The organism is Klebsiella sp. 64 (assembly GCF_018223915.1).
Classification (GTDB): Bacteria; Pseudomonadota; Gammaproteobacteria; order Enterobacterales; family Enterobacteriaceae; genus Klebsiella; species Klebsiella pneumoniae.
The window spans coordinates 1-57,671 of the sequence record NZ_JAGRQZ010000026.1 but is presented as its reverse complement, the minus strand read 5'-3'; the positions used below and the strand labels follow the sequence as shown (position 1 = coordinate 57,671).

The following is a 57,671-nucleotide window of genomic DNA, read 5'->3' as shown; positions in this document are numbered from 1 at the left end:
GCCAAGTCGCAACGCTTTAGCTATATCCGCCATGTTTTCGGTGGCGGAGATCATCAGGATCGGTAACTGTTCGCCGCGGTTACGCAGCGTTTCCACCAGCTCCAGACCGTTCATTCTCGGCATAGAAATGTCGCAAATCATCAGGTCCGGATGCACCTCCGTCATTTTATGCAGGGCATCCTTGCCATCTTCCGCCTGGAAGGTTGTTGCTCCCAGCGAGGTCAGCCATCCATGCAAGAGTGAGCGGAAAACGGGTTCGTCTTCAACTATCAGAATCTGTTTTCCCGCCAATGGCTGCGTCATGATATCTCCCCTGGCTGACGATAATTCAATAGTGGCACGCTATTCTCACTATCGCCTGTCAGAATTTGCTTAAGTCAGTAACTCGTACGTCAAACGGCTGTACGCACTAAGGGTAATAATTCATCCATTTTCTTTTCTACCGCCAGTTGCCCCGCGGCAATCGCCTCTCCGGCGCGATGAAAATCAAGCGTCGAAACTTGCGGACAGTATGGCTGCAACAGGATATCCGGCGGGTCACCCGCCATACGATTGCGTTTAAGACGGTTTTCCAGTACCTGGATAGAGGTGGTCATGATCTCCATCGCCGTCGGCGTCACGGCCGTACGGCGGGAACTCATTCGCGTCAAGCGCGCGCGCAGACGAGTATGCCATGGCCCCTCCTTCTCTTCCGCTTCCTGCCGCGGCGTTTCAAGGGAGAACAAATCCTGCTGCATAAGATGGGCATCATGTTGCAGGTCGACGGCAATCACAATATCCGCTCCCATTGCCCGGGTGAGCGACACAGGAACCGGATTGACCACCGCGCCATCGACCAGCCAGTAACCATTATGCCTTACTGGCGACATTAACCCCGGCATACTGCAGGAGGCGCGAATGGCTAAATGTAGATCGCCTTCGGTAAACCACAGCTCCCTACCGGTGCTTAAATTGGTGGCAACAGCAGCAAACCGGCGCTCGCAGCGTTCAATCTCGGTGACGGGCATAATGCGGCGGTAATGATTGAATACTTTTTCCCCCCGCAGCAGTCCCCCCCGGCGCCAGGAGAGATCCATCAGCTTCAGGACATCCCAGTTGCTGAATGAGCAGACCCATGATTCGAGTGCCGGGAGTCGGTTACAGGCATACGCCGCCCCTACCAGCGAACCGATAGAACAACCGGCTACGATATCAATCTCAATACCGGCCCGCTGGAGGGCGTTGATGACGCCAATGTGCGACCATCCGCGAGCGGCTCCCGCACCTAGCGCCAGACCAATTTTAAGCTTTCTCATTAGTACTAATAACTATCCTTCCACTCTGAGCGTGGCAACATTGTCACGGCTCAGTTAACATAATGCCCTTTGGCGTAGAAGCGCCGTTACTCTTTCTTCCATGGAGGCAGTTTTGTCGCAATTATGCCCCTGTGGCAGCGCACTGGAGTATAGCTCATGTTGCCAGCGATATCTGTCCGGCGCTGAGCTTGCGCCGGGCCCGTCACAGCTTATGCGCTCCCGTTATAGCGCGTTCGTCATGAAAGACGCTGACTATCTAATCAAAACCTGGCATCCGTCCTGTCAGGCGCAGCAATTTCGCGCCGAACTGGAGAAAGGGTTTTCCCAGACCGAATGGCTGGGCTTAACCCTGTTCGCCAGTGATGAGGGGCGAGCTCCAAATGAAGGTTTTGTCAGCTTTGTCGCCCGCTTTAATGACAATAACCGCCCTGGCGCCATTATTGAACGTTCCAGATTCTTAAAAGAAAATGGACAGTGGTACTATATCGACGGGACACGACCGCTGATTGGCCGTAACGACCCCTGCCCCTGCGGCTCAGGTAAAAAATTTAAAAAATGCTGCGGCCAGTAACGCTGGCACAGCGCTTGCAAACATTACAGGATTTTCCTCGCGATGCATTCATTACAACGTAAAGTACTACGCACTATTTGCCCTGATCAGAAAGGCCTCATCGCGCGTATCACCAATATCTGCTACAAGCATGAACTCAACATTGTGCAGAACAATGAGTTTGTTGACCACCGTACCGGTCGTTTCTTTATGCGCACCGAACTGGAAGGCATTTTTAACGACGCTACTCTGCTGGCCGATCTCGACAGCGCCCTGCCTGAAGGCTCCATCCGCGAACTAAATCCGGCAGGCCGTCGCCGGGTGGTGATTCTGGTGACGAAAGAGGCGCACTGTCTGGGCGATCTGCTGATGAAAGCCAACTACGGCGGGCTGGATGTCGATATTGCCGCGGTTATCGGCAACCATGATACCCTGCGCTCGTTGGTGGAGCGCTTTGGTATTCCGTTTGAGCTGGTCAGCCATGAAGGACTGAGCCGCGAAGAACACGATCAGCGAATGGGCGATGCTATCGCCGCCCACGAACCGGATTACGTGGTGCTGGCCAAGTATATGCGCGTCCTGACGCCAGAATTTGTCGCCCGCTTCCCGAACAAAATCATCAATATCCACCATTCGTTTTTGCCGGCGTTTATCGGCGCCCGTCCCTATCATCAGGCCTATGAGCGCGGCGTGAAAATCATTGGCGCTACCGCCCACTACGTGAATGACAATCTGGATGAAGGCCCGATCATCATGCAGGACGTGATTCACGTCGATCATACTTATACCGCAGAAGATATGATGCGCGCTGGGCGCGATGTCGAAAAAAACGTCTTGAGCCGGGCGCTGTATCAGGTACTGGCGCAGCGCGTCTTCGTTTACGGTAACCGGACGATTATTCTTTAATCGACTGAGAAATGAATTGGTTAGCTTTACGGCGTTACGTGTAAAAATCAGGCAACCAGTTTATTTTTGTCAAACGAATGCTTTACAGGGGCGCATCATTTGGTATGATGCGCCCCGCCTCCCGAGAAGGAAGCAGGCCAGTACCAAGCATTACCCCGTGGTGGGGTTCCCGAGCGGCCAAAGGGAGCAGACTGTAAATCTGCCGTCATCGACTTCGAAGGTTCGAATCCTTCCCCCACCACCATTATTCACTACAGTGATATGGTTTCCCCGACAAGCGTAAACGATGTTTGCACTTAGCGGGAAGGGTAAGAACCTTCGACTAAGGTTCGACTCGAGCGCCAGCGAGAGAACGTTGCCGCAGGCAACGGCCCGAAGGGCGAGGAGAGATAGCGACGAGTTATCCTTCCCCCACCACCATTCATTTTGCTGAATAGCCTACAATGTGATTTCACCCCTGGTGGGGTTCCCGAGCGGCCAAAGGGAGCAGACTGTAAATCTGCCGTCATCGACTTCGAAGGTTCGAATCCTTCCCCCACCACCATCTCCCCATGTCATGCCCAGCATAATCTACCTACGGTATTCTATATTCTGCCCTACAGGGAAGGATGAGAAGCTTCGACTAAGGTTCGACTCGAGCGAAGCGAGAGAACGTTGCCGCAGGCAACGGCCCGAAGGGCGAGGCGCTTTAGCGCCGAGTAATCCTTCCCTCACCACCATCTCCCCATGTCATGCCCAGCATAATCTACCTACGATATTTTATATTCTGCCCCATGGGGAAGGATGAGAAGCTTCGACTAAGGTTCGACTCGAGCGAAGCGAGAGAACGTTGCCGCAGGCAATGGCCCGAAGGCGAGGCGCTTTAGCGCCGAGTAATCCTTCCCCCACCACTGTTGCACTCTCAGCCACCTGTTCTGCTGTCTCATCGCTCGCGCTTCGCTTAGCGAGGCTACAAGTGGTGCCGTCTGGTAGCCCGGACAGGTGCGCAGCACCGCCTCCGGAAAAACTCACAGCGGTGGCAACCGCCTTTTTACCGGCGAGCTTTTCACCACCGAGGTGTTACACTGCGCATACTCCGTCAGACCGTCCAGCAGGGTATCCAGCTGGGCAATATCGCGCACCACGAGACGCATTACAAAACAATCTTCCCCGGTCACCTTGTCACTTTCAATACATTCCGGCATCGCCTGGATATATTTATCCACCTTCTGCAGCAGCCCAGGCAGCGGCCGGACCCGCACCAGCGCCTGCAGGCTATAGCCCAGCGCGGCGAGATTTACCCGCGCCCCATAGCCCTGAATGACACCCCGCTCCTCCAGGCGCTTCACCCGCTCGGCGGTGCTCGGCGAGGTCAGCCCCACTCGCGCGCTCAGGACCTTGAGCGAAACTCTGGCATCCTGAGTCAGGCAGGTGAGGATCGCCCTGTCAATTTCATCAAGTACGTCATTCATATATTTCACCTAATTATAAAAGGCATTTCCCCCCTTCTACCTTAATTCAGCCATATCACCCTGTCAGGGTTTTTCGCACAATAACTAAAAAATGGTGGAGGTGAAAAATGCAACTTACCCGCGGCGTCTGGCAGATGAGCCTGGCAATGATAATCTCCGGCTCGATCGGCGCGTTCGTGCTGCTCTCTGGTTTGCCGGTGACTGATGTGGTGTTCTGGCGCTGCCTGATTGGCGCGCTAACCCTGCTGGTGTTTATCGTGTTAAGCCGCCAGCCCTTCAGCCGGCTAACGCGTTTCACTCTCGCTCTGGCGGTGATTGGCGGCGCGGCGCTGGTCGTCAACTGGCTGCTGCTGTTTGCCGCCTATTTGCGGATCTCAATCGGTATGGCCACCGTGGTCTATAACACCCAGCCGTTTATGCTGGTACTGATGGGGATGGTGCTGGGGGAACGGGTCAGCGCCGCGAAATGGGGATGGTTACTGCTGGCCTTTGGCGGCGTAGTGATCCTGCTGTCGAGCGAGCTGATGCCTGCACACGAAGAGGGGCTTACCACCGGCGTGTTGCTGGCGCTGGGCGCGGCATTCTTCTATGCCCTGACCGCCATCATCGCGCGCAAACTGCATCCGCTCCCCGCGCAGCATATCGCCTTCATTCAGGTTCTCGTCGGCGTCGTGATGCTGCTGCCGCTGGTGCATGCCCCAGAATTGACGGCCAGCTTCCCCTGGCGCTATCTGCTGATCCTCGGCATCGTCCATACCGGGATCATGTATCAGCTTTTATATAGCGCGATACAGAAACTGCCGACGCCCGTTACCGGTTCGCTCTCCTTTATTTATCCGCTGGTGGCGATGGTGGTCGACTATCTGGTCTTCCACCATGCGTTATCCGCGGTGCAATTGCTCGGTGGGATGCTTATTCTGTTTGCCGCCGCAGGGAATAATCTCGGCTGGGGCGAAAAAAAACCCCGCCGCGGCGGGGTCAGTGAGCAGTCGCGGGCCAGTTAGCGACGGGCGCGGACAATCTGGTATTTGCGCGTCAGGTATTCGACCGGCGCGCTCCAGATATGAACCAGACGGGAGAACGGGAACAGCAGGAACAGGGTCATGCCCAGCACCAGGTGAACGCGGAAAATAAACGCCACGCCATCCAGATGCTGTGACGCGCCGCCGTGGAACGTCACCACCGACTGCGCCCAGCCGACCAGTTTCATCATTTCACTGCCGTCCATATGCTGAGCGGAGAACGGGATCGTCAGCAGGCCGAGCGCACACTGCACCATCAGCAACGAGAGGATCAGAATATCCGCTCCGGTGGTGGTGGCGCGAACGCGCGGGCTGAGCAGACGACGCTTGAGCAGCAGTAACCCGCCCACCAGGGTCATCACGCCGCAGGCGCCGCCGGCGATCATCGCCATCTTCTGCTTGACGTCGATCGGCAGGAAGGACTCATACATCCAGTGCGGGGTCAGCATGCCGAGAAAGTGGCCGGCGAAAATACCCAGGATGCCGATATGGAACAGGTTCGACGCCAGGTTCATCCCCTTACGGTCCAGCATCTGGCTGGAGGCGGCGCGCCAGGTGTACTGGCCATAGTCATAGCGCAACCAGCTGCCAATCAGGAACACCGAACCCGCAATGTACGGATAAATGTCAAAGAAGAACATATTCAGGAAGTGCATTATTGCTGTCCTCCGTTAGAGATATTCAGATATTGCGGGGCCACGGCTCCGGCAAAACGACGCTGGTGAGCGGAAATTTCCGACTCGCCGCAGCCCTGGTCGGCAAAGAATTTGACCTGTTCTTCTTCCCAGACGGCGTCCAGCGCCTGCGGCGTATCGTCGCGCGCTTCGTCGGCAATCTTCTCCGCCACCTTCTGGCTGTCGACCTGAGTATTGGCCAGCTTCAGCAACAGCTCGAACAGCACCGCATAGCGACTTTCGCGCTGCTGCAGGCGCGCGCTGAGCAGACCGAGGATCGGCGCGACGTCCCGCAGGCCGCCAAGCGCTTCCTCTTCCGGCAGCTGCGCCAGATATTCCAGATATAGCGGCAGATGATCCGGCAGCTCATGGCTATCCAGCAGCAGACCGTGGCGCTCGTACTGCGCCATGAGATCCACCATCGCCTGCCCGCGATCGCGGGATTCGCCGTGGACATGTTCAAACAGCAGCAGCGAGGTGGCCCGGCCGCGGTCAAACAGTTCGCTATAGGCCGCCTGGGCGTCCAGCGGATCCTGAGCCACTAAATCGCGCAGGAAAACGCCCAGCGCGTGGGCATCCTCTTTGCTGAGTTTCTCTGATGACGCGAGCGCCTCGAACATCTCCTGCTGATGCTGCCATAAGGCAGCGTCAGGATATTCGAGCAGACGCGATACAATCACGAGTTCAATCATGCGTGCGGCTCCGTTTTGCTGGTCACGTCGATGGCGTCGATGCGACGGCTGTTGAACAGGTTGAACTGACTGTCAGAGCCGTGGCAGCCATCGCCAAAGCTAAAGCCGCAGCCGTTTTTCTCCGGAAACGCTTCTCGCGCCTGTTCACGATGGCTGCTCGGCACCACGAAACGATCTTCGTAGTTGGCGATCGCCAGATAGCGATACATTTCCTGGGCCTGCGCTTCGCTCAGCCCCACCTCTTCCAGCGCGCGGGTATCGATGACGCCGTCAACGGTTTCCGCACGCTTATAGTGGCGCATCGCCAGCATTCGTTTCAGCGCCAGCAGTACCGGCTGGGTATCGCCCGCGGTCAGCAGGTTCGCCAGATATTGCACCGGAATACGCAGGCTTTCCACGTCCGGCAGGATCCCGTTGCTACCCAGTTCACCCGCATCGGCGGCGGACTGAATCGGCGACAGCGGCGGCACGTACCAGACCATTGGCAAGGTGCGATATTCCGGGTGCAGCGGCAGGGCCAGCTTCCAGTCCATCGCCATTTTGTAAACCGGCGACTGCTGCGCAGCTTCAATGACCCCCTGCGGTACGCCATCTTTCAGCGCCTGCTCGATCACTTTCGGATCGTTGGGATCGAGGAACACGTCCAGCTGACGCTGATACAGATCTTTCTCGTTCTCGGTGCTGGCGGCGTTTTCAATCGCGTCCGCGTCGTATAGCAGGACGCCGAGATAACGGATACGGCCCACGCAGGTTTCGGAGCACACCGTCGGCATCCCGGATTCAATACGCGGGTAGCAGAAGATGCATTTCTCGGATTTCCCGCTCTTCCAGTTGAAATAGATCTTCTTGTACGGACAGCCGGTGATACACATCCGCCAGCCGCGGCACTTGTCCTGGTCGATCAGTACGATGCCGTCTTCTTCACGCTTATAGATGGCGCCGCTCGGGCAGGTCGCAACGCAGGCCGGGTTCAGGCAGTGCTCGCACAGGCGCGGCAGATACATCATGAAGGTGTTTTCGAACTGGCCGTACATCGCCTTCTGCATGTTGTCGAAGTTCTGATCTTTGGCGCGTTTTTCAAACTCGCCGCCGAGGATTTCTTCCCAGTTCGGACCGCTGGTGATCTTGTCCATCCGCTGGCCGGTGATCAGCGAGCGCGGACGGGCGATCGGCTGATGTTTGCTCTCCGGCGCGTTATGCAGATTCTGGTAGTCATAATCAAACGGCTCGTAGTAATCATCGATGCCCGGCAGATGCGGGTTGGCGAAGATTTTTCCCAACAGCATCGCGCGATTGCCCATGCGCGGCTGCAGTTTACCGTTGATTTTGCGGATCCAGCCGCCCTTCCATTTTTCCTGGTTTTCCCAGTCGTTCGGGAAACCGACGCCCGGCTTACTTTCCACGTTGTTGAACCAGGCGTATTCCATCCCTTCCCGGCTGGTCCAGACGTTTTTACAGGTCACCGAGCAGGTGTGGCAGCCGATGCACTTATCGAGATTCAGCACCATGCCGACTTGTGAACGAATTTTCATTTTACGCTCTCCTGTACCTGGTCGTTGCCTTCGCCGTCTAACCAGTTAATGTTCTTCATCTTACGTACCACCACAAACTCATCGCGGTTGGAGCCGACGGTGCCGTAGTAGTTAAAGCCATAGGCCAGGTGGCCGTAGCCGCCGATCATGTGGGTCGGTTTCGGCGTAATACGGGTGACGGAGTTATGGATCCCCCCGCGCTGACCGGTGATTTCAGAGCCCGGCAGGTTCACGATACGTTCCTGCGCGTGATACATCATGGTCATCCCGGCTGGAACGCGCTGACTCACCACCGCACGCGCCGTCAGGGCGCCGTTGGCGTTGAACACTTCGATCCAGTCGTTATCTTCGATACCCAGATCTTTCGCATCCGCTTCGCTCATCCAGACAATAGGCCCACCGCGCGACAGGGTCAGCATCAGCAGGTTATCGCTGTAGGTCGAGTGGATACCCCATTTCTGGTGCGGGGTCAGGAAGTTCAGCGCCTTTTCCGGGTTGCCGTTGGACTTCTCGCCCATCACCGCTTTCACCGAACGGGTGTCGATCGGCGGCCGATAGACCAGCAGGCTTTCGCCAAAGTCGCGCATCCACTGATGATCCTGATACAGCGATTGACGGCCGGACAGCGTGCGCCACGGGATCAGCTCGTGAACGTTGGTGTAACCGGCGTTGTAGGAGACATGCTCATCTTCCAGGCCAGACCAGGTCGGGCTGGAGATAATCTTCCGCGGCTGCGCCTGAATGTCGCGGAAGCGGATCTTCTCGTCTTCTTTGTTCAGCGCGAGGTGCGTATGCTCGCGACCGGTGATCTCGCTCAGCGCTTGCCACGCTTTCACCGCCACCTGACCGTTGGTTTCCGGGGCCAGGGTGAGGATCATTTCCGCGGCGTCGATGGCCGTTTCCAGCTTCGGCTGGCCTTTCGCCGGGCCTTCCGCCTTGGTGTAGTTGAGCTTACGCAGCAGATCCATCTCGCTCTGGGTGTTCCAGGCTATGCCTTTCCCGCCGTTGCCGATGGTTTCCAGCAGCGGGCCGATCGAGGTGAAACGTTCGTAAGTCGCCGGGTAATCACGCTCAACCGGAATAATATGCGGCGCGGTTTTCCCGGGGATGAGATCGCATTCGCCTTTTTTCCAGTCTTTGACATCCAGCGGCTGCGCCATTTCCGCGGCGGAGTCGTGCTGGATCGGCAGCGTGACGACGTCGGTTTCTTTGCCGAGGTGGCCCATGCAGACTTCAGAGAATTTCTTCGCGATACCTTTATAGATATCCCAGTCGCTCTTCGATTCCCAGGCCGGGTCAACGGCGGCCGACAGCGGGTGAATAAACGGATGCATATCCGAGGTATTCATGTCGTCTTTTTCGTACCAGGTGGCGGTCGGCAGCACGATGTCGGAGTAGAGACAGGTGCTCGACAGACGGAAATCGAGGGTCACCACCAGATCCAGTTTGCCGTCGAGGCCGTTATCCCGCCATTCGACTTCTTCCGGCTTCACGCCGCCCTGCTTGCCCAGGTCTTTGCCCTGAATGCCGTTCTCGGTACCCAGCAGGTACTTGAGCATGTATTCATGGCCTTTACCGGAGGAGCCCAGCAGGTTGGAACGCCAGATAAACAGGTTACGCGGGTGGTTTTTGCCATTTTCCGGCTGCTCGGCCGCAAAGCGAATCGAGCCCTCTTTCAGCGACTTCACGGTGTAATCCACCGGGGTCATGCCGGCTTTTTTCGCTTCGTCAGCGATACGCAGCGGGTTGACGCCAAGCTGCGGCGCCGACGGCAGCCAGCCCATCCGCTCTGCGCGCACGTTAAAGTCGATCAGGTGGCCGCTGTAACGGGATTTATCCGCCATCGGCGACAGCAGTTCCTGCGCGGTCACCGTTTCATAGCGCCACTGGCTGGAGTGGTTATAGAAGTACGAGGTACTATTCATGTGACGTGCCGGACGCTGCCAGTCAAGGGCGAACGCCAGCGGCTGCCAGCCGGTCTGCGGACGCAGTTTTTCCTGGCCCACATAGTGCGCCCAACCGCCGCCGCTCTGACCGACGCAGCCGCAGAAGATCAGCATATTGATCAGGCCGCGGTAGTTCATGTCGAGGTGGAACCAGTGGTTGAGGCCCGCCCCGACGATAATCATCGAACGACCGTGAGTTTTATCGGCGTTATCGGCAAATTCACGGGCGGTACGGATGATATGCGCGCGGGAGACGCCGGTGATCTTCTCCGCCCACGCCGGGGTGTAGGCTTTCACTTCATCGTAGCCGGCGGCGCAGTTGTCATCGTTCAGACCGCGCTCCAGGCCGTAGTTAGCCATGGTCAGGTCATACACGGTGGTGACCAGGGCGGTAGAGCCGTCGGCCAGCTGCAGGCGTTTGGCCGGCAGTTTGTGCAGCAGAATGTTTTCCAGATCGACTTTGTTGAAGTGCTCAGACCCTTCGCCGCCGAAGTACGGGAAGCCGACGTTCGCCACTTCATCATGGCTGCCCAGCAGGCTCAGACGTAGCTCAATCTCTTCGCCAGTTTTACCGTCGCGCTGTTCGAGGTTCCATTTGCCTTTGTCGCCCCAGCGGAATCCGAGGGAACCGTTCGGTACGGTCATGTCGCCCTTCTCGTCAAAGGCGACGGTTTTCCATTCCGGATTGTTCTCCTGACCAAGGGAATCCACGAGGTCGGATGCGCGCAGCGTACGGCCGGCGGCATAATAACCGTCGCGCTCCTCGAGCATCACCAGCATCGGCATGTCGGTATAGCGGCGCACATAGTCGGTGAAATACTGGCTCGGCTTATCGAGGTGGAATTCACGCAGCATCACATGGCCCATCGCCAGCGCCATCGCGGCATCGGTACCCTGCTTCGGCGCCAGCCACAGATCGCAGAGTTTGGCGATTTCGGCGTAGTCCGGAGTGATGGCTACGGTTTTGGTCCCTTTATAGCGGACTTCGGTAAAGAAGTGCGCATCCGGGGTGCGGGTCTGCGGCACGTTGGAGCCCCAGGCGATGATATAGCTGGAGTTATACCAGTCGGCGGATTCCGGCACATCGGTCTGCTCGCCCCAGGTCATCGGCGAAGCCGGCGGCAGGTCGCAGTACCAGTCGTAGAAGCTCAGGCAGGTGCCGCCGATCAGCGACAGATAACGGGCGCCGGACGCGTAGGAGACCATCGACATCGCCGGGATCGGCGAGAAGCCAGCCACGCGGTCCGGACCGTAGGTTTTGACGGTATAGACGTTGGAGGCGGCAATCAGCTCATTCACTTCCTGCCAGGAGGAACGTACAAAACCGCCGCGACCGCGGGCCTGTTTGAAGCTTTTGGCTTTGTCGGCGTCTTCGATAATCGACGCCCATGCCTCAACCGGATCGCTATGCTGAACTTTCGCTTCCCGCCACATCTTCATCAGGCGTTTACGCATCAGCGGGTATTTCAGGCGGTTAGCGCTGTACAGGTACCAGGAGTAGCTGGCGCCGCGCGGGCAACCGCGTGGTTCGTGGTTCGGCAGGTCCGGGCGGGTGCGCGGGTAGTCAGTCTGCTGCGTTTCCCAGGTCACCAGACCGTTTTTGACATAAATCTTCCAGCTGCATGAGCCGGTGCAGTTGACACCGTGAGTGGAACGCACAATTTTGTCATGCTGCCAACGTTGACGGTATCCATCCTCCCAGTCCCGGTTGGTGTTTAGAAGCTGGCCGTGCCCATCGGCAAAGGTTTCACCCTTCTGTTTGAAGTAGCGAAACCGGTCCAGGAATTTACTCATCGGGTTTCTCCTGATATGGAGCCTGACGGCTCTCTGATAAATCGACATTGCTGGATTTGCAGCGAAGGTAACGCTATGAAAGAGGGCGAGAATTGATAGCGATCAATCCGAACTGGCTTGTTACTGCGCAGCAAAACCTCGATTACCACCAAGGTGGTATAAGATGTTATTTTTTAAATTGTTGTTTTTTAATGATTTTCACCTCAAAAAGCGGCGCCTCACCGGGATTTGTTAACAACGGAGGTATTAAGGGGTAGAGCCATTTCACTGGCAAGCCCACCTGTTCTGGCTCAGCGGTCGATGCGGACAATATTATCCCATAGTATGTTGTAACTAATTAAGCGGTTAAAAAAGGCGCCTCCGTGGGGAGCGCGCCTTTTTATACGCCAACGTTACCGCGGCCGATTACTGACGCTTACGACCGTATACCGCCCAGGTGATCACCACGCAGGCAATATAGAACACGAGGAACACTTTCATCGCCCCGGCCGGCGAGCCGGTCAGATCCAGCGAGATACCGAACGCTTTCGGAATAAAGAAGCCGCCGATAGCGCCAATGGCGGAGATAAAGCCCAGCGCCGCCGCGGTATCGGTCGCCGCCTCGCGCATCGCCTGCGCTTCGCTGCCGCCCTGGGCCTTCACGCGGTCCATAGTCAGCTTACGGAAGATCACGGAGATCATCTGGAAGGTGGAGGCGCTCCCCAGCCCGGCGGTCAGGAACAGCACCATAAACACCGCGAAGAAGGCGATAAAGTTACCGCCCTGGCCGTTGGTCGGCAGGGTCAGGAACAGCAGCGCGCAGAAGACAGCCATCACCACAAAGTTGACCAGCGTTACGCGGGTCCCACCGAGGCGGTCGGAGATCGCCCCGCCCATCGAACGCGCCAGCGCGCCAATGAACGGGCCGAAGAAGGCGTAATGCAGGATCTGCACATCCGGGAACTGAGTTTTTGACAGCATCGCGAACCCGGCGGAAAAGCCGATAAAGGAGCCGAAGGTCGCGAGATAGAGCAGCGCCATAATCCACAGATGCAGGCGCTTAAGTACCGGCAACTGCTCGCTCAGCGACGCTTTCGAAGCCGACAGGTCGTTCATAAAGAACCACGCCGCCAGAGTGAAAATAATCAGGAAAGGTACCCAGATCCACGCGGCGTTTTCCAGATACAGCATCGAGCCGTCCGGTTGCTCGCTACCGTTACCGCCAAAAACGGCAAAGATAGAGATCGAGACCACCAGCGGCGCGACCAGCTGCATCACGCTGACGCCCATATTGCCGAGGCCGCCGTTAACGCCGAGCGCCCCGCCCTGCTTCGCTTTCGGGAAGAAGAAGCTGATGTTGGCCATACTGGAGGCAAAGTTGGCTCCGGCGAAGCCGCACAGCAGAGAGATAATCACGAAGATGCTAAACGGCGTAGAGGTATCCTGGACCGCGAAGCCCAGCCAGACGCACGGCACAATCATGATCCCGGTGCTGAACGCCGTCCAGCGACGGCCGCCGAACAGCGGCACCATAAAGGCGTAAGGCACGCGTAATAAGGCGCCTGACAGCGCCGGCAGCGCGGTCAGCATAAACAGCTGATCGGTTGTAAACTGAAAGCCTACTTTGTTGAGGTTAACGGCAACCGCGCTGAACAACATCCAAACGCAGAACGCCAGTAACAGACAGGGAACGGAGATCCATAAATTGCGGCTTGCCACACGATGGCCGCGCTGTTGCCAGAATTCAGGATCTTCAGGCCGCCAGTCGGTTATGACCGAGCGGTTAGCCTTCTCCGGGAGGGAAGATTGACTCATAGATACCTCTGATTATTCATATTTCCTGCCGCTACCTTAGGGGTTACCCGGGGCGGTAAGTTGATATAAATCAAAGGAAAAGCGCGAGCTAATTTGTGCAAAAATAAACCATGCCTCCAAGTGAGTAGAGAATGGTGGGGAAAAAAGTGTGGTTTTTCACGCTGCTGCCGGGTTGCGTATAATCCCCCCCCTAACATCGCCTACCACCGACAATTAAGGAGTAACTCTTTAGGGGTATGGGTATACTCCAGGGGATAGTCGAGAATAAGCGCCACTCCCGGAGACATGACCGGTCAGGAGCCACGCATTCCATGTTAAAACGTCTTTTTACCCCGCTGACGCTGGTCAATCAACTGGCGTTAATCGTGCTGCTCGCCACGATTATTGGCGTCGCCGGCATGGCGATCTCCGCGCGCCTGGTGAACGGCGTGCAGGGCAGCGCGCACGCCATTAACAAGGCCGGTTCATTGCGTATGCAAAGCTACCGGCTGCTGGCGGCGATCCCGCTGAATGAAAACGATCAAAAACTGGTGGCGGACATGACCGCCACCGTCTTCAGCCCGGAGCTGCAAAATTCCGCCCGCCGCGACGGCCAGGAAATCCAGCTTAAAGCCCTGCAGCAGTACTGGCAGCTGGCGCTGGCCCCCGGCATGCAGCGCGCAGTCAATCAGGCGGAAGTGGCCCAGGATGTCGCCGACTTTGTCGATCGTATCGACCAGTTGGTCACCGCATTCGACCACACCACCGAGCAGCGTATCGAACGGGTGGTCTGGATCCATCGCATCCTCGCCATTGGTATGGCGCTGCTGCTGATCTTCACTATCATCTGGCTACGCGCCCGCCTGCTGCGGCCGTGGAAACAGCTGCTGAGCATGGCGCGCGCGGTGAGTCAGCGTGATTTCACCCAGCGGGCGCACATCAGCGGCCGCAACGAAATGGCGACCCTGGGCATGGCGCTGAATAACATGTCGGAAGAGCTGGCGGAAAGCTACGCCGTGCTCGAGCGGCGGGTGCAGGAGAAGACTGCCGGACTGGAGCAGAAGAACGAGATCCTCGCTTTCTTATGGCAGGCCAACCGCCGGCTGCACTCCAGCGCCCCGCTCTGCGAACGTATTTCGCCGGTACTGAATGGCCTGCAGGGGCTGACGCTGCTGCGCGATATAGAGGTACGGGTTTACGACCTGGAAGACGAAGATAATCACCAGGAGTTTACCTGCCACTCGGATGATGACTGTGATGATAAAGGCTGCTACCTCTGTCCACGCAATCTGCCGCCGCTGCCGGATGGCGGAACAACGCTGAAGTGGCGGCTGTCGGATGCGCATAGTCAGTACGGCATCCTGCTGGCGACGCTGCCGGTTGGCCGCCATCTCAGCCACGATCAGCAGCAGCTGGTGGATACCCTGGTGGAACAGCTGACCAGCACCCTGGCGCTGGACCGCCATCAGGAGAAGCAGCAGCAGCTGATCGTCATGGAAGAACGGGCCACTATCGCCCGCGAGCTGCACGACTCCATCGCCCAGTCGCTATCCTGTATGAAGATGCAGGTTAGCTGTCTGCAGATGCAAGGCGACGCCTTGCCGACGGAGAGCCGCCAGCTGCTGGGGCAGATCCGTAACGAACTGAATACCTCGTGGGCCCAGCTGCGGGAGCTGTTAACCACCTTCCGCCTGCAGTTGACCGAGCCGGGGCTGCGCCCGGCGCTGGAGGCCAGCTGTCAGGAGTACAGCGCCCACTTCGGCTTTACGGTGCAGCTTGATTACCAGCTCCCGCCGCGCTTTGTGCCCTCGCATCAGGCGATCCACCTGCTGCAGATCGCTCGCGAAGCGTTGAGCAACGCTCTGAAGCATGCCAGCGCGACCGAAGTGACCGTGACGGTGTCACAACGCGATAATCAGGTTCGTCTGGTGGTAGCGGATAACGGCCGAGGCGTACCGGACCACGCCGAACGGAGTAACCATTACGGTTTAATTATTATGCGGGATCGCGCCCAGAGCTTGCGCGGTGACTGTCAGGTACGACGCCGGGAAACCGGTGGAACCGAAGTGATCGTCACGTTTATCCCGGAAAAAACGTTTTCCATCCAATAAGGAGACCCTCATGAGTCAACAGGAACGGGCAACTATCCTTCTCATTGACGACCATCCGATGCTGCGCACCGGCGTGAAACAGTTGATCAGCATGGCGCCGGACATCCAGGTGATTGGCGAGGCCAGCAATGGCGCGCAAGGTATTGAGCTGGCCGAGTCACTGGATCCTGACCTGATCCTGCTGGACCTTAATATGCCGGGCATGAACGGTCTGGAGACGCTGGATAAGCTGCGTGAGAAATCCCTTTCTGGCCGGGTAGTGGTCTTCAGCGTCTCCAACCATGAAGAGGACGTTGTCACCGCCCTGAAGCGCGGCGCCGATGGCTATTTGCTGAAGGACATGGAACCGGAAGATCTGCTGAAAGCGCTGCAGCAGGCGGCCGCCGGAGAGATGGTATTAAGCGAAGCGTTAACGCCGGTGCTGGCCGCCAGCCTGCGCGCCAACCGCGCCACCTCCGATCGCGACATCAGCCAGCTGACCCCGCGCGAGCGCGACATTCTCAAGCTGATAGCCCAGGGACTGCCGAACAAAATGATCGCCCGTCGCCTGGATATCACCGAAAGCACCGTCAAAGTACACGTGAAGCACATGCTGAAGAAAATGAAGCTCAAATCCCGCGTGGAAGCGGCGGTATGGGTCCACCAGGAGCGAATCTTCTAAGGCGAGTCCGTCCAGGAGACGCCTGGCGTGGTAAACTTGACCAGCGGCTCGGTCAGCGCCAGGGCGATTTCATTGGAGGAGACGCGCTGCCCCTGTTTATCCTCCACCACCACCGACAGGCGCCAGCGGTTCGCGGCGCCCGGTTCACTGTTCCACACCGGCATAATGATGCTCCAGCCATCGGGGCTGCTGGCATCTACCGGCGGCGTCAGGCTGAGGGCCTGGGTGTCTCCCTGCCAGTGCAGCGCCTTGATGCCATGCAGACTATGGATCTGCAGCTTCAACTGCACCGTCTCCCCGGACTGCAGATCCCAGGGCGGCGTGGCCAGATAGACCGTCAGATTTTTGCGCTGACGATACTCCACCACCGGCAGATTATCCCGCTCCGGGCTATCGAAGCGGCTCCCGCGCAGCGAGTTGCTGATCGCCACCTCGTCTGCCGCAAGCTGCTGCTTAAGGGGTATGCCAAAGCGGTAGTTTAGCTTCAGGCCCACATTGTTCTGGCTGACGCCATTTTCCCCCTGCTTATGCTTAGCGGTCACCGTGACCAGCGGGACCGGGGTGTAATTGAGCCCAACGGAGACGGCCACCGGATTATGGTAGCCGGTGCCGGAGTGAAACAGATCGACGCTATCGCCGAAATACTGTTCGACGCTGACGCTGGTGTTGATGTGCTGGTAGAACGGCAGCCGCGCCTGGGCGGTGACGTCATACCCTGCGGCCATCCGCTGCTCCTGAGTCTGATTATCGCGTAGCTGCCAGTCGCCAAGCGGATGGTAATAGTTTGCCGACAGGCGGAGATATTCTCCCCACGCTTCGGCGCCAACGCTGCCGCGCGCCAGGCTTTCGCTCAGCACTTTATCGTAAAACGAGTTATAGCCCAGCAGCCAACCGCCGACCCGCCAACGCTGGCCAAGCCCGATGTTGCCCACCAGATCGTGCTCGCGCCGGGTCACCGAGTACTGGTTCCACGTCAGATAACGGTCGTTATCCTGCAACGGCACGAACCAGCTCCCTTTACTGCCGGTGAATTTCCCCTCTTTATCGACCAGCAGGTCGACATTGGCGTTGCCCCACGGCGAGAGCCAACTCTCCAGCTGATGACTCACTTCATTGCCGATTTTACTGATGGCAAACAGCTGCGCCTGTTCACCCGCCGTCAGACCATTGTCGCTCATGCTGGCCTCGCCAAACTTCTTCGCCACTTCGGCAAAGTGCCGGGCGTCGTCATCAACCTGGGGAGCAATCCCCATATCGGGCAGCGGATCTTGCGCTTGCGCAGGGCGGGTGGTGTCGCTGGCGGTCAGCGCCCAGACGGGAACGCCCGGCAACAGCAGGAGAAAGGTCAACGTTGGCAACAAACGGAACGACACAGGCATTAACAGAGTTTGCGCAAGCTCACAAAAATGGATAGAAGTGTTAGTTTATCGTTTTTTCCCTGCTCCCGCAGCCCTGTGGGCAATTCCAGGAATAAGCTGAAACCGGTTGGGTAAGGTGCCGCCCAACCGGAGGCGTCGCCGCGCGCCACCGTTATGCCCGGGTTCGTTGCGCCGCCAGCAGCGCGTTGAGCTCCGGCACGCAAGAGCCGCAGTTGGTCCCGCATTTCAGCTTCCCACCCAGCGCCCCGACGCTGGCGCAGCCGCTGGCGATGGCCTCGTTAATTGACCATTCCCCCACCCCAAAGCAGCTGCAGACGATCCGCCCCCGCGGCGCGACGGCGGCGCCCGGTCGGCCGCTAAGCAAGGCATGTCGTTGGACAGCATCGGACGGCGGCGCGGCAAAGGCAGCGCTTATCCATGCGCAATCCACCGCCGGCTCGCGCGCATCGCTCCACCAGCCGAGCATCAGCCTTCCCTGATGCCAGGCCAGCAGGTTCCACACCGCGCCGCCGTCAGCCACCTGTAACTGCCAGCCGCGCCGGGCGCACCACGCGCTGAGCCACTGTCGGGCAGATGCCTCCCCGGCCAGCGAGTAGTGCAGCACGCCTGGCGTCGCCCGCCGCCGCCAATGCCAGGCCGCAGGAAATGGTAGCGGTTCGCGGCAAAAAAGCTCGCTGTGCCAGGCCGGTTGCCAGGCGGCGATCGCCACCGCCGCCTGTTTACTTTCCGGCTGGCCGGAATACGGGTCCGTGACGGCGGCCAGCAGGTTATTCACCCGCCCCTGACGGGCAAACTGGTTGTTCCAGTGCATCGGAACAAACAGCGAGCCGGGGCGCTGCCCTTCGCTGATCGCCACTTTCGCCACCATCACCCCATGCCGCGACCAGATCCGCGCCAGCCCGTCAGCGGGAAGCTGATAGCGAACGGCATCCTGCGGCGCCACCTCCACCATTGGCTCCGCGATATGCTGCATCAGCCGCGGCACTGCGCCGGTACGGGTCATGGTGTGCCACTGATCGCGGATCCGCCCGCTGTTGAGGATCAGCGGATAAAAGGCATCGGTTGTCGCCCGGGTCGGTTGAGGCGTCACCGGCACCATCCGCAGCCTGCCATCGCCATGCCAGCCGCGCGTGATATCCCAGGCGACCTCGCTGCGGCTGACCGGCCAGCGCACCGGCGGCATGGCGTCCCACGCCTCACGGCTGAGATCCGCCAGCGCGCCGATATCAAACGCCCGCTGGCCGTCGTTTTCGAAACCGGACAGCGCCGCATGCTCGCGGAAGACGTCATGCGGATGCTGCCAGGCAAACGCCTCGCGATACCCCAGCGCCTGGCCCACTCTGGCGATGATCCACCAGTCCGCTTTCGCCTCCCCCGGCGGCGGCAGAAAGCTGCGCTGACGGGAGATCCGCCGCTCCGAGTTGGTGACCGTGCCATTCTTCTCGCCCCAGGCCAGCGCCGGAAAGCGGATGTGGGCGAAACGTCCGGTATCGGTCTGGGCGGCGACATCCGAGACGATCACCAGCGGACAGGCGGCCAGCGCCTGGCTCACCGCGTGGCTGTCAGGGAGCGACACCACCGGGTTGGTACCCATGATCCAGACCGCTTTGACCTCGCCGCGGCCAATGGCGGCAAACAGCTCCACGGCGGTCAGCCCGGGGGTCTGCGCCAGCCGTTCCGTCCCCCAGAAGCGGGCCAGCCGCTGCAGATCGTCTGGCACAAAATCCATGTGCGCCGCCAGCATCGTCGCCAGCCCGCCGACTTCGCGGCCGCCCATGGCGTTGGGTTGACCGGTCAGCGAAAAGGGGCCGCAGCCGCGGCGGCCATACTTCCCGCTGGCCAGATGGACGTTGATGATGGCGTTACATTTGTCGCTGCCGCTGGCGGATTGATTGATTCCCATGGTGTAGAGGGTGATCGCCCGCGGGGCGGCGATGAACTCGCGATAGAATCCCGCCACCTCATCGGCAGGCAGACCGCAAAAGGCCGCCACCCTCGCCACGTCCCAGCCGCGGGCGGCGGCCAGCGCCTGCGGGCCGTCGCGAAAGCCATCGACGCAGGCTCCTGCCTCAGCCAGGGCGTTAAGCAGCCCCGCAAACAACCCGCCGTCGCTTCCCGGGGCCAGCGCCAGATGGCGGTCGGCGATCTCGCAGGTAGCGGTGCGTCGGGGGTCGATCGCCACGATCCGCAATCGGGGATTATCCCGCTTCGCCTGCGCCAGCCGCTGGAACAGCACCGGATGCGCCCAGGCGGCGTTCGAGCCGACCAGCACCACCAGATCGCTGTTTTCCACATCATCGTAGCTGCAGGGCACCACGTCGGCGCCAAAGGCCCGCTTGTAGCCAGTGACCGCTGACGACATGCACAGCCGTGAATTGGTATCGATGTTCGCCGCGCCGATAAACCCTTTCATCAGCTTATTGGCGGCATAGTAATCCTCGGTTAACAGCTGGCCGGAGGCGTAAAAGGCCACCGCTTGCGGTCCGTGCTGGTCGATAATCTGTCGCAGGCGCGCAGCGGTTTCCGCCAGCGCCTGAGGCCAGGCTACCTGCTGGCCGTCGACCTCCGGCGTCAGCAGCCGCCCCGCCAGGCCCGTGGTCTCCCCTAAGGCGGCCCCTTTGACGCACAGACGGCCGAGGTTCGCCGGGTGCTGATCGTCGCCACGCACGCTCACCTGCCCCGCGTCGTCCACGCTCGCCAGCACCCCGCAGCCTACGCCGCAGTAGGGGCAGGTCGTTCGGATGGTCTTCATCAGGAGGCCTCCGCGCGGGCCAGCAGCTGCTGGTTGCCCACCCACACTTTGCCGTTTTCTACTTTCACCGGCCAGGCGCGTACCGCCTGTTCGTCGCCGTCGCACGGCCAGCCGTCGCGCAGGCGTATCCGCTGTTTGTACAGCGGGGAGATCACCACCGGCTCGCCGCCGACGTCCCCTAACAGCCCACGCGACAGCACGTTGGCCGCGCTGCCCGGCTCGCGGTTGTCGAGGGCGTAGACCCGCTCGCCGAAGCGGAACAGGGCAATCTGCCGCTCCCCTAAGCGGGCGCCGATCCCCGCCTGCGCCGGAATGGCGTCAAGGTCGCATACCGCCTGCCACGGTCGGGATGGGAGTTCGCCTTCGGGCAACGTCTCAGTCAGCAGCGGCTGCGGCTGACCGCGCAGATCGCGGCGCTGCACAGCCTCGTCGGGCTGGTCGCTATTAACGAAGGAGCGGAACAGCGCCAGACGCTGCGGATCGTTGAGGGTGGTCTGCCACTCGCACTGGTAGCTGTCGACGATCCGGGCCATCTCCTGCTCCAGCTCCTCGCCAATGCCAAGACTATCCTCCAGCACCACCTGCCGCAGATAGGCGACGCCGCCCTCCAGGTTATCCATCCAGGTGCTGGTTCGCTGCAGGCGATCGGCGGTACGGATATAGAACATCAGCAGACGATCGATGCTGCGGATCAGCGTCGCTTCGTCGAGATCGCTGGCAAACAGGTCGGCGTGACGCGGTTTCATCCCGCCGTTGCCGCAGACGTACAGATTCCAGCCTTTGTCGGTGGCAATCACCCCGATATCTTTCCCCTGGGCTTCAGCGCATTCGCGGGTGCAGCCGGAGACCGCCATCTTGATTTTGTGCGGGGCGCGTAGCCCTTTGTAGCGATGCTCGAGCCGTACCGCGAGCCCGGTGGAGTCCTGCACGCCGTAGCGACACCAGGTTGAGCCGACGCAGGATTTCACCGTGCGCAGCGACTTGCCGTAGGCGTGGCCGGTTTCAAACCCGGCGTCGGCCAGCTCGCGCCAGATAGCCGGCAGCTGTTCCAGCCGCGCGCCAAACAGGTCGATGCGCTGGCCGCCGGTCACTTTGCTGTAGAGCTGGTAACGTTTGGCGATCTGCCCGATGGCGATCAGTCCGTCCGGCGTCACTTCCCCTGCCGCCATCCGCGGCACCACCGAATAGCTCCCGTCCTTCTGGATATTGGCGAAATAGCGGTCGTTGGTATCCTGCAGCGGCAGGTGCGCCGGCTTCAGCAGGTACTCGTTCCAGCAGGAGGCCAGCACCGAGGCCACCAGCGGTTTGCAGACATCGCAGCCGTGCCCCTGGCCGTAGCGGCTAATCAACTGCTCGAAGGTATGGATATGGTTAACCCGCACCAGGTGGTAGATCTCCTGGCGCGACCACGGGAAATGTTCGCAGACGTCTTTTTTCACTTCGACGCCCTGCTCCGCCAGCTGATACTCCATCACCTGTTTCACCAGCGCGCTGCAGCCGCCGCAGCCGGTAGCCGCTCTGGTGCAGCTTTTTATCGCCGACATATCCCCCGCCCCATTGTTAACCGCCTGGCAGATATCGCCTTTGCTGACGTTATGGCAGGAGCAGATCGGCGCGCTGTCCGGCAGCGCCGCGACGCCGAGCGCCTTCGGCGCGGCTCCCTCCAGCGCGGGCAGGATCAGACTCTCCGGACGCGGCGGCAGCGCCATGCCGTTCAGCATCATCTGCAGCAGCGTGGCATAGTCGCTGGCATCCCCCACCAGCACGCCGCCAAGCAGGGCTTTGCCGTCCTGACTGACGACGATTTTTTTGTAAATCTGCTGCGGACCGTCGGTCCATTGATAGCTCTGACAGCCCGGCGTGCGCCCCTGCGCATCGCCAAACGAGGCCACGTCGACCCCCAGCAGCTTCAGTTTGGTGCTCATATCGGCGCCGCTAAAGCAGGCGTCCTCTCCTGCGAGAGTGGCCGCGGCGATGCGCGCCATCTGATAGCCCGGCGCCACCAGACCGTAAATTTTATTGTCCCACAGGGCGCATTCGCCTATCGCCAGCACGTTCGGGTCAGAGGTGCGGCACTGGTCGTCGATGTGAATTCCCCCGCGTTCGCCCACCTGCAGCGCGCAGCCGCGGGCCAGCGCGTCCTGCGGGCGGATCCCCGCCGAGAAGACCACCATGTCGGTCCGCAACGCGCCGCCGTCGGCAAAGTTCAGCCGCAGGCCGTCGGCCTCGCGCACGATGGCGGTGGTCGCTTTGCTGGTATGCACCCCCACGCCGAGGGCGACGATCTTCTCCCGGAGCATCGCCGCCCCGCCGTTATCCAGCTGGACGGCCATCAGGTTCGGGGCAAACTCCACCACCTGCGTCTCCAGCCCCAGCTGTTTCAGGGCGTTGGCCGCCTCCAGCCCGAGCAGCCCGCCGCCGATAACCACCCCGCTCTTCGCCGCGGCGGCATGGGCGGCGATACGGTCGAGATCGTCAAGAGTGCGGTAGACAAAGCACCCCGCGAGATCGTTACCGGGGATTGGCGGAACAAAGGGATACGAGCCGGTCGCCAGCACCAGTTTATCCCAGTGGATTTCATGCCCCTCGGCGTCCCGTACCAGCCGTGCGTCGCGGTCGATGGTCGCCACCGCCTCGCCGAGGCGGAGTTCAATACCATGTTCAATAAAGAAATCCCCGGCCGCCAGCGACAGCGACTCGGCGCTGCGTCCGGCAAAATACTCGGAGAGATGTACCCGGTCGTAGGCGGGGTAACGCTCTTCGCCAAACACCACGATTCGATATTGCTGATGCAGATTGCGGCTCACGCATTGTTCGAGAAAATGGTGGCCGACCATGCCATGTCCCACCAGCACTAATACAGGTTTCGTCATCGTCATTATTCCTGCAGCCTGCGGCTGCGTTGAAGAGGGGTCAAAAAGCCAGTCCACGGTGGCAGGCTCATCGCTTTCCAGGCGCGCGGTAAGCGCGGCGGCGGCGGTGCAGTCGCCCATCAGCAGCACGCCGCGCAGGCGGCCATCGCGCAGCAGCAGGCGGCGATAGTGGCGGTCGATGGGGTCCCAGCTGGTATAAATGTCATCCTGTTCGCCGGCCTGCTGCTCGCCAGCGCTAAAGAGTTCAATGCCGGTGACCTTCAGGCGGGTCCCGGCGTCCTGCCAGACAAAGCCCTCGCCGGGGGCGCCGCACAGGCGATCCGCCAGCACCTCGGCCTGTCGCAGGCAGGGAGCCACCAGTCCCCAGGTCTGGCCGTCAATTTCGCAACATTCGCCGATGGCGCTGATCCCCGGCAGCGAGGAGGCCATCTGACGGTCGACCACGATCCCCCGCTGGCACAGCACGCCGGACTGCGCCGCCAGACGGCTGTCGGGCTGCACGCCGGTAGCCAGCACCACTCTGGCGGCGCGGAATACCCGCCCGTCCGCCAGCCGCACGCCATCGGCGTCGATGGCGGCGATGCTGCACGCCAGCACGCAGCGAATGCCGCGCGCTTCAAGCTGCTGCCTGAGCTCATCGGCGGCAAAAGCGTCGGTCAGCGGCGCCATTAATCCGCTGCCGCGATGCAGAAGAGTGACCTCTCCGCCGTGACGACGCAGCGCCGCCGCCGCTTCCACCCCCAGCACCCCACCGCCAATCACCACCGCCGGGCCGGGTATCGCCAGAATACGTTCCACGTCCGCCAGGGTGCGGAAGGGCATAACCTGCGGACGATCAATGCCCGGAAGCGGCGGGATAAAGGGCCGCGAACCGGTGGCGAACACCAGCTCATCCCACGGCAGCCAGGTTTCCGCGATGCGCAGCCGCCGTTGCTGAATATCGACTTCATCGACCGCCTCGCCAGACCGCAGGCACACCCCGTGCCGGGTATACCACTCCGCCGGCAGCAACGGGATCTGCGCCGCCGTTTTTTCACCTGCCAGCAGCGGCGAGAGCTGAATGCGGTTATAGGCCGGGTGCGGCTCGTCGCCGACGACGGTAATGGCAAACCGCGCGGGGTCGCGCTCAACCAGCCGCTGCACCAGCCGGGTGGCCGCCATGCCGTTACCGATCACCACCAGTCGCCGCGTCATGACCGCCTCCTTACGCCGCTTTCGGCTGTTTTTCATACAGGAAATGGAGGATCTGCTGGCGCAGATGGTGATACCGGCTGTCGTCCGCCAGCTGAACGCGGTGGCGCGGACGCGGCAGATCGACCGCGAGGATCTCGCCGACCGTCGCCGCCGGACCGTTGGTCATCATCAGCACCCGATCCGAGAGCAGCACCGCTTCATCAACGTCGTGGGTGATCATGACGATGGTGGTATTGAGCTCCTGCTGGATATGCATCACCGTGTCCTGGAGGTGGGCGCGGGTCAGCGCATCCAGGGCGCCGAAGGGCTCATCAAGCAGCAACACTTTCGGCTTCATCGCCAGCGCCCGGGCGATACCCACCCGCTGCTTCATGCCGCCGGAGATCTCCCCGGGACGTTTGTGCAGCGCATGACCCATCTGTACGCGCGCCAGGTTGTGTTCGATCCACTCCCGGCGCTCACTCTTGCTCATGGTGCGACGGAACACCTGATCCACCGCCAGCGCCACATTGTCGAAACAGCTCAGCCACGGCAGCAGCGAGTGGTTCTGGAAAACCACCGCCCGCTCCGGCCCGGGACCGGCGATTTCCCGGTTATCACACAGTAGTCCGCCCTCGGTAGGGGTGGTGATCCCGGCGATCAGGTTTAGCAGGGTCGATTTTCCGCAACCCGAGTGGCCGATCAGGCTAATGGTCTCCCCTTCGACGATATCGAAGGAGACATTCTGCAGCGCCAGGAACTCGCCGCTGGCGGTGTTGAAGCGTTGGCTGACGGCCTGCACCTGAATTAATGGTTTCATGTTGGCTCCTTATTTTTCCTGCCAGCTAAAGCGGCGAGCGAGCAGCATCAGGCCCTGCTCCAGCAGCAGGCCGACGACGCCGATAATGACGATGGCGATGATGATGTTTTCCACATTGAGGTTGTTCCACTCGTTCCAGATCCAGAAGCCGATCCCCAGCCCGCCGGTAAGCATTTCCGCCGCCACGATCACCAGCCAGGCGATGCCGATGGAGAGGCGCACGCCGGTAAGCACCGCCGGCAGCACCGCCGGAAAGAGGATTTTGCGCATCACCGTCCACTCCGAGAGCTGGAGGACGCGGGCGACGTTGAGATAGTCCTGCGGGATCCGCCGCACACCCTCCGCGGTGTTGATCACCATCGGCCAGATGGAGCAGATAAAAATGGTCCAGCTGGAAGCCGGCTCCGCCTTCTGGAACAGCAGCAGGCCAATCGGCAGCCAGGCCAGCGGGCTGACCGGGCGCAGCAGAGCAATCAGCGGATTAAACATGCGGGCGAAGAACAGCGAACGGCCGATCAAAAACCCCAGCGGAATGCCCGCCAGCGCCGCCAGGCCGAAGCCCACCGCCACGCGCTGCAGGGAGGCCAGCACGTTCCAGCCGATGCCCATGTCATTGGGCCCGTCCTGATAGAACGGATCGGCAAACAGGGTCAGCGCCGAGTCCAGCGTGCTCAGCGGCGTGGGAAAGCCTTTGCTATGCATCGCCGCCAGCTGCCAGGCCAGCAGCAGCACACCCAGCCCCAACAGCGGGGGCAGCAGGCGCTGGGTGAGCTCACGCAGCCAGCGCGTGACGGTCGGCGTGGTGCGCCGGACCTGCACCGGCGGCAGGATAATCACTTCGCCAGGCGCGTTGTCCACGCTGACGACCGGTTGCTTACGTTGTGCCTGCTTCATCTCATGCCCCCTTACGTTGAATAGAGAAATGGCGGGCGTAGCCTTCCGGGTCGGACCCGTTCCAGACCGTCCCGTCCATTAGTGTGCTGCTGCGCATCCTGGCTGCCGGCGCGCTGATCCCTCCTACCGCCTGGGCGGCAGCCTGCCAGACATCGATGCGGTTAATGCGCGACGCCACCGCGAGGTAATCCGGAGCCTGCTTCAGCAACCCCCAGCGGCGGAACTGGGTGAGGAACCACATCCCGTCCGACAGCCACGGGAAACTCACCTCGCCCCCGGCCCAGAAGCGCATCGGATGGGCATCCTGCCAGCGGCGGCCAAGGCCGTTGTCATACTCTCCAAGCATCCGGCCGGTGAGGTATTGCTCCTTGGTATTGAGCCAGCCGCGTCTGGCGAGCAGGCGGGCCGTCTCCCGGGTGTTCTCCGGCGAGGCGGCGATCCAGCGCTGCGCCTCCATCAGGGCCGCCACCAGCGCGCGGGCGGTGTTCGGGTTGCGTTCCACCCAGTCGCGACGGGTGCCCAGCACCTTTTCCGGATGCTCGGGCCAGATATCCTGGGAAGTGGCCGCGGTGAAGCCGATACGGTCGTTAATGGCGCGGGCGTTCCATGGCTCGCCGACGCAAAAGCCGCTCATATTGCCGATGCGCACGTTCATCACCATCTGCGGCGGCGGCACCACGACGGTGCGCACATCGTTGAAGGGATCGATGCCGGCGCTCGCCAGCCAGTAGTAAAGCCACATGGCATGGGTGCCGGTAGGAAAGGTATGGGCGAAGGTGTAACTGCCCGGCGCGCTGCGGTCGATCAGCCGCTTCAGCCCGCCGAGGTCGGTCACCCCTTTCTCCTGCAGCTCGCTGGAGAGGGTAATCGCCTGGCCATTGCGGTTGAGGGTCATCAAATTGGCCATCGCCTGCGGCTTGCTGGCGATCCCCAGTTCGAGGCCGTACAGCAGGCCATAGAGAATATGCGCCGCGTCGAGCTCGCCGGCCACCAGCTTGTCGCGCACCGCCGCCCAGCTGGCTTCCTTACTCGCCACCAGGGTGATGCCATATTTTTGGTCAAACCCCTTCGCCGCGGCGATGGCCAGCGGCGCGCAATCGGTCAGCGGAATAAATCCGACCCGCACGCGGGTTTGCTCCGGTTTGTCCGAGCCGCCGGCCCAGGCGGCCTGCATCACGCCCGGCAGCAGCATCGCGCCGCCCAGCGCGGCCCCTGCCTGCAGCAAGCGCCGCCGGGAAATTGAAAATTTGTCGCCCATATCCGCTCCACCATGCGCAAAAAAAAAGCGCCCGACAGTGCATACGCACTGCAGGACGCCTTTATCCACGGACACCCGAACCGCCATTGGTTCGTTGCCCGGACTTTTATTCACTTAATAAGTAATGCAAACGGGATGCCAGCTTTGGCAATAGCGCGCTGGCGGGCTTTTTCCCAACGCTGGCCGGTTTTTCACCTAAAAGTGCACCGCCGGCAGGCAAAGAATGCCCATCGATTGTGCATCTACTCCTTTGGTGTTAGCGGCCAAATCGCCTTCACCATCAGCAGCGCGCGGGCTATCTCAACCATACGCTGATTTTTGTCCATGGCCATCTTGCGGAGCGTCTGCCAGGCCTGCTCCTCCTGCATTCCCTGGTGCGTCATCAGCAGACTTTTCGCTTTTTCGATCAGCTTGCGCTCTTCGAGCGCGTCTTTCAGCGAGGCCAGCTGGCTGGAGAGCTGCTGCAGCTGATAGGCCTGCTGGCGCACCAGCGGCAGTAGCTGTTTATCGAGCCGTGGCGTCACGCTATCGTCTTCCTCTCCGGCCTGCCAGCCAGGCGCGTCGTCTGCTAACAGCGCGTAGGTGGCATCCAGCAGATCGTCGATCAGTTGCTCTTCCACTTCGCGCAATTGCTCAAGCCGTTGGGTTTGCAGGCCAAACCAGCGCAGCGCCGTTTCCCCGCCGTCGGCAGCCGGCTGGCGGGTACAGGCGATCCGCCGCAGCTGTTCAATATCCAGACCGGCGTGGCACTGGGTTCTGAACAACTGGACGGTCGCCGGGCTGCCCAGCGCCTGAAAGCTGTCGAAGCAGGGCTGCTGACCGTCAATACGGTCCACCAGCTGCTGGCGCAGGCTGTCGCTGAACTCGCCGCGGGTAAAGCCCAATGCTCCCAGCGCGCGCTCCTGGCCCACCAGCTCTTTTCCCTGCATAAAGCTGTACAGGGCGACCATCCGACCAGCCACCGGCGGATCGTCAATGCTGTCATTGAGCTGCGGGGCGATGTTCAGCAGATGGCGGATGACGCGGCTGAACTGCTCCGTCGCGGCTTCAGCGGCAATTTGCCGGCGGCCGATCTGCGCGCGTAGCGCCGGGAGCTGCGCCAGCTCGTCAACCGCTCTGGCGATACGCCAGCACAGCGCGCTGCCGGCTACCGCGCGCGCCCGTTCGAGGCTGGCATAAAACAGGGTTAGCCGCTCGTCAACCAGCGCCCCTCCCGCCCGACACTCCGCTGTATACAGCAAGCCGCCCGAGCAAAGATAGATATTCGACGCCCCGCGCTCACACTGCAGCATATGCACCAGCGCGCTGAGCTGGCTGGCCAGTTCCCCCTGTTGGCTAAGCTGCTGAAGCTGTTGTTTTTGCAGGCGACGCGCCAGCTGCAGCCAGGCCGTCGCATCGTGCGCATGACCAGTCGTATTATTCATACCCCTCCTCCGGGTTAACGCTTTATACTGCCTAAAGCAATAACCGTGCCTTTAAGAAGGAGTTTGTATGCAACGTATTGTGATCATCGCCAACGGCGCCGCCTACGGCAGCGAATCCCTGTTCAACAGCCTGCGCCTGGCCATTGCCCTGCGCGAGCAGCAGTCCGACCTCGATCTCAAGCTGTTTCTGATGTCCGACGCCGTCACCGCCGGGCTGCGGGGGCAGAAGCCGGCAGAAGGGTATAATGTGCAGCAGATGCTGGAGATCCTCACCGCCCAGCAGGTTCCCGTGAAGCTGTGTAAAACCTGCGCGGACGGCCGCGGGGTCAGCGCACTGCCGCTGGTTGACGGCGTGGAGGTTGGCACTCTCGTTGAGCTGGCCCAGTGGACCCTGGCGGCAGATAAAGTGCTGACCTTCTGAATCTGGGGCGCCAAACGGCAGGAAATATCAGGTTTCGCCGCCTGCAGAGGTAAAAAAAACGTTAGCTGAATGCTTTCAGGAACAACGTCATTTTTGTTTAATCTTTATCCCTTTTTTTGATCAAAATCAGCATCCCGACCCGCGCCGTTTGGTGTGATGCACAGAGCAAAGTGTGAACAATATCACGCGAGGACTGGGTGGGCAGGATGCTGTAGCGGGACAGAAACGGGGTATAAAATGGCGATGGTTAAAGCAAGTTTGACGTTATTTGGTGGTGACACGCTGGTGGTGCGGTGCTCAGAGCGCTGCCATATTCATCTGATGAGCGCGAAGGTCCCGGGCGACAGTCATGCGGATATTCTGAGCGTGCAGGATCGGGACAGCGCCTATCTGACGGTGCCCTACAGCGGCACCTGGAACGTGCTTATCGACAGTCACAGCCAGTCGCTGGAGCACTCCATCAGCTACGTGCCGGCCTGACCGTCACTGCCAGAACACACGCCCGGTCATGCCGGGCGTGGGATTCATGACAAACCTCATGCAATCATTGTACTTGCAGATTGCACCAGAAAAACAACAAGGAAAATCAATTTATTGATTTTCGGCTGATAACCACCAGTAAGGAAAAACCACGCTTTTTCCTTACTGGTCAGCAATCGGACGCCCGGTCATGCCGGGCGTTTTCTTTTGCGCGCGCTCAGGCCAGGCCCGGCGTCGGACTCTCGCCCAACAGCGCACGGACGCTGGCCACCAGGTCATCGAGACTGGCATCGTGCATGCCCAGCTTGCGCAGCGCCTGCTCAAGCGAAAACAGATACTGGGCGTTGGTGCCGAGCGGCCCGCTGGCCCGGGCGATCAGCGGGGCGATAACCTGGGCACTGGTATCCGGTTCAAACAGTGGATGGCGCGGATCCATAATAAACACCAGGGCATTCACCGTCCGTCCGTCGTCCAGCTCCAGCTTGCACCAGGTGGGCAGATAGCAGCCGGTGATCATCTCCCGCTTCCACAGCAGGGTCAGCTCCTCCTCCAGCGTGTCGTCAGGCAGACGATAGGCGACGCCGGTGGTTCGGCCGCCCTCTTTGAGAGCCAGCATGCGTCCCGGCTGGCAGGCACTACCGCGCCCGGCAGTCAACCGCAGGCAAAACGCGCGGTGCCAGCCCGGCAGCGTGCCGGTGCAGGACTCGCGATAATTGAGCGCCGGGTTCCAGATAAGCGAACCGTAGCCAAAGATCCATACTGAGCCATCATCCGGGCGGCAGGCCAGCGTCGCCGCCAGCGAGGCTGCACGTTGTTCTGCCGACCAGAGTAGCGATTCCTCAATAGCGCCAAACGCTGTCTTACAATCCGCATTCATTAAGAAATCACGAGTTAACACTGTTTACTACCTCCGCCACTGCCCGCTTCCCGGCGTTCGTCTCATGCATCCGTCAATATTGCTGAAATATTATCCAGCTTTATCTTTCAATAAGCAATCAGCGGGGCGCTGGCAAGCGAAAATGCGGCGTCAGCGATTATTTTTTCTTATGCCACTTATCATCATCGCCTTTCTCATAGCTGTTCTTCACCGCCGCCCAGGCGACTTTGTGCGCCGTCTCTTCGCGGCTGGCGTCATCGCGCCGCTCGTCTTTATCTTTATATTGATCCCAGGCGCTGTTAAACGCTTCTTTATAAATTTCCTGCGCATGGGCAGGCAGTACATGCTGAACGCTGTCGGGGAGTTCTTGTTTACTGCGATAGGGCATACTGACCTCCTGTTTGAGCATTAAGTTTAAGTCTGGTACGCAGTCGGCTGGCTATCAAGGTCAAAATGAGTAGAAAAATTATTTTAGTAATTATCTGAATAATAAGAACTAAATATAAGCAAACATAAATTATAATAAACTAATCAAGATATCCCTCGATACCCGTAAATTTAAGTAAAAAACCAGCGGTAATTTAGCAAGATCTGTTACTTTACCGCCCTACGTTTTTATAATTATAACACCTGCATAAATGGAGATGGTTCATGACCCATGCACATGAGGCGGTAAAAACCCGCCATAAGGAGTCTTCCCTCGTCTTTCCGGTGCTGGCGCTGGCGGTGCTGTTTTTCTGGGGCAGCAGCCAGTCACTGCCAGTGGTTATCGCGATCAATATCCTCGCGCTGGTCGGCATTTTGAGCAGCGCCTTCAGCGTGGTCCGCCACGCCGACGTCCTCGCCCACCGCCTGGGCGAACCCTATGGCTCCCTGATTTTAAGCCTGTCGGTGGTTATCCTTGAGGTCAGTTTGATCTCTGCCTTAATGGCCACCGGCGACGCCGCGCCGACCTTGATGCGGGATACTCTCTACTCCATTATTATGATCGTCACCGGCGGTCTGGTCGGTTTCTCTCTGCTGCTGGGCGGGCGTAAATTCGCCACCCAATATATGAATCTGTTCGGCATTAAGCAGTATCTTATCGCCCTGTTTCCGCTAGCGATTATCGTGCTGGTCTTTCCGATGGCGCTGCCGGGCGCGAACTTCAGCACCGGGCAATCGCTGCTGGTGGCGGTAATTTCGGCGGCCATGTACGGCGTTTTCCTGCTTATTCAGACCAAAACCCATCAGAGCCTGTTTGTTTATGAGCATGAAGACGACAGCGATGATGACGACCCGCACCACGGTAAACCGTCCGCCCATAGCAGCGGGTGGCATACCGCCTGGCTGCTGGTGCACCTGGTGGCAGTGATCGCGGTTACCAAAATGAACGCTAACCCGCTGGAAACGCTGTTGACCAGCATGAATGCCCCGGTGGCCTTTACAGGCTTCCTGGTGGCTCTGCTGATCCTGTCGCCGGAAGGCCTTGGCGCCCTGAAAGCGGTGCTCAACAATCAGGTTCAGCGGGCGATGAATCTGTTTTTCGGCTCCGTGCTGGCCACCATATCGCTGACGGTCCCGGTGGTCACCCTCATCGCCTTCCTGACCGGCAATGAGCTGCGCTTTGGCCTTGGCGCCCCGGAGATGGTGGTGATGGTCGCCTCGCTGGTGCTGTGCCATATCTCCTTCTCCACCGGACGCACCAATGTGCTGAACGGCGCGGCCCACATGGCGCTGTTCGCCGCCTATCTGATGACCATTTTCGCCTGACCCCGTTTTCCCACCCGGCGGAGTCCGGGCGAAAAAAAGCCTGCCGGTTTTGACGCCGGCAGGCTTTTTTACTGATGCAGTCAGGCTTACTTGCTGGTATCCAGCTCGTCGAAGCTTTTCACCAGATCGTCAATCGCTTTCATCTGTTTGAGGAACGGCTCCAGTTTATCCAGCGGCAGCGCGGACGGGCCGTCGCATTTCGCGTGGTCCGGATCCGGATGCGCTTCAATAAACAGACCGGCGATACCTACCGCCATACCGGCGCGGGCCAGCTCGCTCACCTGCGCACGACGACCGCCGGAGGCTGCGCCAAACGGGTCGCGGCACTGCAGCGCGTGGGTGACGTCGAAAATGACCGGCGAGTTGTTGGAGGCTTTCTTCATCACGCCGAAGCCGAGCATATCCACGACCAGGTTGTCGTAACCGAAGTTAGCGCCGCGGTCGCAGAGGATTACTTTGTCGTTACCCCCTTCGATAAACTTATCGACGATGTTGCCCATCTGACCCGGGCTGACGAACTGCGGCTTCTTGACGTTGATCACCGCCCCGGTCTTCGCCATCGCTTCCACCAGGTCAGTCTGGCGCGCGAGGAAAGCCGGAAGCTGGATCACGTCCACCACGTCAGCTACCGGCTGCGCCTGGCTGGCTTCATGAACGTCGGTGATGATTTTCACGCCAAAGGTCTGCTTCAGCTCCTGGAAAATCTTCATCCCTTCTTCCAGACCCGGCCCACGATAGGAGTGGATGGAGGAACGGTTGGCTTTATCAAAGGAGGCTTTGAAGACGTAGGGAATACCAAGCTTCTGCGTAACGGTGACATAATGTTCGCAGATACGCATCGCCAGGTCGCGCGACTCCAGCACGTTCATCCCGCCGAACAGCACGAACGGCAGGTCGTTCGCTACGTTGATATCACCAATGCTAACCACTTTTTGTTTCATAAGTTCGCCTTATCAGGGTGTAACCGGAATGGTTCCAGACTAATGCAATGTAATTTGTTTATGCGAAATCGTGTTGATCTGCGCGCGGATCATCTCGCTGATCGGATCCTCCGGGCACTGCTCAACGAAATAGCTCAGATCCAACAGCGCCACGTGATCGCAGTCCAGCTGGGCGTATATCAGCCCGCGGTCGCGGATCTCATACGGATCTTCCGGATTAAACTGCAGCAGCGCTTCGCTGGCGCGCAGGGCCAGCTCCATCTGCCGCTCTTCCATCAGCGCCGACTTCAGGGTGTCCAGCAGCTTGCGGATCACCTCGGCGTTATCCGCTTCGTCGAGATCTTCATTAAACAGTTCCGCCACCGGCCCGATGTTGCCCTTCAGCCATACCTCCAGGGTATGCTCGTCGAGGGTCTCGCCGTTAAACGGATTAATCAGCCACATCTCTTCGCTGGTTTCCGGGTCCGCACGCAGCAGCATCTGGGTTGGGAAGATCACCGGCACCACCGGCAGCGCCAGGCGCTGGGCGATCCACAGCAGGATCGCGCCTAACGACACCGCGCTCCCCTGGCGGTTAACCAGCACTTTATCCAGCCATAGCGCGTCGGAAAGACGATACACGCCCTGCGAGGCGCCAAAGCCCCACTCGTCATAAAACAGCTCCAGCAATCGTTCTATCTGGCGCTCCTGGTCCCACGACGGCGCAATCTCCTCCTGCGCAAGGCGCAGCAATCGCTGCAGCTCTTCCTCGACAAAACGCGACGGAAAATCGTCGCGGACCTGTTCAGAAATGAGGACCATGCCATCACACAATGGCGCTTTGTTAAATTCGAAATCCGCTAATGACCCCATGACCTACCCCAGTATCGGTATTCTTGTGATGGCGAGTTGAATGATGATAAACAACACCACCAGCGCCAGCAGGAACGCGATAAAGCGGCTCTGCTGGCTGCGCGGACGACGACGGCCCAACGCGATAAAACCTAATGCGATGTAAATGATAACGCCAAACAGCTTTTCAGTCAGCCATGCGCCGTCTTCTGTGAACGGCAGGTAGTGCGTTATCGCCATTAACCCTGCGCCGCTGAGAAACAGCAGCGTATCGCTGCAGTGCGGCGCAATTCGCACCCACCGCTGGTTCAGCAGCGGGCTCTGGTGATACATCCACCAGTAACGTAAAACGAACAATCCTACCGACACCGCCACTGTGGCAATGTGCAGGTAGAGGACAGCCGTGAATAAGTTCATCAGCCAACATTCTCCATGTCGGGTAAACGTCCGAGGGTCAGACGCTCATTGTCGCCATAGTCGCGACAGGTCGCGACGTCCAGATAGCCCGCTTCGCGGAACAGCGCGCGAACCGCCTCGCCCTGAGTCCAGCCATGCTCCAGCAGCATCCAACCGCCGGGCTGCAGATACTGCCGTCCCTCGCGGATGATATGCGCCAGATCGGCCAGCCCCTGGTCGCCTGCGACCAGCGCCGTCAACGGCTCAAAGCGCACATCGCCTTCGGCGAGATGCGGGTCGGCGGCGTCGATATAGGGGGGATTGCTGACGATCGTGGCGAAGCGCTGCCCGTCCAGCGCGCTAAACCAGTCGCTTTGACTTATCGTCACGTTAGCGATGCCCAGATGTTCGACATTGCGCAACGCCAGCGCCACGGCGTCCGGCATCACGTCCACCGCGGTGACCTCACAGTCCGGACGTTCGCTGGCCAGCGCCAGGGCAATGGCGCCGGTCCCGGTGCCGAGGTCGAGAATACGGCACGGCGCGGTTGGCAGACGCTCCAGCGCCTGCTCTACCAGACATTCGGTATCCGGGCGGGGGATCAGCGTCGCCGGGGAGACGAACAGCGGCAGCGACCAAAACTCGCGCTGCCCGACCAGATGAGCAATAGGTTCCCCGCGCTGGCGTCGCACCAGGAGCGCCTCCAGCCTCGCCGCCTCGTCAGCAGAGAGCGTCGTTTCACCGAAGGCCAAAATCCAGGTTCGCGCCCGGCCGGTAACGTGTCCCAGCAAGATCTCGGCGTCGCGTCTCGGGCTGTCGCTCTCCGCCAGGCGGGCGATCGCCTGCTGCAGCCAGGCCTGAAAGGTCATCATTCCTGCTCGGACAGCGCCGCCAGCTGATCGGCCTGATGTTCCTGGACAATCGGCTCAATCAGCATGTCGAGTTTGCCCTCCATCGCCTCATCCAGACGGTAGAGCGTCAGGTTGATGCGGTGGTCGGTCACGCGGCCCTGCGGGAAGTTATAGGTGCGATTGCGGTCGCTGCGGTCGCCGCTGCCCAGCAGGTTGCGGCGCGTGGAGGCTTCCGCCTGCTGACGTTTGGCCACTTCGGCGGCGCGGATGCGCGCGCCCAGCACCGACAGCGCCTTGGCTTTGTTTTTATGCTGAGAACGCTCGTCCTGGCACTCCACCACGATGCCGGTGGGCAGGTGGGTAATGCGGATAGCCGAGTCGGTGGTGTTAACGTGCTGACCGCCTGCCCCGGAGGAACGGAAGGTATCGATGCGCAGATCTGCCGGGTTAATGTCCGGCATTTCGGCTTCCGGCAGCTCCGGCATCACCGCCACCGTACAGGCGGAGGTGTGGATCCGCCCCTGCGATTCGGTGGCCGGCACACGCTGCACGCGATGGCCGCCGGATTCAAATTTCAGCCGACCGTAAACGCCGTCGCCGCTGATCTTGGCGATCACCTCTTTAAAGCCGCCGTGCTCACCTTCGTTGGCGCTGAGGATCTCTACCTGCCAGCGGCGCGATTCTGCGTAACGGGTGTACATGCGGAACAGATCGCCGGCAAACAGCGCCGCTTCGTCGCCGCCGGTCCCGGCGCGCACTTCCACGAAGGCGTTACGCTCGTCATCAGGATCTTTCGGCAGGAGGAGAACCTGCAGCTGTTGCTCCAGCTGGTCGCCTTTTTCTTTGGCGTCACGCAGCTCTTCCTGCGCCATTTCGCGCATTTCCGGATCGTCGAGCATCATCTGCGCGGTTTCAATATCCTCCTGCACCTGACGCCAGTCGGTATAGCAGCGCGCCACATCGCTCAGTTGAGCATACTCCCGCGACAGCGCGCGGAATTTATCCTGATCGGCAATCGTCGCGGCATCGCCGAGCAGCGCCTGCACTTCTTCATGGCGCTCGTACAACGCTTCCAGTTTGGCAACAATAGAAGACTTCATAGGCGTGAATTCACCCTGTCCTGAAAATAAGAGAAAGGTGCGCTATTCCAGCCCGAGGCTGTTGCGCAGAATATGCAGACGTTCGTCGTCCCCGTCACGGGCGGCCTGCTGAAGAGATTTGGTTGGCGCGTGGATCAGGCGGTTAGTGAGCTTGCGCGCCAGATCCTGCATAATTTCCTGGGCATCACCGCCCTGCTCCAGCGCGGCCAGCGCTTTCGCCGTCAGCTCCTCACGGACCTGCTCAGACTGAGAACGGTATTCGCGAATGGTCTCGCTGGCGCTCTGCGCACGCAGCCAGGCCATAAATTCGCTGGTTTCCTGCTCGACGATCGATTCCGCCTGCACCGCAGCAGCCTTACGCTGCGCCAGGTTATGCTGAATAATGTTTTGCAAATCGTCGACGCTGTAGAGGTAGGCGTTAGCCAGTTTGCCGACCTCTGGTTCAACGTCGCGCGGGACGGCGATATCCACCAGCAGCATCGGCTGGTTACGGCGCGCCTTAAGCGCACGCTCCACCATGCCTTTGCCGATGATCGGCAGCGGGCTGGCGGTGGAGCTGATAATGATGTCGGCCTCTTTCAGCCGTTCGTCGATATCGCTGAGGGCTATCACCTCGGCGCCCACTTCCTCCGCCAGCGCCTGGGCGCGTTCACGGGTGCGGTTGGCGATCACCATTTTGCGCACGTGATGTTCGCGAAGATGGCGCGCTACCAGCTCAATGGTTTCACCGGCGCCGACCAGTAACACGGTGACGCTGGAGAGCGATTCAAAGATTTGCCGCGCCAGGGTACAGGCGGCGAAAGCCACAGAGACCGCGCTGGCGCCGATATCGGTTTCGGTACGCACGCGCTTAGCCACTGAAAAGGATTTCTGGAACATCCGCTCCAGCTCGCTGACGTTAAGATGGCCGCGGCTGGAGTCGGCGAAGGCTTTTTTCACCTGGCCGAGGATCTGCGGCTCGCCCAGCACCAGCGAATCGAGGCCGCTGGCGACGCGCATCAGATGGCTGACGGCGTCATTATCCTGATGCCAGTAAAGGCTTTTTCGCAGGTCTTCTTCGTTGAGGCCGTGGTAGTTGCACAGCCAACGGATCAGCGCTTCCTGCAGGTTATCCTGCTCTTCGACGCTGAGATAGAGTTCCGTGCGGTTGCAGGTCGACAGCACCACCCCACCCTGCACCATCGGCTGAGCCAGCAAGCTCTCCAGCGCCTTATCGAGCGTTTCCGGCGAAAACGTGACGCGTTCTCGCAGGGCGACCGGAGCTGTTTTGTGATTGATGCCAAGAGCTAAAAGGGTCATTGTGAGGGAGTAGTACCAGCGTTGCTAAGGTTAGTCTGAGTGCATCATACAGGATGCGCGTAATCAATAAAAGAGAGGCTCCCCTTTTGGAGTAATAGTTAAAGCAAGACCGCCATTAAGGTTAATTTTTTGATTTCAGACAACTTGAACGTAGACGCTATCGCCCGGCGACGCTAGCATTAAGGGTTATAAATGTAACCTGCTACACAAATCGGCCCGCTGTTCCCTGCCGCCGTTTTTCCCTGTAGACATCAAGGATTTGTCATCATTATGAATCGACTGTTCCGCCTGCTGCCGCTGGCCAGCCTCGTCCTCACCGCCTGTTCTCTTCATACGCCGCAAGGGCCTGGCAAAAGCCCGGATTCGCCGCAGTGGCGTCAGCACCAGCAGGCTGTCCGCAGCCTCAATCAGTTCCAGACCCGCGGGGCGTTTGCCTATCTTTCCGATGAGCAAAAAGTCTATGCCCGCTTCTTCTGGCAGCAAACCGGCCAGGACCGCTATCGCCTGCTGCTGACCAACCCGCTGGGCAGCACCGAGCTGTCGCTGACCGCGCAGCCGGGCAGCGTGCAGCTGATCGATAACAAAGGCCAGACCTATACCGCCACTGATGCCGAAGAGATGATTGGCCGTCTGACCGGGATGCCGATCCCGTTGAACAGCCTGCGCCAGTGGATCATCGGCCTGCCGGGCGACGCCACCGACTATTCGCTGGACGATCGGTACCGTCTGCGTGAACTGAACTATACGCAAAACGGCAAAACCTGGCACGTGACCTACGGCGGCTACACCAGCGATACCCAGCCAGCCCTACCGTCCAATGTCGAGCTGAACAATGGCGCTCAGCGCATCAAGCTGAAGATGGATAACTGGATCGTGAAATGATGACCCGCTGGCCCTCTCCTGCAAAACTGAATCTGTTTTTATATATCACCGGCCAGCGGGCCGATGGTTACCATACCCTGCAAACGCTGTTTCAGTTTCTCGATTACGGCGATACGTTGACCATCGAACCGCGTACTGACGGCCAACTGCGCCTGCTGACGCCGGTGGCCGGCGTGCCGGACGAGGAGAATCTGATCGTTCGCGCCGCGCGTCTGCTGATGCATGCCGCCAGCGAAAGCGATCGCCTGCCGGCGGGCAGCGGCGCCGATATCAGTATCGATAAGCGCCTGCCGATGGGCGGCGGCCTGGGCGGTGGCTCCTCCAATGCCGCCACCGTGCTAGTGGCGCTCAACCATCTGTGGGGCTGCGGTCTCTCGGAAGATGAGCTGGCGACTCTTGGCCTTCAGCTGGGGGCCGATGTGCCGGTTTTCGTACGCGGCCATGCCGCCTTCGCCGAGGGGGTGGGTGAAATACTGACGCCGGTAGAACCCGAGGAAAAATGGTACCTGGTGGCCCACCCGGGGGTCAGTATTCCGACGCCGATCATTTTTCGCGATCCGGAGCTACCACGAAATACCCCGCGCCGGTCAATTAATACGTTATTAAATTGTGAATTCAGCAACGATTGCGAGCTTATCGCAAGAAAACGTTTTCGCGAGGTTGATGCCGCGCTTTCCTGGCTGTTAGAATATGCGCCGTCACGCCTGACCGGCACAGGGGCCTGTGTGTTTGCTGAATTTAACACCGAATCCGCTGCCCGTCAGGTGCTGGACACTGCCCCGGCATGGCTAAATGGCTTTGTGGCGCGCGGAGTTAACCTTTCGCCGCTCAAGCAGGCCCTGCTCTGAATCCTGCGCCGTGATGGCACATTGATAATGAGTCAGCCGGGGAAATTGAGTTACGGTGACAACGTCACCCTGTTCCAGACGTTGCATCGTGCTCTTTAAATACACCGACTGGATCGAATGGCGCCATCCCGCACATTATTGGCCCATTCATCCACCACTGGACGCATGCCTGAGGTTCTTCTCGTGCCTGATATGAAGCTTTTTGCTGGTAACGCCACCCCGGAACTAGCACAACGTATTGCCAACCGCCTGTACACTTCTCTTGGCGACGCCGCTGTAGGTCGTTTTAGCGACGGCGAAGTCAGCGTACAAATCAATGAAAACGTACGCGGTGGTGATATTTTCATCATCCAGTCCACTTGTGCTCCCACCAATGACAACCTGATGGAACTGGTTGTTATGGTTGATGCTCTGCGTCGTGCTTCGGCAGGTCGTATCACCGCCGTTATCCCTTACTTCGGTTATGCTCGTCAGGACCGTCGTGTTCGTTCTGCTCGTGTGCCAATCACCGCGAAAGTGGTGGCGGATTTTCTGTCCAGCGTCGGCGTTGACCGCGTGCTGACCGTTGACCTGCACGCAGAACAGATCCAGGGCTTCTTCGATGTGCCAGTCGATAACGTGTTCGGCAGCCCAATCCTGCTGGAAGATATGCTGCAGCTGAACCTGGACAACCCGATTGTGGTTTCTCCGGACATCGGCGGCGTCGTGCGTGCCCGCGCTATCGCTAAACTGCTGAATGATACCGATATGGCTATCATCGACAAGCGCCGTCCGCGCGCCAACGTCTCCCAGGTGATGCACATCATCGGCGACGTTGCCGGTCGTGACTGCGTGATGGTCGACGATATGATCGACACCGGCGGCACCCTGTGTAAAGCGGCAGAAGCGCTGAAAGAGCGTGGCGCGAAACGCGTATTCGCTTACGCGACGCACCCAATCTTCTCCGGCAACGCTATCCAGAACATCAAAAACTCTGTCATTGATGAATTTGTCGTCTGCGATACCATTCCGCTGGCACCAGAAATTAAAGCGCTGGATAAAGTGCGTACTCTGACGCTCTCCGGTATGCTGGCTGAAGCTATTCGCCGTATCAGCAATGAAGAATCTATCTCTGCTATGTTCGAACATTAATCGAGCCCAGCACAAAAACCCGCTGCGGCGGGTTTTTTTGTCTCCGCACCTTATTTGTATGATCAATGCCTCCTTCACCTGCCATTTAGTTGACAGATGATGCGCTCATGGATGAAACATTATTGTGAACAGATTATTTTCCTCACATGTGATGCCTTTCCGCGCCCTCATCGACGCTTGTTGGAAAGAAAAGTACACCTCCGCCCGCTTCACGCGTGACCTGATCGCCGGGATCACCGTCGGGATCATTGCGATTCCGCTGGCGATGGCGCTGGCGATTGGCAGCGGCGTGCCGCCGCAGTACGGCCTCTATACCTCAGCGGTGGCAGGGATTGTGATCGCCTTGACCGGCGGGTCACGCTTTAGCGTTTCCGGTCCGACTGCCGCCTTTGTGGTGATCCTCTACCCGGTTTCCCAGCAGTTTGGTCTGGCGGGACTGCTGGTGGCGACGCTGATGTCGGGGATCTTTTTAATCCTCTTCGGCCTGGCGCGCTTTGGCCGCCTGATCGAATATATCCCGCTGTCAGTCACCCTCGGCTTCACCTCGGGGATCGGTATCACCATCGGCACCATGCAGATTAAAGATTTCCTCGGCCTGCAGATGCCCCATGTGCCGGAGCATTATCTGCAGAAAGTGGCGGCGCTGGCGATGGCCCTACCGACCATTAACGTTGGCGATGCCGCCATCGGCGTCGTTACTCTTGGCATTCTGATCCTCTGGCCGCGGCTGGGTATCCGCCTGCCGGGCCACCTCCCGGCGCTGCTGGGCGGCTGCGCGGTCATGCTGGTGGTCAACTTGCTCGGCGGCGATGTCGCGACGATCGGCTCACAGTTCCATTATCAGCTGGCGGACGGCACTCAGGGCAATGGCATTCCGCAGCTGCTGCCGCAGCTGGTATTGCCCTGGGATATGCCGGGCTCAAACTTTACCCTGAGCTGGGCCTCGCTGCAGGCTCTGCTGCCTGCCGCCTTCTCAATGGCGATGCTCGGCGCCATTGAATCTCTGCTGTGCGCGGTGGTGCTTGATGGCATGACCGGCACCAAGCACAAAGCCAATAGCGAGCTGATTGGCCAGGGGCTGGGCAACATTGTCGCGCCGTTCTTCGGCGGGATCACTGCCACCGCGGCGATTGCCCGCTCGGCGGCGAACGTCCGCGCCGGCGCCACATCGCCGGTTGCCGCCGTGATCCACGCCCTGCTGGTGATCCTGGCGCTGCTGATCCTCGCCCCACTGCTCTCCTGGCTGCCGCTGTCGGCGATGGCCGCCCTGCTGCTGATGGTGGCATGGAATATGAGCGAGGCGCATAAAGTCATCAATCTGCTGCGCCACGCGCCGAAGGACGACATCGTGGTGATGCTGATGTGCATGTCGCTAACGGTGCTGTTTGACATGGTGATCGCTATCAGCGTCGGGATCGTGCTGGCTTCGCTGTTGTTTATGCGCCGTATCGCACGCATGACTCATCTGGCGCCGGTCAACGTCGAGGTGCCAGACGATGTGCTGGTGCTGCGGGTAATTGGGCCGCTGTTCTTTGCCGCCGCCGAAGGCTTGTTCAACGATCTGGAGACCCGGATCGCCGGCAAGCGCATCGTGGTGCTGAAATGGGACGCGGTGCCGGTTCTCGACGCCGGTGGCCTGGATGCCTTCCAGCGCTTTGTGAACAAGCTGCCGGAAGGCTGTGAATTGCGCGTATCTAACCTCGAGTTTCAGCCGCTACGCACGCTAGCGCGCGCCGGCGTCAAGCCGCTGCCCGGACGCCTGAGCTTCTACCCCGATCGTCAGGCCGCGCTGGCTGACCTGTGATCACCCGGCGGCAGGTCCCTGCGCCTGCCGCATCAAGGATCCGGTCGCCTGCTGCAGCCAGCTCAGCACTGCCGGCGTCATCCAGGTGCCCTTCATCAAATGCGGCTCCTGCTCCATTGCCCGACGAAACTTCTGCAACGTCTGCGGCCGGGTACCGGCGTAGGACTGAAACAGTTCAAGCCACGCCCGGGCCAGCGCCTGACCCGACGCCGAGTCCGGCGCTACGCCCTCCCGGCACGCCTGATGCAGCTTCGCCACCAGCGCAGGCCACTCCTGTAGCCGGTCAAAATAGTGCTGGCGGGTGAACGCCATCTCTTCTTCGTCAAGGTACCGCGCCCAGATGGCCAGTTTGCTTTCGGCAAAGGCCTCGGTGATATAGGCGATGATTGCCGGCGTGACGCCGGTCTGTTCAACCATTTGCGGCTCGGCGGCATGCATCTCGTTCAGGCGGGTCAGAAACTCCGGACGCCCGGCCGTATCCTGCTCCAGGCGCTCCATCCAGCGCGTCGCCAGACGCATCGCCTGCGGACTGTCCGTCGGGCAGCCGCTCGCCATCAGCGTCTGCACCTCCTCCGTTAGCTCGCGCCACGCCTGCGCCCGCTGTTCATCCTGTGCCGCAAACGGCAGCGCGGCTAACTCCTGTTGACTAAACCAACGATCGTACATTTTCATTAACTCCAGCGTCTGTAGCCAGGACTCCAGATCGGGTTCATTGCCGCTCGCCAGCGCCTCGCGCAGCACCAATAGTCGGTCGCGCAGCCTGCCAACATCGCGCAGCTGGGCGTTGAGCGTATCTATCTGCTGCGTCAGCAGCTCGGGCAGCGACAGCGTTTGCCGATCGAGATAGTCCTTGATTGTGGCGAGCGTTAGCCCGGCCTGCGCCAGCGCCTTTATCATATGCAGGCGCTGAACCGCGGACAGGTTATAGAGCCGATAGCCCGCCTCGCTTCTGGCCGAAGGCGTTAACAGCCCCGTCTGTTCATAATGATGCAGCGTACGTACCGTCAGTCCGGCACGCTTCGCCAGCTCTCCCACCTGAATTAACATGACTGCTCCTCTCTGTGGCCAGGTCCGCTACTCTGCAGCCTGACGTAACGTCAGGGTCAAGCAAAAACCGCGCTTGCTATTCATTTTTGCTGGCAACCATAGCAGCACGAAGGCCAGGACGGAATGGGGGCGTAATATGGCGGGAAAAAGAGGAAGAGATAAAGTGAGACACAGAAAAGCGCATCGGCCTTCAGCGGCCGATGCGGGAAATCATGCTACGGTTAGCTGTGACGATGCTGGTTACGACGGCAGCGTTTATCGTAGTGGCGCACCCACCAGTAGCGGTCGCTGACCTGCTCGTGGCCGCCAATACGGGCACCGGCCAGCCAGAGCACTGCGCCAACGAAGATGCTTAGGATTGCGCCATGCGCAAAGAATTGTGGCAGGTTAAGCTGCGGAAGCTGGTTCAGAATGGAGTAACCTACCCCCACAACCATCACCACCAACCCTAACCCCATGAGTACGTTACCGAGTAACGAAGCGTTTTTGCGTTTCATGTGTCACCTCCGGACTTTGGGTTGCCAGGGAATGTCCCCAAATCTTATAGGTGTAGTATAGACAAGGTCTCTTCTGCGGAGTGCGTCCACGATCACATTAGTGAACAGCGAATAGACAAAAATTTACAAATAAGTCTATGAACCATATCAAATTCTAATGATTTAGTGAGTAAATCATCAATGCGGGTATTGTCTAATAGCCAGAATTTTGTCAAGCGCGCCCGCAGACAGTACACTACGCGGCAGAGAATGCCCCATGCAGGATAGAAAACGTGACCATTAAACTAATTGTCGGCCTGGCCAACCCCGGTGCGGAATATGCCGCTACCCGGCACAACGCTGGCGCCTGGTATGTGGATTTACTGGCGGATCGCCATCGTGCGCCGCTGCGCGAAGAGAGCAAATTCTTCGGCTACACCTCGCGCATCAACCTGGCGGGCGAGGACGTCCGCCTGCTGGTCCCCACTACCTTTATGAACCTCAGCGGTAAAGCCGTGGCCGCGATGGCGACCTTTTATCGCATCAACCCTGATGAAATTCTGGTCGCCCATGACGAGCTGGATTTACCGCCGGGCGTGGCGAAATTTAAGCTTGGCGGTGGCCATGGCGGCCACAATGGCCTGAAGGATATCATCAGTAAGCTCGGCAATAACCCGAACTTTCACCGTTTACGCGTCGGAATCGGCCATCCGGGCGACAAAAACAAGGTTGTCGGCTTTGTGCTTGGCAAACCACCGGCCAGCGAGCAGAAACTGATCGATGACGCTGTCGACGAAGCGGCGCGCTGTACCGAAATCTGGTTAAAGGACGGGCTGACCAAAGCGACCAACCGTTTGCACGCCTTTAAGGCGCAATAAGCCGTTGGCGTGCGGCATTTTTGCCGCGCACCGTGTATAATAGGCAAAGCTATTCAATTTTCTGCAATCTGTTCCTTGTAACAGATTGATTATCCAAAGATTAAGGTGATTTAAATCATGGGATTCAAATGCGGTATCGTCGGTTTGCCCAACGTCGGCAAATCCACCCTGTTCAATGCGCTCACCAAAGCGGGTATTGAAGCGGCCAACTTCCCCTTCTGTACCATTGAGCCGAACACCGGTGTCGTACCGATGCCCGATCCGCGTCTGGACAAGCTGGCTGAAATCGTCAAACCGCAGCGCATCCTGCCGACCACCATGGAGTTCGTGGATATCGCGGGCCTGGTGAAAGGCGCGTCCAAAGGTGAAGGTCTTGGCAACCAGTTTCTGACCAACATCCGTGAAACCGAAGCCATCGGCCATGTGGTTCGCTGCTTTGAAAACGATAATATTATTCACGTCGCGGGGAAAGTGAACCCGGCGGAAGATATCGACGTTATCAATACCGAACTGGCGCTGTCTGACCTTGATACCTGCGAACGCGCGATTCACCGCGTCTCCAAAAAAGCCAAAGGCGGCGATAAAGACGCGAAGGTTGAGCTGGCCGCGCTGGAAAAATGCCTGCCGCAGCTGGAAAACGCCGGTATGCTGCGTGCGCTGGATCTGACCAAAGAAGAGAAAGAGGCCATCCGCTATCTGAGCTTCCTGACCCTGAAGCCGACCATGTACATCGCGAACGTCAATGAAGACGGTTTCGAGAACAACCCATACCTCGATCAGGTTCGCGCCATCGCCGAGCAGGAAGGGTCTGTGGTGGTGCCGGTGTGCGCCGCCGTCGAAGCGGACATCGCCGAGCTGGACGATGAAGAGCGTGACGAGTTCATGGCTGAGCTGGGCCTCGAAGAGCCGGGCCTGAACCGCGTGATCCGCGCCGGTTACGCTCTGCTGAACCTGCAGACCTACTTCACCGCGGGCGTGAAAGAAGTTCGCGCATGGACCATCCCGGTCGGAGCGACCGCGCCGCAGGCAGCCGGTAAGATCCACACCGACTTCGAAAAAGGCTTTATCCGCGCGCAGACCATCGCTTATGAAGACTTCATTGCCTACAAAGGCGAACAGGGCGCGAAAGAAGCCGGTAAAATGCGTGCTGAAGGTAAAGACTACATCGTGAAAGATGGCGATGTGATGAACTTCCTGTTCAACGTCTAATCCCGCTGGCTGGCGTTTTCGCCGCCACCGCGCAAAAAAAATCCACGCCGCTGCGTGGATTTTTTTTTACCCAGGCGACACGCTACTCCACAATATGGGTATCTTCTGCCGCCTCGTAGCCATCAACGATCTGCACAATTTTCTTTAACTCGCCCTCGATGAAAGCCGGGGTGGCGCTTTCCCCTGAGGCCGGGTGATGAAGCTCCACCGAGATACCGCTGGCGGCATTGGTCAGCGACAGGCTGATCTCCTGCAGGCCCCGCGAGGACGAAGAATGCCCGATATGCTGCATGATAGCCGCCGCCGCCGCGCGCGTATCAACGTCTGCGAGATGCCCCCATCTCATTTCAACATGCCCCTGCTGCCCTGCCTTTATCACCTGCAGCGTATAGCCGCTTCTTGCCGTTGCCATGCCTTTTCCTCCGATTTAGTTGCCCGGGCGTCACATTATCAGCCCGGTTTTATCAGCCAGGTTCGCGCACCTGCGCCTTGCCGTTAATGACTCTTTTCCACATAGGTCTGCATGTTTTCTTTGGTCACTAACTCAAACGGGATCCAGACATGAGACTCGACCTTTTCTCCTTTAATCAGCTTCAGCGCTACCGCTAAGGCCGTTTTGCCCTGACCGACGGCGTCCTGGAAAACCGTCACCTGAATCTTATCGCTGGCCAGGGCTTTCAGCCCGTCCGGGGTGGCGTCGATCCCGCCGATCAGCAGCTTCTTCTGGCTTTTCTCCAGCGCCATCGCCGCGCCAATCGCCATCTCATCGTTGTTCGCCGCCACAATATCAATCGCTTCTCCGTTGCCCGTCCAGTTCTGCATCAGATCCATTCCCTCGCTGCGGGAATAGTTGGCCGGCTGTTTCTGCACCACTTTCATTGCCGGATACTTGGCCACCACCTGCTCCACATCTTTGGTGCGCTGCAGCGCGCCGGCGTCGGTGAGATTGCCGATCATGATGGCGACGTTGCCTTTGTAGTTCGCCAGCTTCGCCAGCGCCTCCATCTGCAATGTGCCAGACTCCCGCTCGTCCGAACCGACAAACACCACGCCGGGCGGTAACGTTTTATCCCCCGGCGTCCGGTTCACATACACCAGCGGCATTTTGGCCTGCTGCGCCATCTTCGTCAGCTGCGGGGTGCTGGCGGAGTCCACCGGGTCGACGATGATCGCGTCCACGCCGGAGGCAATGAAGCTCTGCACCTGATCGGCCTGGCGTCCGGTGTCGCCGCGGGCGTCTTCAAACTGTACGTCGACGTGGCGGGCTTGAGCTTCTTTCTCAATGGACTGGCGGATAATAGTGAGAAAGTTTTGATCGAAGTAGGCCATTGAGACGCCGATCTTCTCCGCTAATGCCGAAGCGGAACTGGCCAGAAGGCCTACTAACAGGATGATTTTACAGTGCTTCATAGTATGCCCTCAGAGATCGAAATAAAATTTTCAATACAACCACAAACGGTATATTTAAATCATTTTCAGACTACGAAGGGCGTTCGGTTCTTGCAATATTGATGTAAAGAAAATGTTGCCATGCGCACACTTTATTTCACCGCCTCACTCACCGAGGGCTCACCGGTTCTAGGGAGCGCAGCGGTCGGCGACGCCGGCTGTTTTCGCTTCAGCAGGGCATACTCCACTATCAGCTGTTGCAGATGCAGCTCCGCGAGGCTTCCCCGAGCGGCTGGCCAGGGTTGATCAACGGGAAGCGCGGCCAGCTGGCGCAGCTGCTCCTCCAGCGGAACAGCGCGGTTAAACGACTGCGTGATGGCAAATACTGCGGTTTTCAGTTCGCTCACCGTCAGGTACTTCCCCTTCTGCTCGTCGAGGGCATTGAGCTGGTCGGCGAGCCGCTGCAGCTGCTGCATGCCCTCCGACCAGCCGGTAAGGTTTTCCGCGGGCAATGCGCCAGCACTCAGCTGCTGCCGCCACTGCTGCGCCAGCGGTTGCGCCTGATCCGGCCAGCGGATAAGGGCCTGGTGGACCAGCTGGTCGCCGTAGCTGACCGCCCAGTCCGGCGCCAGGCGGGCAAGCTCGCCAAGCTGGCGCTGCGTCTGTGGCAGATCAACCGGCCCCGGGGGCGTTGTCGCCGGCAGGCCCGGTATCGGTCCGGCATTTTGGGTGACCGAAATGGGCGGCAAGTCGGACTGACGCAGCGCCAGCCATCCGCCGACGGCGATACCCGTTACCGCCAGCATGGTAACCATTCCGGCGATAAACGGCTTCCAGCGCGGCGCGGCTGCCGGAGTAGACGCCGCCACCGGCGCGGGCCGCTTTGCAGGTGAAGGCGGAGCCAGCGGTTCAGCCTTTGGTCTACGTTTTAGGTCTGGCACTGGCTCAACCTTCGCCGCATCCTCTTCGCTGACCAGAGTGCCAGGAAGTTCCGCGTCAGACACCGCCACCGGCGGCGCGGTGGGAAGCGCTGGCGCAGGGTCGAGGCTCTCGAAGCGAGTTGCCGTGCTGTGCAGTATCGCCCGCAGGTCGCTCAGCTGGTTTTCAGGAGCGATCTCAAGGCGCTGGAGCACTGCGTCGAAGCTTTGCAGCGAACGTTCAGCCTGCTCAAGCGAATCAACATCCTCTGGGGTAAGATTCAGGGTACGGATCACCTGCCGCAGCCGCTTGCTCAGGGTGCGGAAGATCTCTGTCCGGGCCGGGAGCGCCTGTGGCCACAGGTTTTTCCCCTGACGAACCAGCAGCGACTCCATCAGCGTCAGCCCCTCATTGATCCCTGCCACCCCGCCCAGCCGGGCGCGGGCCAGGGTATACCAGGCGACAGTCTGCAGGTCCGCGCCGTGATGCTCCAACAGCCCGCGGGCAAGCTGCTCGGCATACGGCCAGTTAATATCCGGCCGCGCCGGGTGGCTGAGCTTGTTCATTTCCGCACGCAGGGCCATAAAATCAGCCAGCGTGCGCGGGTCGCCACCGGCTTTATAGTGACGGTCGTGGTGTGTTGTCATCATGATGTCTTTCAGCGAGAGATTAGAGGGCGGAGCGGGCGTCAAGGTACTGCTGACGTTTGAGGTGGCGGATCAACACCCTGCCCTCGGGCATAAACTCCGTGCCGTAACGCACCAGGCCAATATCCTTCAGCTCCGCATCAATGGCATAGCGCAGTTCGCCGGGCGCATGCTGATCGAGCATCACCACCGCGATCCGCTGCAGGCGCGGTTCGTATTTCAGCAACACCGCCGACAACGTGCTCATCAGCTGGTGCGCCGACGCTGGCATCCCCTGGAGGATAGCGGTCATATCCGGTAGGCCGTAGTCCGGCAAATGCGCCAGCGTTCCGGCCCGACAGTTGAGGATGCGCTGCATGTTATCGAGCACCGACAGGATGACCTGATCCGTTTCGCTGACAGTATTCAGGTCAAGCCCGCCGGCGAAATTGCCGTACAGGATGTCATACAGGGAGGGACGAGGCATTTTCACTTCTCCTTAAACGGGTGCAGCGTCAGTTGATTTTGGCTGGCTTCGATAATGCGCGGCCTCGCCGGATCAAGTTCGTCCCGGGTGAGTACCAGCCGCCAGCTGTTTTGCGTCAGGTCTGGATCGATAAACATGGCCGCCACCGCCACAAACTGCGCGCTGGTTTCCATGGGCATATCGACGGTCACCGATTCGCCCGGACGCAGGCGAACATCTTTTTCCGCCACCCGGTCCGCCTGCAGCGCCTGGCCATCGCCGGCAAACAGCGACGGGTAGTCAGTATTGTCGAACGCTTGCCGGTCCTTCAGCTGATAAATACGCACCACCGTCGCCAGGGAGGCGCCTTTGGCATTGTTATTCACGCCTTCCCGGGCGCGAAGATCCAGATGCAGGGTTTTCACCTGGGGGTAAAAAATGGACTGGGTCACGGAAACGGCGCCGTCTTTCACGGTCTGCGTCAGGCCGCAGCCGGTTAAGAGGGTAACCATGAGGAATGCCAGCAACCTGGCGGAGGGTTTAACTGCGGTAATCGCCATCTTCATCGCTCTCCCTGCGGTGGATATTTTCCCGGACGCGCTGATAGCGCCCCAGATAAATCGTGACTCTGTCGTCAGCCTGTTTCTGCGCATCCAGCGGACGCAGCACAGCGGTACGGCCGAGCTGGACGGCATGCTCCTGCTGGCAGCAAAGTTGCGCATCCGGCAGTAAATGGCGGGCGACGCAAAGCTGCAGCCGCACGTCAAGATGAGATCCGAGCCAGACGTGCAGAAGCGCCATCAGGTCGCTGAACAGTTCGCCGCCGGGCAGCCAGCCGCGAACCTCATCAGGCTTTTCCGTGGCCAGCTGCAGCAATACCTGACCGTTCACATCCGTGGCGTGGGTTCCCATCACTGGCCTATGTTGCAGGCTAACCGGCTGACGGACGCTCATCGTTAACGGCTGCGACAAGGGGATCCGGCAGGGATCGTGGTGGTACACCGTCGCCCGGGTCCCCGGGGCCAGGAGCGCCACCAGCGCCTCCATGCCTTCCCCGGATCTCCCCGGCAGCATCATCACCGGCAGCAGCGCCAGAAATCGCGACAGCGGCGCTGCGGCAACGGCGGCACATCCCGGTATGCCCAGCCCCGCCAGGCCGAGCAGATACTGCGAGATGTTGTCCGTGCCGCCCGCCCGAAAGGTTGCCGGGTAGGAATATTTGCGCCAGATACGGTAATACTGGGCGATCAGCCGATGGTTAAAGATATCGAGGAAATCCTCGGTGGCCTCGACGCCTTCCCGCCGTTGCGCAATGTCATCGCTATAGTGGGTCGGCAGCGGGGATTCCACGCCGTAGAGTCCCATAAAAGTCACGTGAACCGCCGGCGGACGGGGCGGTTCAGGATCGTCCATTCCGCGGATTTCGCCAGCCGGAAAGCCCATCCCCGGATGCGGGCGAAAGCGTATGGGTTCATCACCTACTAGCCAGCCGCTGCCGATGATCGGCGCCTTCGGATGGTTCTTCTCCAGCAACTGGCAGAAGCGGTAAAAATTCATGTACGGCAACTGAGGCCGGAGCTGCGCCATCAGCCGGGCAGGCGCAGACTGTGATTCTCTTTCCACCGGATACATTTCCCTTCAGGTTGAACAATGAGCGTCAGCTGGTTGAACTGATTCATATCGGCATACAGTGCGAAAAAGCGGTTGAGCATATCGCCAAACAGGTGGACATCGCCCGCACCGGTAAATCCGCTACCGTCGAGCGTCACTTCGATATCCAGCCCGCGCAGCAGGAAACCCTGCTCGAAACGCTGAATTCGGTGATGGCTGACCGCCAGAATGGCGTCCAGACGGCGATTATTGAGCTCATCCTCCCGCCAGTTGTAGAGCGACAGCGTGCCGCGCAGCACCTCGGCGCTGCTCATCATGTTGAGAAAACGGGTGCCCAGATGGCTCATGACCCGCCAGTGGTAGCGGTCTTCCGCCGGGGGATAGGCCGGCAGCGTGGGCCTACAGAGATTGCGGACGGTAAGCGGCGTGGCTGATATCGACTCACAGCGATCCAGCAGCGTGCTCTGTAGCGCCCGGCGCGGCAGCTGGCCGTTAGTGCCGGTGATGCGCAAGGAGACCGTTTCCCGCGCCAGCTCCCGGTCAGCCTCCCATTGCTGTCCGCCGAGGATAAGCCAGGTATCGTGCATGCCGGTTACGCCCCGTTTTACGCGGGTGTGGTAGTAGCGCTCCGGCGCATGGCGACGCATCATTCCCCCCTGGTGACGAAAGCGGGTGAAAGGCACATAGCGCGCCTCCCCGGTGCGCCCGGAGCCGGTCACGCTGTCAACAGAATAGATTTCGGTATGCCCGTCCTGCAGGCGCTTCGGACGCAGGAGATATTCGCTCTCCAGCCCGCTGATGGTCAACGGATCGGCCTCAAGGGTAAACAGGTTAATCACCGGCACACAGTGCAGGCGCAGGCTGCTTGCGCTGACGGGTAAATCACTTTGCCAGACCTCGCTGAACACCACCTCAAGCGTGAAATGCGATATCCCCGCCGGCAGGGTGATGTTTTCCAGGCCATTTAGCTGCACGAACATAAATTTTTCGCGAAAGGTGAAATACTCGAGCAGCAGCTGATAGCCGCTGAAAGCGCTCTCCCCCTTCGGCCATAAACGATCCTCCTCGCTGAATCCCCCCGGGGAAAAATAGCCGTCGAGGCTTACCCGCTCTGTCTGACCCGGCAGACGCAGGTACAGCGCGGCCTGGCGTCGGGTCAGCCACAGATGGAGGGCGCTGCCGGTAACGGCGTCTTCCCCCAGGTACAGCGCCAGGCGGCGGAGATCGGTCTGCGACCAGTCAGCCAGCTCGCTACAGGCGAATCGTAGTCGCAGGGCCGAACGTCCGTCCGGCTCCGCCGTCATCACCGCCTCCTCTATCGCCAGCGGGTTAAGCGTCAGATCGCGGGTGGTTCGGTACCGGCACACGGTATTTTTCGGCCCCAGTGGGCGGGAGCTAATCTCAAACCCGGCGGGCACCGTTTCCGCTATCTTCATCGCCGGCAGCGTTGGGGTCAGCGCCACGATCGATAGCGATGGAATAGTGCGCAAATAGTGCGGCCACAGCATGCTGACCAGCCCCTCGGTCAGCTCCGGCAGATCATCATCAATTTTTTCGCGCAAGCGACCTTCGGAAAAGGCAAAGCCTTCAAACAGGCGCTCAACGTAAGGGTCCGGCGTACCGGCTTTATCGAGATCCAGCATCGCCGCCCGATCGGGGTGAGCCTGCGCGAACGCTTTTGCCGCCTCGCGCAGGTAGCGCATTTCAGCATCAAAATATCGCAGGGTTAAATCGTCCATTATGAATATTCCATTATTCGTCTACAGGGAGACACGCAGCATGGCTGCGCGGTCAGATTAGTTGGCCGTCGGGCGGCCATGAGCGAAGGAGGCCTGGCGTTGCAGGTCAACGCCAATCAGTGAGGGAGAAGGTTCAGTATCCCTCTTCGCCGGGTATATCGTCGGTCAGCGGAACACGTTCAGCAGACGCGCGCACGCTGAATATCGTCTCCGGTAGCGTAAAGTTTCGCAGCGCCAGCAGCGCCAGCGGTCCTTCCCCCGCCTCGGTACGCAGCGTGTAGTTCAGCAACAGACCATCCGGCGCTTTCCAGCTCAGGCTCCAGCTGCTGCTCGTTCCGGGATAAGCGCTGACCACCGCCTTATCCAGCAGACGGATCCACCCCCAGGCGCCCGGGAAATCGCCATACTGGCGGGTGCCCGCCCGGGTACTGACCCAGCTCAGACTGGCGCCCGGCGCTTCGGTGTCAGCGGGCCAGCTGAACCGCCGCCAGACCGGCATCTGGTTCATATAGACAAGTTTCTGACTGTCGATGACCAGCTCCGTCTGCATCACGCCGTCCGCGGTGCCGGGACGTAGCGCAAAATGCAATCCCGCTTCGCCGTTGGCGAACGCGACGTCGGAGAGATGGCTCAGGGTATTCATCGCCTCCAGAAAGGCCGGGTTAAACGTCAGCCCCTGAGCATTGATACTGTCCGCCATCCAGCGGCTCCCCTCTTTATGCAGCACGCCGTTCAGCCGGGTCTGCAGAAAGCGGGCGATGCGCCCGGTCTCGCTGTCGAGGTATTTTGCCAGCAGCGGCAGAGAGACTTCACTGCTGGTATTTTTAAAGGGGTAGCGGCCGCCAAAGGCGCTATTCCAGTCCTCCACCACCGCGCTGCGCCACTGGGCGTTGAGACTTTCCGCCGCCGGGGTCAGCACCTGCTGCCAGGCCTGTTCCATCGGGCGAACAAACAGCGTTTGCCCAAATCCACTCCACTCCTGGCCCAGCCCCGCCGCCACCAGGCTGCCGTAGTCGCGCGTTTCGGTTAAATCCACGGCCTTGCCCTGGAATACCGTCTGCGCAAGCAGGCGGGTCATCGCCTGCGGGTCGGTGGCGTTGGTGACCTGCTGCAGGCGCAGACGCACCTGGGTGACGCGGGTCAGGAAGGTCTGCAGGCTAAGACGGCTGGTGGGCGTCCCGCCGTCGCGATTGTCCAGCAGCGCCAGCACGGGTCCGAAGGTGGCATCCAGAGGACCGCGCGCGCCGGACCGTTGATCGATGACGGGCGAGTTATCACGGTTAAACAGCTGCCTGGCCGATTTGACCAGCGAATCGGCGATGGCTTCCCCGGTCTGGCCGGTTCGCCCCTGCACGCTCAGGGTGTTCATCAGCGCCACCAGCGGCGACTGGCGCACATCGGCCATCAGGGTCAGCTGGTCAATGGCATCAGAGAGGGTCGCCGCGCGCTGCCAGCGCAAACTGTTGAGGAAATCCAGCCAGGCGCCGCTAAAATCAGCGAAATAACGCTCCGCCAGCCTGGCTCGCAGAGCTTCCGGCGACGTCGACTGCGCGGCAGTCTGCTTCGTATCGCTCAACACCCAGTCCATTTCATCGCGGCGTTCCGCGACCACTTTCTCAATGGCCGGCTGCACGGCCTGCTCCCAGGCCTGACGGGTAAACATGCCCGGCACCACCTCATCAGTGCTGAACAGACGCGAAGCATCGGTGTCGGCAGTCATATCCGCCAGGCGCATATCGGCATACTGATTCGCCACCTGCGCGAGCATCTTCTGGTAAAGCGTGGACTCACTGTTGCGCTGGCCCATCTGTCGAATTAACCGTGTGCGCACCTGGCTGACCAGACCGTCATCGACAGGCAGACGCCACTGCGGATGCGATGCCAGGCTGGCGGCATAAAATGCCAGCAGCGAAGGGCCGCTGCCCTGCCAGACGGCGTCGGCGATGCCTGAGCGCTGCGACCAGTCCTGCATTAGCGTGGTGGCGAACCACGCGGCGTCCATTTTTTCCGGGCGGGTCAACATCAGATATTGTTTCAGTTGTCCGTAAGCGGTCTTCGTCATCTTCTCACGCAGTGGGCTGTCCGGCGGCAGCTGCACGAAGGCGGTGAGCTGCTCTTCCAGATGATGCGCCGCCGCATCGCGCAGCAGCGGCTGCGCCCTCTCTCCGTAGCGCGGGAACAGCGCCGCCAGCAGGTCATCGTTCTGACTGAGGCCAGCGCGGAGGTACCACGGCGCGCCGTGCTGCGAGCGGTATTCCAGTTGAGAAAGCGTTTTCTGTAACGCGGAGAGCGCATGCAGGCGTACGGCCAGCGGCTGTTTCTCCGCTGAGGCCAGCCGCACCTGCTCCTGTGCGATCGCCACCAGGTGGCGGTTGGCGATAAAAGAGACTGTCATTGAGGCGGCCCAGAGTAACATCAGGGCGGCGGCGGCCACGCTCATCCCACGCATCCAGTTGACTCCCTGTTTGCGCGGACGTAGACCGGCTGGCAACCACAGCACTGAGTCTGGTATCGTTTCCCAGCGGTTATCCCGTCCCCAGTGATGACTGACACTGCGACCAGCCTCTACTGACGCCTCACTAAATACCACCCCGGCCAGCGGCAATGGTCGGTATGGATTAAGCAGTATCGATAACGGTTCCACCACCGCTTCCGCTTCCCGAGTCAACTGGTCGGCCAGCGCGAGTAAAAAATTGTGCTGTGGTTGCCCGCATATCTGCTGGATGCCCTGCTCTATCAGTAACGACGCCAGGGCAGTGAACTGTTCGGCAACTATTTGCGGCGTACAACCTGCAGGTAACAGGCAGCCTACAGGCTGAGTGATACGTCCATTTTTTTCGTTGCCCCCCTCATACAGCGACCAGACGTATAGGGGTAGTTTCCAGCCAATAGCTTCGAAGCGTAGCTTTAGAGAGTGAGACACACTGTCCATTTCATCTGGCGTGAGCCTGGGCTTCGTTCTGTTCATCGTTGTCAAAACGCCGTCAAAGCCCGATGTTATCCACACCATACCATCAGCCGGGCGATAACGCAGTTTACGCAGCGCTGTGAACCAGGCGTTATCTACCGCTGCCCCAGGGTCTCCACCCCACAGCAATAATGTACCTTGATCTTCCTGCCAGAGTTCCTGCGTGAGCTTTGGGGTCAGTTGTTCTACGTCTCTGACTGAGCCAATTATCAGCAGAATACGGACTTTGCGGGACCAGGCGCGTCCATACTGATAGCGTAGAGTCTGGCGAATTTCCCCCACCGTAATATGATGGGGAGGTGTCAGCGCCACGCGCCCTTCTTCGCCGGGTAAGACGCTGGCCTGCTGCGACTGCCGGCGATATAAACTCTCCTTCACACGGCGGGACATTGCAGGAAGGTAAAAAACAAATACCAACGCCAGACAGACCAGGACAAACACCAGTACCTGCTCGCCCCGCGTATTGATATTCAGCATGCCGCCATAGCGGGTGATCCCCCACCATATTGCAGCCATCCCGGCCAACGTAAGCCCGGCCAGGCCAAACCGGCCCAGGCCATTACCCGGTATATTCATCTTCACTCCCTGGGGTGATGGTACTGATGAAATGTTCCTGTTCGCTGGAAAATAACGCCAGCAGGGGCTGTTTACGGAGGCTGACCAGATCGGCTGCCAGCGCGGTCAGGAGCCAGGGCGCTGCGGGTCCCGGAATACCGCACCATTTTTCCAGCAGCGCGATATCTTCAGCTTTCCATGGGGTATGCATTTTGCCGCCCTGCGTGATAAGCGCGGCGCTTCTTTCCGTCCATTTTTTTGCGTCCCCGATAACGGAGGGCGTATGGCAGGCGACAGTCTGGGTTTCCAGAAACAGGGTGATATCGTCTTCAAAGTTCGTCATATCTAAGGGCATAGGACGTAACAGCCGTGATGAGTGCGGCAGATGGTATTTTTGCGCCACATCATCGCTGGTCAGCAGCAGCACGGCCAGCCCGTCGGAGTATGCTGTACCACCGTTGAGCTGGATGACCAGGAGTAAATTGACCGTCAGTACAGGCTGCTTCAGGCGCTCCTCCACTTCCGACAGTGAGAATGAGCCGGTAACGGTAATATCATCAGGCACGGCGCGGCTAGGAATGTGTTCTTTCCAGAGATTACTGAAACTGCTGGTCAGCTCAGGCGAGGGATTATCCGTGATCAGGGTGACATACAGCGGTAGCTCTTCCGGCAGGCACTGCACGCGCTCTTCTATACTGGTCAGCAGCGCATGCATCGCACTCAACTGCACGGGCTCTTCTGCCGGAAGGTAATTAATCCTGCGGGCAAGTCCGTATTGCTGAGGCCGCTCACTCCCCCAATGCGCCGCAGAAATATGATCCGGCAACAGCACTGCACTGCTCAGAACGGCCAGCCAGCGCCCGGCCCAGTCTTCCCACCTCTGCTGTCCGTATTCCGCCTCTTTCAGCAAGAACTGATGCGCTTTCAGATCCCTGTCCCACAGGTAGCAACGCAGGCAAAAAATCAGCAACCAGCATCCTGCAGGCATCAGGGATACCCACCAGATATTTATCACTGAGATAATTTTTACGGTGCCGGAGGCATGGAGGATAAAGAGCAGGACACCGATAATCGCCATCAGTACACCGGCAAACAGCCATCGGGTCAGTGAAGGAGCCGATGGCTGCTCCATGGTCAATGCTTTTGTTCGTACCCAGCCCATTTTTTATCCTATCGCGCATTCCGGCGCGCCGGAA

Annotated in this window: 49 protein-coding genes, 2 tRNA genes and 3 other RNA genes (1 of these 54 running past the window's edge); 19 read left to right on the top strand and 35 right to left on the bottom strand. The window is 59.7% G+C overall.

Annotated features, from left to right (window positions below; genetic code table 11):
- A protein-coding gene (gene rssB, locus KHQ23_RS18255; protein WP_002910107.1) for a two-component system response regulator RssB crosses the window boundary here: on the bottom strand, positions 1 to 303 show its beginning. The gene continues 711 nt to the left of window position 1, outside the view; only the first 303 of its 1,014 coding nucleotides appear in the window; it begins with the start codon at positions 301 to 303; its stop codon lies off the left edge, out of view.
- Between the two features lie 89 nt (positions 304 to 392).
- Positions 393 to 1,295: a patatin-like phospholipase RssA gene (gene rssA / locus KHQ23_RS18250; protein ID WP_002910108.1), complete on the bottom strand. Its 903-nt coding sequence runs from the start codon at positions 1,293 to 1,295 to the stop codon at positions 393 to 395.
- A gap of 112 nt (positions 1,296 to 1,407) precedes the next feature.
- Between rssA and KHQ23_RS18245 the strand changes: the two genes are divergently transcribed.
- The 7 genes from KHQ23_RS18245 to KHQ23_RS18215 all read left to right on the top strand — a co-directional run bounded on the left by KHQ23_RS18245 (position 1,408) and on the right by KHQ23_RS18215 (position 3,644).
- Complete coding sequence (locus tag KHQ23_RS18245) at positions 1,408 to 1,866, top strand: YchJ family protein (RefSeq protein WP_002910109.1); 459 nt, start codon at positions 1,408 to 1,410, stop codon at positions 1,864 to 1,866.
- Between the two features lie 42 nt (positions 1,867 to 1,908).
- Entirely contained in the window at positions 1,909 to 2,751 is an 843-nt protein-coding gene (gene purU, locus KHQ23_RS18240; protein ID WP_004151854.1) for a formyltetrahydrofolate deformylase, read from the top strand.
- Between the two features lie 159 nt (positions 2,752 to 2,910).
- A tRNA-Tyr gene (locus KHQ23_RS18235) sits at positions 2,911 to 2,995 on the top strand.
- 43 nt (positions 2,996 to 3,038) lie between these two features.
- Positions 3,039 to 3,171, top strand: a non-coding RNA gene (locus KHQ23_RS18230) — RtT sRNA.
- 39 nt (positions 3,172 to 3,210) lie between these two features.
- Positions 3,211 to 3,295, top strand: a tRNA-Tyr gene (locus tag KHQ23_RS18225).
- A 43-nt stretch (positions 3,296 to 3,338) separates the two neighbouring features.
- Positions 3,339 to 3,470, top strand: a non-coding RNA gene (locus KHQ23_RS18220) — RtT sRNA.
- Positions 3,471 to 3,513: 43 nt separating this feature from the next.
- Positions 3,514 to 3,644, top strand: a non-coding RNA gene (locus KHQ23_RS18215) — RtT sRNA.
- Between the two features lie 114 nt (positions 3,645 to 3,758).
- Here the strand turns inward: KHQ23_RS18215 and KHQ23_RS18210 are convergent.
- Positions 3,759 to 4,202 (bottom strand): Lrp/AsnC family transcriptional regulator, encoded by a 444-nt coding sequence (locus KHQ23_RS18210; RefSeq protein WP_032428322.1) that lies wholly within the window; start codon positions 4,200 to 4,202, stop codon positions 3,759 to 3,761.
- Positions 4,203 to 4,309: 107 nt separating this feature from the next.
- Here KHQ23_RS18210 and KHQ23_RS18205 point away from each other — a divergent pair, with 107 nt between their 5' ends.
- Positions 4,310 to 5,206, top strand: coding sequence for a DMT family transporter (locus KHQ23_RS18205; protein ID WP_021440328.1), 897 nt, complete (start codon positions 4,310 to 4,312; stop codon positions 5,204 to 5,206).
- Here the strand turns inward: KHQ23_RS18205 and narI are convergent.
- From narI to KHQ23_RS18175, 6 genes are all read right to left on the bottom strand, one after another.
- Positions 5,203 to 5,880, bottom strand: coding sequence for a respiratory nitrate reductase subunit gamma (gene narI / locus KHQ23_RS18200; protein WP_002910189.1), 678 nt, complete (start codon positions 5,878 to 5,880; stop codon positions 5,203 to 5,205). The two genes, KHQ23_RS18205 and narI, sit on opposite strands and share 4 nt — an antisense overlap.
- On the bottom strand, positions 5,880 to 6,590 hold the full coding sequence (gene narJ / locus KHQ23_RS18195) for a nitrate reductase molybdenum cofactor assembly chaperone (protein WP_002910191.1): 711 nt from the start codon (positions 6,588 to 6,590) through the stop codon (positions 5,880 to 5,882). The genes narI and narJ overlap by 1 nt, the downstream gene beginning before the upstream one ends.
- On the bottom strand, positions 6,587 to 8,122 hold the full coding sequence (gene narH, locus KHQ23_RS18190) for a nitrate reductase subunit beta (protein WP_019705142.1): 1,536 nt from the start codon (positions 8,120 to 8,122) through the stop codon (positions 6,587 to 6,589). The genes narJ and narH overlap by 4 nt, the downstream gene beginning before the upstream one ends.
- Positions 8,119 to 11,862 carry a nitrate reductase subunit alpha gene (locus tag KHQ23_RS18185; RefSeq protein WP_029884525.1) on the bottom strand — a complete coding sequence of 1,248 codons (3,744 nt, stop codon included), beginning with the start codon at positions 11,860 to 11,862 and terminating at the stop codon, positions 8,119 to 8,121. The genes narH and KHQ23_RS18185 overlap by 4 nt, the downstream gene beginning before the upstream one ends.
- 166 nt (positions 11,863 to 12,028) lie before the next feature.
- Positions 12,029 to 12,142 carry a hypothetical protein gene (locus KHQ23_RS18180; protein ID WP_032435297.1) on the bottom strand — a complete coding sequence of 38 codons (114 nt, stop codon included), beginning with the start codon at positions 12,140 to 12,142 and terminating at the stop codon, positions 12,029 to 12,031.
- A 125-nt stretch (positions 12,143 to 12,267) separates the two neighbouring features.
- Positions 12,268 to 13,656 carry a NarK family nitrate/nitrite MFS transporter gene (locus tag KHQ23_RS18175; protein ID WP_004175568.1) on the bottom strand — a complete coding sequence of 463 codons (1,389 nt, stop codon included), beginning with the start codon at positions 13,654 to 13,656 and terminating at the stop codon, positions 12,268 to 12,270.
- Between the two features lie 311 nt (positions 13,657 to 13,967).
- Here KHQ23_RS18175 and narX point away from each other — a divergent pair, with 311 nt between their 5' ends.
- Both narX and narL read left to right on the top strand, forming a co-directional pair.
- Positions 13,968 to 15,746, top strand: a complete 1,779-nt coding sequence (gene narX, locus KHQ23_RS18170) for a nitrate/nitrite two-component system sensor histidine kinase NarX (protein WP_004175566.1) — start codon at positions 13,968 to 13,970, stop codon at positions 15,744 to 15,746.
- 10 nt (positions 15,747 to 15,756) lie between these two features.
- Complete coding sequence (narL, locus tag KHQ23_RS18165; RefSeq protein WP_002910198.1) at positions 15,757 to 16,407, top strand: two-component system response regulator NarL; 651 nt, start codon at positions 15,757 to 15,759, stop codon at positions 16,405 to 16,407.
- Here the strand turns inward: narL and KHQ23_RS18160 are convergent.
- The 7 genes from KHQ23_RS18160 to nasR form a co-directional block, all read right to left on the bottom strand.
- Positions 16,404 to 17,786: a YchO/YchP family invasin gene (locus tag KHQ23_RS18160; RefSeq protein ID WP_032434752.1), complete on the bottom strand. Its 1,383-nt coding sequence runs from the start codon at positions 17,784 to 17,786 to the stop codon at positions 16,404 to 16,406. The genes narL and KHQ23_RS18160 overlap by 4 nt on opposite strands.
- 151 nt (positions 17,787 to 17,937) lie before the next feature.
- Positions 17,938 to 20,538 (bottom strand): nitrate reductase, encoded by a 2,601-nt coding sequence (locus KHQ23_RS18155; RefSeq protein ID WP_032434753.1) that lies wholly within the window; start codon positions 20,536 to 20,538, stop codon positions 17,938 to 17,940.
- Positions 20,538 to 24,605, bottom strand: coding sequence for a nitrite reductase large subunit NirB (gene nirB / locus KHQ23_RS18150; protein WP_077254779.1), 4,068 nt, complete (start codon positions 24,603 to 24,605; stop codon positions 20,538 to 20,540). Before nirB ends, KHQ23_RS18155 begins: the two co-directional genes overlap by 1 nt.
- A 10-nt stretch (positions 24,606 to 24,615) precedes the next feature.
- Complete coding sequence (locus tag KHQ23_RS18145) at positions 24,616 to 25,404, bottom strand: ABC transporter ATP-binding protein (protein ID WP_004145418.1); 789 nt, start codon at positions 25,402 to 25,404, stop codon at positions 24,616 to 24,618.
- Between the two features lie 9 nt (positions 25,405 to 25,413).
- A complete protein-coding gene (gene ntrB / locus KHQ23_RS18140; protein ID WP_004152255.1) occupies positions 25,414 to 26,298 on the bottom strand; it encodes a nitrate ABC transporter permease in 885 nt (294 codons plus the stop codon).
- 1 nt (position 26,299) lies between these two features.
- Complete coding sequence (locus KHQ23_RS18135) at positions 26,300 to 27,556, bottom strand: CmpA/NrtA family ABC transporter substrate-binding protein (protein ID WP_211776867.1); 1,257 nt, start codon at positions 27,554 to 27,556, stop codon at positions 26,300 to 26,302.
- 242 nt (positions 27,557 to 27,798) lie between these two features.
- Positions 27,799 to 28,980: a nitrate regulatory protein NasR gene (nasR, locus tag KHQ23_RS18130; protein ID WP_032434755.1), complete on the bottom strand. Its 1,182-nt coding sequence runs from the start codon at positions 28,978 to 28,980 to the stop codon at positions 27,799 to 27,801.
- Between the two features lie 67 nt (positions 28,981 to 29,047).
- Here nasR and KHQ23_RS18125 point away from each other — a divergent pair, with 67 nt between their 5' ends.
- Entirely contained in the window at positions 29,048 to 29,401 is a 354-nt protein-coding gene (locus KHQ23_RS18125; RefSeq protein WP_002910380.1) for a DsrE/DsrF/TusD sulfur relay family protein, read from the top strand.
- Between the two features lie 237 nt (positions 29,402 to 29,638).
- Entirely contained in the window at positions 29,639 to 29,881 is a 243-nt protein-coding gene (locus KHQ23_RS18120; protein ID WP_002910387.1) for a DUF1883 domain-containing protein, read from the top strand.
- 217 nt (positions 29,882 to 30,098) lie between these two features.
- On the opposite strand, the gene KHQ23_RS18115 is transcribed toward KHQ23_RS18120, so the two are convergent.
- Together KHQ23_RS18115 and chaB are read right to left on the bottom strand one after the other, a co-directional pair.
- Positions 30,099 to 30,779, bottom strand: coding sequence for a gamma-glutamylcyclotransferase (locus tag KHQ23_RS18115; protein ID WP_004152258.1), 681 nt, complete (start codon positions 30,777 to 30,779; stop codon positions 30,099 to 30,101).
- A gap of 136 nt (positions 30,780 to 30,915) precedes the next feature.
- Complete coding sequence (gene chaB, locus KHQ23_RS18110; RefSeq protein WP_002910389.1) at positions 30,916 to 31,146, bottom strand: putative cation transport regulator ChaB; 231 nt, start codon at positions 31,144 to 31,146, stop codon at positions 30,916 to 30,918.
- A gap of 263 nt (positions 31,147 to 31,409) precedes the next feature.
- Between chaB and chaA the strand changes: the two genes are divergently transcribed.
- Positions 31,410 to 32,510 (top strand): sodium-potassium/proton antiporter ChaA, encoded by a 1,101-nt coding sequence (gene chaA, locus KHQ23_RS18105; RefSeq protein WP_002910392.1) that lies wholly within the window; start codon positions 31,410 to 31,412, stop codon positions 32,508 to 32,510.
- A gap of 86 nt (positions 32,511 to 32,596) precedes the next feature.
- Here chaA and kdsA read toward each other — a convergent pair whose 3' ends face one another.
- The 6 genes from kdsA to hemA are packed head-to-tail and all read right to left on the bottom strand — an operon-like array spanning position 32,597 to position 37,928.
- Entirely contained in the window at positions 32,597 to 33,451 is an 855-nt protein-coding gene (gene kdsA, locus KHQ23_RS18100; RefSeq protein WP_002910393.1) for a 3-deoxy-8-phosphooctulonate synthase, read from the bottom strand.
- A gap of 39 nt (positions 33,452 to 33,490) precedes the next feature.
- Positions 33,491 to 34,303, bottom strand: coding sequence for an invasion regulator SirB1 (gene sirB1 / locus KHQ23_RS18095; protein WP_002910395.1), 813 nt, complete (start codon positions 34,301 to 34,303; stop codon positions 33,491 to 33,493).
- Between the two features lie 3 nt (positions 34,304 to 34,306).
- A complete protein-coding gene (sirB2, locus tag KHQ23_RS18090) occupies positions 34,307 to 34,699 on the bottom strand; it encodes an invasion regulator SirB2 (protein ID WP_004145428.1) in 393 nt (130 codons plus the stop codon).
- Complete coding sequence (prmC, locus tag KHQ23_RS18085; RefSeq protein WP_032421521.1) at positions 34,699 to 35,547, bottom strand: peptide chain release factor N(5)-glutamine methyltransferase; 849 nt, start codon at positions 35,545 to 35,547, stop codon at positions 34,699 to 34,701. Before prmC ends, sirB2 begins: the two co-directional genes overlap by 1 nt.
- Positions 35,547 to 36,629 carry a peptide chain release factor 1 gene (prfA, locus tag KHQ23_RS18080; protein ID WP_002910403.1) on the bottom strand — a complete coding sequence of 361 codons (1,083 nt, stop codon included), beginning with the start codon at positions 36,627 to 36,629 and terminating at the stop codon, positions 35,547 to 35,549. Before prfA ends, prmC begins: the two co-directional genes overlap by 1 nt.
- Positions 36,630 to 36,671: 42 nt before the next feature.
- On the bottom strand, positions 36,672 to 37,928 hold the full coding sequence (gene hemA / locus KHQ23_RS18075) for a glutamyl-tRNA reductase (protein ID WP_002910404.1): 1,257 nt from the start codon (positions 37,926 to 37,928) through the stop codon (positions 36,672 to 36,674).
- A gap of 270 nt (positions 37,929 to 38,198) precedes the next feature.
- Between hemA and lolB the strand changes: the two genes are divergently transcribed.
- The 4 genes from lolB to dauA all read left to right on the top strand — a co-directional run bounded on the left by lolB (position 38,199) and on the right by dauA (position 42,593).
- A complete protein-coding gene (lolB, locus tag KHQ23_RS18070) occupies positions 38,199 to 38,810 on the top strand; it encodes a lipoprotein insertase outer membrane protein LolB (RefSeq protein ID WP_002910405.1) in 612 nt (203 codons plus the stop codon).
- Entirely contained in the window at positions 38,810 to 39,658 is an 849-nt protein-coding gene (ispE, locus tag KHQ23_RS18065) for a 4-(cytidine 5'-diphospho)-2-C-methyl-D-erythritol kinase (protein ID WP_004898981.1), read from the top strand. The genes lolB and ispE overlap by 1 nt, the downstream gene beginning before the upstream one ends.
- A 183-nt stretch (positions 39,659 to 39,841) precedes the next feature.
- On the top strand, positions 39,842 to 40,789 hold the full coding sequence (gene prs, locus KHQ23_RS18060) for a ribose-phosphate diphosphokinase (RefSeq protein ID WP_002910407.1): 948 nt from the start codon (positions 39,842 to 39,844) through the stop codon (positions 40,787 to 40,789).
- A 124-nt stretch (positions 40,790 to 40,913) separates the two neighbouring features.
- A complete protein-coding gene (gene dauA, locus KHQ23_RS18055) occupies positions 40,914 to 42,593 on the top strand; it encodes a C4-dicarboxylic acid transporter DauA (protein ID WP_004189412.1) in 1,680 nt (559 codons plus the stop codon).
- Here the strand turns inward: dauA and KHQ23_RS18050 are convergent, their stop codons facing one another.
- Together KHQ23_RS18050 and ychH are read right to left on the bottom strand one after the other, a co-directional pair.
- On the bottom strand, positions 42,594 to 43,640 hold the full coding sequence (locus KHQ23_RS18050; RefSeq protein ID WP_002910436.1) for a MerR family transcriptional regulator: 1,047 nt from the start codon (positions 43,638 to 43,640) through the stop codon (positions 42,594 to 42,596).
- A gap of 221 nt (positions 43,641 to 43,861) precedes the next feature.
- A complete protein-coding gene (gene ychH / locus KHQ23_RS18045; RefSeq protein WP_002910437.1) occupies positions 43,862 to 44,137 on the bottom strand; it encodes a stress-induced protein YchH in 276 nt (91 codons plus the stop codon).
- Between the two features lie 272 nt (positions 44,138 to 44,409).
- Between ychH and pth the strand changes: the two genes are divergently transcribed.
- Positions 44,410 to 44,994 (top strand): aminoacyl-tRNA hydrolase, encoded by a 585-nt coding sequence (gene pth / locus KHQ23_RS18040; RefSeq protein ID WP_004180389.1) that lies wholly within the window; start codon positions 44,410 to 44,412, stop codon positions 44,992 to 44,994.
- Between the two features lie 117 nt (positions 44,995 to 45,111).
- Positions 45,112 to 46,203 (top strand): redox-regulated ATPase YchF, encoded by a 1,092-nt coding sequence (ychF, locus tag KHQ23_RS18035; protein WP_002910443.1) that lies wholly within the window; start codon positions 45,112 to 45,114, stop codon positions 46,201 to 46,203.
- Between the two features lie 82 nt (positions 46,204 to 46,285).
- Here the strand turns inward: ychF and KHQ23_RS18030 are convergent, their stop codons facing one another.
- From KHQ23_RS18030 to KHQ23_RS17990, 9 genes are all read right to left on the bottom strand, one after another.
- Positions 46,286 to 46,615 (bottom strand): hypothetical protein, encoded by a 330-nt coding sequence (locus KHQ23_RS18030; protein ID WP_023313351.1) that lies wholly within the window; start codon positions 46,613 to 46,615, stop codon positions 46,286 to 46,288.
- An 83-nt stretch (positions 46,616 to 46,698) separates the two neighbouring features.
- Positions 46,699 to 47,613: a sugar ABC transporter substrate-binding protein gene (locus KHQ23_RS18025; RefSeq protein WP_002910453.1), complete on the bottom strand. Its 915-nt coding sequence runs from the start codon at positions 47,611 to 47,613 to the stop codon at positions 46,699 to 46,701.
- A gap of 131 nt (positions 47,614 to 47,744) precedes the next feature.
- Complete coding sequence (locus KHQ23_RS18020) at positions 47,745 to 49,160, bottom strand: VasL domain-containing protein (RefSeq protein ID WP_032417284.1); 1,416 nt, start codon at positions 49,158 to 49,160, stop codon at positions 47,745 to 47,747.
- 19 nt (positions 49,161 to 49,179) lie between these two features.
- Positions 49,180 to 49,623 (bottom strand): type VI secretion system baseplate subunit TssE, encoded by a 444-nt coding sequence (gene tssE / locus KHQ23_RS18015; RefSeq protein WP_004152261.1) that lies wholly within the window; start codon positions 49,621 to 49,623, stop codon positions 49,180 to 49,182.
- Between the two features lie 2 nt (positions 49,624 to 49,625).
- Positions 49,626 to 50,162, bottom strand: coding sequence for a type VI secretion system lipoprotein TssJ (gene tssJ, locus KHQ23_RS18010; protein ID WP_004184604.1), 537 nt, complete (start codon positions 50,160 to 50,162; stop codon positions 49,626 to 49,628).
- Entirely contained in the window at positions 50,143 to 51,159 is a 1,017-nt protein-coding gene (tssG, locus tag KHQ23_RS18005) for a type VI secretion system baseplate subunit TssG (RefSeq protein ID WP_072201031.1), read from the bottom strand. Before tssG ends, tssJ begins: the two co-directional genes overlap by 20 nt.
- Positions 51,160 to 51,188: 29 nt before the next feature.
- Positions 51,189 to 52,952, bottom strand: a complete 1,764-nt coding sequence (tssF, locus tag KHQ23_RS18000) for a type VI secretion system baseplate subunit TssF (RefSeq protein WP_211776868.1) — start codon at positions 52,950 to 52,952, stop codon at positions 51,189 to 51,191.
- A 133-nt stretch (positions 52,953 to 53,085) separates the two neighbouring features.
- Positions 53,086 to 56,496 (bottom strand): ImcF-related family protein, encoded by a 3,411-nt coding sequence (locus tag KHQ23_RS17995; protein ID WP_032434757.1) that lies wholly within the window; start codon positions 56,494 to 56,496, stop codon positions 53,086 to 53,088.
- Positions 56,480 to 57,637, bottom strand: a complete 1,158-nt coding sequence (locus KHQ23_RS17990) for a hypothetical protein (RefSeq protein WP_047694770.1) — start codon at positions 57,635 to 57,637, stop codon at positions 56,480 to 56,482. The genes KHQ23_RS17995 and KHQ23_RS17990 overlap by 17 nt, the downstream gene beginning before the upstream one ends.
- Between the last annotated feature and the right edge of the window lie 34 nt (positions 57,638 to 57,671).

Excerpts from the sequence above, each read along its gene's own strand:
- rssA (WP_002910108.1), bottom strand. The coding sequence starts at position 1,295 with ATGAGAAAGCTTAAAATTGGTCTGGCGCTAGGTGCGGGAGCCGCTCGC.
- purU (WP_004151854.1), top strand. The coding sequence starts at position 1,909 with ATGCATTCATTACAACGTAAAGTACTACGCACTATTTGCCCTGATCAG.
- KHQ23_RS18210 (WP_032428322.1), bottom strand. The coding sequence starts at position 4,202 with ATGAATGACGTACTTGATGAAATTGACAGGGCGATCCTCACCTGCCTG.
- KHQ23_RS18205 (WP_021440328.1), top strand. The coding sequence starts at position 4,310 with ATGCAACTTACCCGCGGCGTCTGGCAGATGAGCCTGGCAATGATAATC.
- narI (WP_002910189.1), bottom strand. The coding sequence starts at position 5,880 with ATGCACTTCCTGAATATGTTCTTCTTTGACATTTATCCGTACATTGCG.
- narJ (WP_002910191.1), bottom strand. The coding sequence starts at position 6,590 with ATGATTGAACTCGTGATTGTATCGCGTCTGCTCGAATATCCTGACGCT.
- narH (WP_019705142.1), bottom strand. The coding sequence starts at position 8,122 with ATGAAAATTCGTTCACAAGTCGGCATGGTGCTGAATCTCGATAAGTGC.
- KHQ23_RS18185 (WP_029884525.1), bottom strand. The coding sequence starts at position 11,862 with ATGAGTAAATTCCTGGACCGGTTTCGCTACTTCAAACAGAAGGGTGAA.
- KHQ23_RS18175 (WP_004175568.1), bottom strand. The coding sequence starts at position 13,656 with ATGAGTCAATCTTCCCTCCCGGAGAAGGCTAACCGCTCGGTCATAACC.
- narX (WP_004175566.1), top strand. The coding sequence starts at position 13,968 with ATGTTAAAACGTCTTTTTACCCCGCTGACGCTGGTCAATCAACTGGCG.
- narL (WP_002910198.1), top strand. The coding sequence starts at position 15,757 with ATGAGTCAACAGGAACGGGCAACTATCCTTCTCATTGACGACCATCCG.
- KHQ23_RS18160 (WP_032434752.1), bottom strand. The coding sequence starts at position 17,786 with ATGCCTGTGTCGTTCCGTTTGTTGCCAACGTTGACCTTTCTCCTGCTG.
- KHQ23_RS18155 (WP_032434753.1), bottom strand. The coding sequence starts at position 20,538 with ATGAAGACCATCCGAACGACCTGCCCCTACTGCGGCGTAGGCTGCGGG.
- nirB (WP_077254779.1), bottom strand. The coding sequence starts at position 24,605 with ATGACGCGGCGACTGGTGGTGATCGGTAACGGCATGGCGGCCACCCGG.
- KHQ23_RS18145 (WP_004145418.1), bottom strand. The coding sequence starts at position 25,404 with ATGAAACCATTAATTCAGGTGCAGGCCGTCAGCCAACGCTTCAACACC.
- ntrB (WP_004152255.1), bottom strand. The coding sequence starts at position 26,298 with ATGAAGCAGGCACAACGTAAGCAACCGGTCGTCAGCGTGGACAACGCG.
- KHQ23_RS18135 (WP_211776867.1), bottom strand. The coding sequence starts at position 27,556 with ATGGGCGACAAATTTTCAATTTCCCGGCGGCGCTTGCTGCAGGCAGGG.
- nasR (WP_032434755.1), bottom strand. The coding sequence starts at position 28,980 with ATGAATAATACGACTGGTCATGCGCACGATGCGACGGCCTGGCTGCAG.
- KHQ23_RS18125 (WP_002910380.1), top strand. The coding sequence starts at position 29,048 with ATGCAACGTATTGTGATCATCGCCAACGGCGCCGCCTACGGCAGCGAA.
- KHQ23_RS18120 (WP_002910387.1), top strand. The coding sequence starts at position 29,639 with ATGGCGATGGTTAAAGCAAGTTTGACGTTATTTGGTGGTGACACGCTG.
- chaB (WP_002910389.1), bottom strand. The coding sequence starts at position 31,146 with ATGCCCTATCGCAGTAAACAAGAACTCCCCGACAGCGTTCAGCATGTA.
- chaA (WP_002910392.1), top strand. The coding sequence starts at position 31,410 with ATGACCCATGCACATGAGGCGGTAAAAACCCGCCATAAGGAGTCTTCC.
- kdsA (WP_002910393.1), bottom strand. The coding sequence starts at position 33,451 with ATGAAACAAAAAGTGGTTAGCATTGGTGATATCAACGTAGCGAACGAC.
- sirB1 (WP_002910395.1), bottom strand. The coding sequence starts at position 34,303 with ATGGGGTCATTAGCGGATTTCGAATTTAACAAAGCGCCATTGTGTGAT.
- sirB2 (WP_004145428.1), bottom strand. The coding sequence starts at position 34,699 with ATGAACTTATTCACGGCTGTCCTCTACCTGCACATTGCCACAGTGGCG.
- prmC (WP_032421521.1), bottom strand. The coding sequence starts at position 35,547 with ATGACCTTTCAGGCCTGGCTGCAGCAGGCGATCGCCCGCCTGGCGGAG.
- prfA (WP_002910403.1), bottom strand. The coding sequence starts at position 36,629 with ATGAAGTCTTCTATTGTTGCCAAACTGGAAGCGTTGTACGAGCGCCAT.
- hemA (WP_002910404.1), bottom strand. The coding sequence starts at position 37,928 with ATGACCCTTTTAGCTCTTGGCATCAATCACAAAACAGCTCCGGTCGCC.
- lolB (WP_002910405.1), top strand. The coding sequence starts at position 38,199 with ATGAATCGACTGTTCCGCCTGCTGCCGCTGGCCAGCCTCGTCCTCACC.
- ispE (WP_004898981.1), top strand. The coding sequence starts at position 38,810 with ATGACCCGCTGGCCCTCTCCTGCAAAACTGAATCTGTTTTTATATATC.
- KHQ23_RS18050 (WP_002910436.1), bottom strand. The coding sequence starts at position 43,640 with ATGTTAATTCAGGTGGGAGAGCTGGCGAAGCGTGCCGGACTGACGGTA.
- ychH (WP_002910437.1), bottom strand. The coding sequence starts at position 44,137 with ATGAAACGCAAAAACGCTTCGTTACTCGGTAACGTACTCATGGGGTTA.
- ychF (WP_002910443.1), top strand. The coding sequence starts at position 45,112 with ATGGGATTCAAATGCGGTATCGTCGGTTTGCCCAACGTCGGCAAATCC.
- KHQ23_RS18030 (WP_023313351.1), bottom strand. The coding sequence starts at position 46,615 with ATGGCAACGGCAAGAAGCGGCTATACGCTGCAGGTGATAAAGGCAGGG.
- KHQ23_RS18025 (WP_002910453.1), bottom strand. The coding sequence starts at position 47,613 with ATGAAGCACTGTAAAATCATCCTGTTAGTAGGCCTTCTGGCCAGTTCC.
- KHQ23_RS18020 (WP_032417284.1), bottom strand. The coding sequence starts at position 49,160 with ATGATGACAACACACCACGACCGTCACTATAAAGCCGGTGGCGACCCG.
- tssE (WP_004152261.1), bottom strand. The coding sequence starts at position 49,623 with ATGCCTCGTCCCTCCCTGTATGACATCCTGTACGGCAATTTCGCCGGC.
- tssJ (WP_004184604.1), bottom strand. The coding sequence starts at position 50,162 with ATGGCGATTACCGCAGTTAAACCCTCCGCCAGGTTGCTGGCATTCCTC.
- tssG (WP_072201031.1), bottom strand. The coding sequence starts at position 51,159 with ATGAATTTTTACCGCTTCTGCCAGTTGCTGGAGAAGAACCATCCGAAG.
- tssF (WP_211776868.1), bottom strand. The coding sequence starts at position 52,952 with ATGGACGATTTAACCCTGCGATATTTTGATGCTGAAATGCGCTACCTG.
- KHQ23_RS17995 (WP_032434757.1), bottom strand. The coding sequence starts at position 56,496 with ATGAATATACCGGGTAATGGCCTGGGCCGGTTTGGCCTGGCCGGGCTT.
- KHQ23_RS17990 (WP_047694770.1), bottom strand. The coding sequence starts at position 57,637 with ATGGGCTGGGTACGAACAAAAGCATTGACCATGGAGCAGCCATCGGCT.